This is a genomic window from Haloleucobacter ellipsoideus, assembly GCF_052491725.1.
This window is the reverse complement of record NZ_JBQWAR010000017.1, coordinates 335,442-390,700: the sequence shown is the minus strand read 5'-3', so window position 1 is coordinate 390,700 and position 55,259 is coordinate 335,442. Positions and strand designations below refer to the sequence as shown.

55 protein-coding genes (2 of these 55 cut by a window edge) are annotated in these 55,259 nt (G+C 64.0%); 21 read left to right on the top strand and 34 right to left on the bottom strand.

The features are described from left to right. A protein-coding gene (locus tag ACT6QG_RS07090) for an alpha/beta fold hydrolase (protein ID WP_444976854.1) crosses the window boundary here: on the top strand, window positions 1-740 show its 3' portion. 136 nt of this gene lie to the left of the window's left edge; the window shows 740 of its 876 coding nt (coding positions 137-876); its start codon lies off the left edge, out of view; the stop codon is at window positions 738-740. A 123-nt stretch (window positions 741-863) separates the two neighbouring features. Then, on the top strand, window positions 864-2,156 hold the full coding sequence (gene pncB / locus ACT6QG_RS07085) for a nicotinate phosphoribosyltransferase (RefSeq protein WP_444976853.1): 1,293 nt from the start codon (window positions 864-866) through the stop codon (window positions 2,154-2,156). Window positions 2,157-2,194: 38 nt separating this feature from the next. On the opposite strand, the gene ACT6QG_RS07080 is transcribed toward pncB, so the two are convergent. The 4 genes from ACT6QG_RS07080 to petA all read right to left on the bottom strand — a co-directional run bounded on the left by ACT6QG_RS07080 (window position 2,195) and on the right by petA (window position 5,637). Next, window positions 2,195-2,731, bottom strand: a complete 537-nt coding sequence (locus tag ACT6QG_RS07080; RefSeq protein WP_444976852.1) for an adenine phosphoribosyltransferase — start codon at window positions 2,729-2,731, stop codon at window positions 2,195-2,197. 197 nt (window positions 2,732-2,928) lie between these two features. Continuing rightward, the gene (locus tag ACT6QG_RS07075; RefSeq protein WP_444976851.1) at window positions 2,929-3,774 is read right to left on the bottom strand and encodes a cytochrome c1; all 846 of its coding nucleotides are present in this window, start codon (window positions 3,772-3,774) and stop codon (window positions 2,929-2,931) included. 20 nt (window positions 3,775-3,794) lie between these two features. Further along, window positions 3,795-5,069 (bottom strand): cytochrome b, encoded by a 1,275-nt coding sequence (locus tag ACT6QG_RS07070; protein ID WP_444976850.1) that lies wholly within the window; start codon window positions 5,067-5,069, stop codon window positions 3,795-3,797. A gap of 34 nt (window positions 5,070-5,103) precedes the next feature. After that, window positions 5,104-5,637, bottom strand: coding sequence for a ubiquinol-cytochrome c reductase iron-sulfur subunit (gene petA / locus ACT6QG_RS07065; RefSeq protein ID WP_444976849.1), 534 nt, complete (start codon window positions 5,635-5,637; stop codon window positions 5,104-5,106). Between the two features lie 248 nt (window positions 5,638-5,885). Here petA and ACT6QG_RS07060 point away from each other — a divergent pair, with 248 nt between their 5' ends. From ACT6QG_RS07060 to ACT6QG_RS07050, 3 genes are all read left to right on the top strand, one after another. Then, window positions 5,886-6,350 carry a tRNA (cytidine(34)-2'-O)-methyltransferase gene (locus ACT6QG_RS07060; protein ID WP_444976848.1) on the top strand — a complete coding sequence of 155 codons (465 nt, stop codon included), beginning with the start codon at window positions 5,886-5,888 and terminating at the stop codon, window positions 6,348-6,350. A gap of 80 nt (window positions 6,351-6,430) precedes the next feature. Further along, window positions 6,431-7,351, top strand: coding sequence for an oxygen-dependent coproporphyrinogen oxidase (hemF, locus tag ACT6QG_RS07055; protein ID WP_444976847.1), 921 nt, complete (start codon window positions 6,431-6,433; stop codon window positions 7,349-7,351). A gap of 92 nt (window positions 7,352-7,443) precedes the next feature. Beyond that, window positions 7,444-7,662, top strand: coding sequence for a YodC family protein (locus ACT6QG_RS07050; RefSeq protein ID WP_444976846.1), 219 nt, complete (start codon window positions 7,444-7,446; stop codon window positions 7,660-7,662). Between the two features lie 183 nt (window positions 7,663-7,845). On the opposite strand, the gene ACT6QG_RS07045 is transcribed toward ACT6QG_RS07050, so the two are convergent. The 4 genes from ACT6QG_RS07045 to ACT6QG_RS07030 are packed head-to-tail and all read right to left on the bottom strand — an operon-like array spanning window position 7,846 to window position 10,623. Then, on the bottom strand, window positions 7,846-9,090 hold the full coding sequence (locus ACT6QG_RS07045; protein WP_444976845.1) for a CCA tRNA nucleotidyltransferase: 1,245 nt from the start codon (window positions 9,088-9,090) through the stop codon (window positions 7,846-7,848). 2 nt (window positions 9,091-9,092) lie between these two features. Beyond that, entirely contained in the window at window positions 9,093-9,353 is a 261-nt protein-coding gene (locus tag ACT6QG_RS07040; RefSeq protein ID WP_444976844.1) for a DUF6111 family protein, read from the bottom strand. After that, entirely contained in the window at window positions 9,353-10,048 is a 696-nt protein-coding gene (locus ACT6QG_RS07035) for a CoA pyrophosphatase (protein WP_444976904.1), read from the bottom strand. The genes ACT6QG_RS07040 and ACT6QG_RS07035 overlap by 1 nt, the downstream gene beginning before the upstream one ends. Window positions 10,049-10,053: 5 nt before the next feature. Further along, window positions 10,054-10,623, bottom strand: coding sequence for a DUF1285 domain-containing protein (locus tag ACT6QG_RS07030; RefSeq protein WP_444976843.1), 570 nt, complete (start codon window positions 10,621-10,623; stop codon window positions 10,054-10,056). 277 nt (window positions 10,624-10,900) lie between these two features. Between ACT6QG_RS07030 and ACT6QG_RS07025 the strand changes: the two genes are divergently transcribed. Genes ACT6QG_RS07025 through ACT6QG_RS07005 form a run of 5 tightly spaced genes read left to right on the top strand, consistent with a single transcriptional unit; the run spans window position 10,901 to window position 17,988 of the window. Then, window positions 10,901-11,902, top strand: coding sequence for an AAA family ATPase (locus tag ACT6QG_RS07025; protein WP_444976842.1), 1,002 nt, complete (start codon window positions 10,901-10,903; stop codon window positions 11,900-11,902). A gap of 23 nt (window positions 11,903-11,925) precedes the next feature. After that, window positions 11,926-12,882, top strand: coding sequence for a DUF58 domain-containing protein (locus ACT6QG_RS07020; RefSeq protein ID WP_444976841.1), 957 nt, complete (start codon window positions 11,926-11,928; stop codon window positions 12,880-12,882). Between the two features lie 23 nt (window positions 12,883-12,905). Further along, window positions 12,906-13,073 carry a hypothetical protein gene (locus ACT6QG_RS07015; protein WP_444976840.1) on the top strand — a complete coding sequence of 56 codons (168 nt, stop codon included), beginning with the start codon at window positions 12,906-12,908 and terminating at the stop codon, window positions 13,071-13,073. Further along, window positions 13,073-15,925, top strand: a complete 2,853-nt coding sequence (locus tag ACT6QG_RS07010) for a DUF4159 domain-containing protein (RefSeq protein ID WP_444976839.1) — start codon at window positions 13,073-13,075, stop codon at window positions 15,923-15,925. The genes ACT6QG_RS07015 and ACT6QG_RS07010 overlap by 1 nt, the downstream gene beginning before the upstream one ends. Further along, on the top strand, window positions 15,922-17,988 hold the full coding sequence (locus ACT6QG_RS07005; RefSeq protein ID WP_444976838.1) for a hypothetical protein: 2,067 nt from the start codon (window positions 15,922-15,924) through the stop codon (window positions 17,986-17,988). Before ACT6QG_RS07010 ends, ACT6QG_RS07005 begins: the two co-directional genes overlap by 4 nt. A gap of 199 nt (window positions 17,989-18,187) precedes the next feature. Here ACT6QG_RS07005 and ACT6QG_RS07000 read toward each other — a convergent pair whose 3' ends face one another. Together ACT6QG_RS07000 and ACT6QG_RS06995 are read right to left on the bottom strand one after the other, a co-directional pair. Then, entirely contained in the window at window positions 18,188-18,460 is a 273-nt protein-coding gene (locus ACT6QG_RS07000; protein WP_444976837.1) for a hypothetical protein, read from the bottom strand. Window positions 18,461-18,618: 158 nt separating this feature from the next. Next, window positions 18,619-19,056, bottom strand: a complete 438-nt coding sequence (locus tag ACT6QG_RS06995; RefSeq protein ID WP_444976836.1) for an NUDIX hydrolase — start codon at window positions 19,054-19,056, stop codon at window positions 18,619-18,621. A 139-nt stretch (window positions 19,057-19,195) separates the two neighbouring features. Here ACT6QG_RS06995 and ACT6QG_RS06990 point away from each other — a divergent pair, with 139 nt between their 5' ends. The 4 genes from ACT6QG_RS06990 to ACT6QG_RS06975 all read left to right on the top strand — a co-directional run bounded on the left by ACT6QG_RS06990 (window position 19,196) and on the right by ACT6QG_RS06975 (window position 21,893). Beyond that, window positions 19,196-19,843 carry a hydrolase gene (locus tag ACT6QG_RS06990; protein ID WP_444976835.1) on the top strand — a complete coding sequence of 216 codons (648 nt, stop codon included), beginning with the start codon at window positions 19,196-19,198 and terminating at the stop codon, window positions 19,841-19,843. Then, window positions 19,840-20,346, top strand: coding sequence for a tyrosine phosphatase family protein (locus ACT6QG_RS06985; protein ID WP_444976834.1), 507 nt, complete (start codon window positions 19,840-19,842; stop codon window positions 20,344-20,346). The genes ACT6QG_RS06990 and ACT6QG_RS06985 overlap by 4 nt, the downstream gene beginning before the upstream one ends. A 65-nt stretch (window positions 20,347-20,411) precedes the next feature. Continuing rightward, window positions 20,412-21,425, top strand: a complete 1,014-nt coding sequence (locus ACT6QG_RS06980; protein WP_444976833.1) for a ligase-associated DNA damage response exonuclease — start codon at window positions 20,412-20,414, stop codon at window positions 21,423-21,425. 18 nt (window positions 21,426-21,443) lie between these two features. After that, the gene (locus tag ACT6QG_RS06975) at window positions 21,444-21,893 is read left to right on the top strand and encodes a DNA polymerase III subunit chi (RefSeq protein ID WP_444976832.1); all 450 of its coding nucleotides are present in this window, start codon (window positions 21,444-21,446) and stop codon (window positions 21,891-21,893) included. A 95-nt stretch (window positions 21,894-21,988) separates the two neighbouring features. Here the strand turns inward: ACT6QG_RS06975 and pyrC are convergent, their stop codons facing one another. After that, window positions 21,989-23,038 (bottom strand): dihydroorotase, encoded by a 1,050-nt coding sequence (gene pyrC / locus ACT6QG_RS06970; protein ID WP_444976831.1) that lies wholly within the window; start codon window positions 23,036-23,038, stop codon window positions 21,989-21,991. 223 nt (window positions 23,039-23,261) lie between these two features. On the opposite strand from pyrC, the gene ACT6QG_RS06965 reads away from it, so the two are divergent. Then, window positions 23,262-23,501, top strand: coding sequence for a hypothetical protein (locus tag ACT6QG_RS06965; RefSeq protein ID WP_444976830.1), 240 nt, complete (start codon window positions 23,262-23,264; stop codon window positions 23,499-23,501). A gap of 131 nt (window positions 23,502-23,632) precedes the next feature. Here ACT6QG_RS06965 and ACT6QG_RS06960 read toward each other — a convergent pair whose 3' ends face one another. Beyond that, the gene (locus ACT6QG_RS06960) at window positions 23,633-24,073 is read right to left on the bottom strand and encodes a hypothetical protein (protein ID WP_444976829.1); all 441 of its coding nucleotides are present in this window, start codon (window positions 24,071-24,073) and stop codon (window positions 23,633-23,635) included. 168 nt (window positions 24,074-24,241) lie between these two features. On the opposite strand from ACT6QG_RS06960, the gene ACT6QG_RS06955 reads away from it, so the two are divergent. Next, window positions 24,242-25,534 carry a lipopolysaccharide biosynthesis protein gene (locus ACT6QG_RS06955; protein ID WP_444976828.1) on the top strand — a complete coding sequence of 431 codons (1,293 nt, stop codon included), beginning with the start codon at window positions 24,242-24,244 and terminating at the stop codon, window positions 25,532-25,534. 284 nt (window positions 25,535-25,818) lie between these two features. Continuing rightward, window positions 25,819-27,909, top strand: coding sequence for an exopolysaccharide transport family protein (locus tag ACT6QG_RS06950; protein WP_444976827.1), 2,091 nt, complete (start codon window positions 25,819-25,821; stop codon window positions 27,907-27,909). Between the two features lie 149 nt (window positions 27,910-28,058). On the opposite strand, the gene ACT6QG_RS06945 is transcribed toward ACT6QG_RS06950, so the two are convergent. From ACT6QG_RS06945 to ACT6QG_RS06925, 5 genes are all read right to left on the bottom strand, one after another. Then, entirely contained in the window at window positions 28,059-28,529 is a 471-nt protein-coding gene (locus ACT6QG_RS06945) for a molybdenum cofactor biosynthesis protein MoaE (protein WP_444976826.1), read from the bottom strand. A 2-nt stretch (window positions 28,530-28,531) separates the two neighbouring features. After that, window positions 28,532-28,783: a molybdopterin converting factor subunit 1 gene (gene moaD, locus ACT6QG_RS06940; RefSeq protein WP_444976825.1), complete on the bottom strand. Its 252-nt coding sequence runs from the start codon at window positions 28,781-28,783 to the stop codon at window positions 28,532-28,534. After that, a complete protein-coding gene (pgsA, locus tag ACT6QG_RS06935) occupies window positions 28,780-29,421 on the bottom strand; it encodes a CDP-diacylglycerol--glycerol-3-phosphate 3-phosphatidyltransferase (RefSeq protein ID WP_444976824.1) in 642 nt (213 codons plus the stop codon). Before pgsA ends, moaD begins: the two co-directional genes overlap by 4 nt. 97 nt (window positions 29,422-29,518) lie before the next feature. Beyond that, entirely contained in the window at window positions 29,519-31,726 is a 2,208-nt protein-coding gene (uvrC, locus tag ACT6QG_RS06930) for an excinuclease ABC subunit UvrC (RefSeq protein WP_444976823.1), read from the bottom strand. A 389-nt stretch (window positions 31,727-32,115) separates the two neighbouring features. Further along, window positions 32,116-32,391 (bottom strand): hypothetical protein, encoded by a 276-nt coding sequence (locus tag ACT6QG_RS06925; RefSeq protein ID WP_444976822.1) that lies wholly within the window; start codon window positions 32,389-32,391, stop codon window positions 32,116-32,118. Here ACT6QG_RS06925 and ACT6QG_RS06920 point away from each other — a divergent pair. Together ACT6QG_RS06920 and ACT6QG_RS06915 are read left to right on the top strand one after the other, a co-directional pair. Beyond that, window positions 32,375-33,076: an outer membrane protein gene (locus ACT6QG_RS06920; protein ID WP_444976821.1), complete on the top strand. Its 702-nt coding sequence runs from the start codon at window positions 32,375-32,377 to the stop codon at window positions 33,074-33,076. The genes ACT6QG_RS06925 and ACT6QG_RS06920 overlap by 17 nt on opposite strands. A gap of 243 nt (window positions 33,077-33,319) precedes the next feature. Continuing rightward, the gene (locus ACT6QG_RS06915; protein ID WP_444976820.1) at window positions 33,320-34,990 is read left to right on the top strand and encodes an electron transfer flavoprotein-ubiquinone oxidoreductase; all 1,671 of its coding nucleotides are present in this window, start codon (window positions 33,320-33,322) and stop codon (window positions 34,988-34,990) included. 252 nt (window positions 34,991-35,242) lie between these two features. On the opposite strand, the gene ACT6QG_RS06910 is transcribed toward ACT6QG_RS06915, so the two are convergent. From ACT6QG_RS06910 to ACT6QG_RS06835, 16 genes are all read right to left on the bottom strand, one after another. Next, window positions 35,243-36,241: a branched-chain amino acid ABC transporter permease gene (locus ACT6QG_RS06910; RefSeq protein ID WP_444976903.1), complete on the bottom strand. Its 999-nt coding sequence runs from the start codon at window positions 36,239-36,241 to the stop codon at window positions 35,243-35,245. Next, window positions 36,241-37,128: a branched-chain amino acid ABC transporter permease gene (locus ACT6QG_RS06905; RefSeq protein WP_444976819.1), complete on the bottom strand. Its 888-nt coding sequence runs from the start codon at window positions 37,126-37,128 to the stop codon at window positions 36,241-36,243. Before ACT6QG_RS06905 ends, ACT6QG_RS06910 begins: the two co-directional genes overlap by 1 nt. 9 nt (window positions 37,129-37,137) lie before the next feature. Further along, entirely contained in the window at window positions 37,138-37,857 is a 720-nt protein-coding gene (locus ACT6QG_RS06900) for an ABC transporter ATP-binding protein (RefSeq protein WP_444976818.1), read from the bottom strand. After that, window positions 37,850-38,638, bottom strand: a complete 789-nt coding sequence (locus ACT6QG_RS06895) for an ABC transporter ATP-binding protein (protein WP_444976817.1) — start codon at window positions 38,636-38,638, stop codon at window positions 37,850-37,852. The genes ACT6QG_RS06900 and ACT6QG_RS06895 overlap by 8 nt, the downstream gene beginning before the upstream one ends. 30 nt (window positions 38,639-38,668) lie before the next feature. Next, window positions 38,669-39,874 carry a 3-oxoadipyl-CoA thiolase gene (gene pcaF / locus ACT6QG_RS06890; RefSeq protein WP_444976816.1) on the bottom strand — a complete coding sequence of 402 codons (1,206 nt, stop codon included), beginning with the start codon at window positions 39,872-39,874 and terminating at the stop codon, window positions 38,669-38,671. 48 nt (window positions 39,875-39,922) lie between these two features. Continuing rightward, window positions 39,923-41,467 (bottom strand): 3-hydroxyacyl-CoA dehydrogenase PaaH, encoded by a 1,545-nt coding sequence (gene paaH, locus ACT6QG_RS06885; protein ID WP_444976815.1) that lies wholly within the window; start codon window positions 41,465-41,467, stop codon window positions 39,923-39,925. After that, window positions 41,464-42,465, bottom strand: coding sequence for an NADPH:quinone oxidoreductase family protein (locus tag ACT6QG_RS06880; protein WP_444976814.1), 1,002 nt, complete (start codon window positions 42,463-42,465; stop codon window positions 41,464-41,466). The genes paaH and ACT6QG_RS06880 overlap by 4 nt, the downstream gene beginning before the upstream one ends. An 11-nt stretch (window positions 42,466-42,476) precedes the next feature. After that, window positions 42,477-43,592, bottom strand: coding sequence for a CaiB/BaiF CoA transferase family protein (locus tag ACT6QG_RS06875; RefSeq protein WP_444976813.1), 1,116 nt, complete (start codon window positions 43,590-43,592; stop codon window positions 42,477-42,479). Window positions 43,593-43,596: 4 nt separating this feature from the next. Further along, window positions 43,597-44,262, bottom strand: a complete 666-nt coding sequence (locus ACT6QG_RS06870) for a 3-hydroxyacyl-CoA dehydrogenase family protein (RefSeq protein WP_444976812.1) — start codon at window positions 44,260-44,262, stop codon at window positions 43,597-43,599. Window positions 44,263-44,266: 4 nt separating this feature from the next. Further along, complete coding sequence (locus ACT6QG_RS06865) at window positions 44,267-45,142, bottom strand: 3-hydroxyacyl-CoA dehydrogenase family protein (RefSeq protein ID WP_444976811.1); 876 nt, start codon at window positions 45,140-45,142, stop codon at window positions 44,267-44,269. An 11-nt stretch (window positions 45,143-45,153) separates the two neighbouring features. Continuing rightward, window positions 45,154-46,320 (bottom strand): acyl-CoA dehydrogenase family protein, encoded by a 1,167-nt coding sequence (locus ACT6QG_RS06860; protein WP_444976810.1) that lies wholly within the window; start codon window positions 46,318-46,320, stop codon window positions 45,154-45,156. Between the two features lie 10 nt (window positions 46,321-46,330). Next, window positions 46,331-47,074 carry an SDR family NAD(P)-dependent oxidoreductase gene (locus ACT6QG_RS06855; RefSeq protein WP_444976809.1) on the bottom strand — a complete coding sequence of 248 codons (744 nt, stop codon included), beginning with the start codon at window positions 47,072-47,074 and terminating at the stop codon, window positions 46,331-46,333. A 1-nt stretch (window position 47,075) separates the two neighbouring features. Continuing rightward, window positions 47,076-47,840, bottom strand: coding sequence for an enoyl-CoA hydratase/isomerase family protein (locus ACT6QG_RS06850; protein WP_444976808.1), 765 nt, complete (start codon window positions 47,838-47,840; stop codon window positions 47,076-47,078). Window positions 47,841-47,909: 69 nt separating this feature from the next. Then, entirely contained in the window at window positions 47,910-49,598 is a 1,689-nt protein-coding gene (locus ACT6QG_RS06845; protein ID WP_444976807.1) for a class I adenylate-forming enzyme family protein, read from the bottom strand. Window positions 49,599-49,626: 28 nt separating this feature from the next. Next, a complete protein-coding gene (locus tag ACT6QG_RS06840) occupies window positions 49,627-50,406 on the bottom strand; it encodes an enoyl-CoA hydratase-related protein (RefSeq protein WP_444976806.1) in 780 nt (259 codons plus the stop codon). A gap of 35 nt (window positions 50,407-50,441) precedes the next feature. After that, entirely contained in the window at window positions 50,442-51,695 is a 1,254-nt protein-coding gene (locus tag ACT6QG_RS06835; protein WP_444976805.1) for a CaiB/BaiF CoA transferase family protein, read from the bottom strand. Between the two features lie 172 nt (window positions 51,696-51,867). Between ACT6QG_RS06835 and ACT6QG_RS06830 the strand changes: the two genes are divergently transcribed. Continuing rightward, window positions 51,868-53,493 carry a sigma-54 interaction domain-containing protein gene (locus tag ACT6QG_RS06830; RefSeq protein ID WP_444976804.1) on the top strand — a complete coding sequence of 542 codons (1,626 nt, stop codon included), beginning with the start codon at window positions 51,868-51,870 and terminating at the stop codon, window positions 53,491-53,493. 135 nt (window positions 53,494-53,628) lie between these two features. On the opposite strand, the gene ACT6QG_RS06825 is transcribed toward ACT6QG_RS06830, so the two are convergent. Next, the gene (locus tag ACT6QG_RS06825; protein ID WP_444976803.1) at window positions 53,629-54,846 is read right to left on the bottom strand and encodes an ABC transporter substrate-binding protein; all 1,218 of its coding nucleotides are present in this window, start codon (window positions 54,844-54,846) and stop codon (window positions 53,629-53,631) included. Window positions 54,847-55,197: 351 nt separating this feature from the next. Here ACT6QG_RS06825 and ACT6QG_RS06820 point away from each other — a divergent pair, with 351 nt between their 5' ends. Next, a protein-coding gene (locus tag ACT6QG_RS06820; protein ID WP_444976802.1) for a VanZ family protein crosses the window boundary here: on the top strand, window positions 55,198-55,259 show its 5' end (the start). It continues 346 nt past the right edge of the window; the window shows 62 of its 408 coding nt (coding positions 1-62); the start codon lies at window positions 55,198-55,200; its stop codon lies beyond the right edge, outside the window.

Sequence of the window (55,259 nt, the reverse complement as noted above, 5' to 3'; positions counted from 1 at the left end):
GCGTGCGCACCATAGCCGTGGACTGGCGCGGCTGCGGCGACAGCGACAAGCCCGCCCCCCTGCCCGATTTTTCCAACTATTCCATTACGCGCCATGCCGATGACATGCTCGGCCTGCTGGATGCGCTGGGCATATCCTTCTGCCATCTGGCCACCCACTCCACCGGCGGCATCATTTCCACGCGCATGCTGCTGAAGCAGCCGGAGCGCTTTGGCCGCGTGTTCTCCCTTTCACCCGTCGCCCCGCAAAGCTTCATCTTCCCACCCGACAAGGCAGCCTTCTTTGGCCAGATGAAGATGAACAAGGCGCTGACCCGGCAGGTGATGGCCCACACCGCGCCCAGCCTGTTCCAGCCGCAAAGCCTGCAAAGCGGCAATGCCCTCTTCAAGCCCGATCTCGGCCCGCGCGCCCGCCTGTTCGATACCATTGTCGATCAGGCTTTCGCGGTGTCGGACGGCATCTGGTTCGGCACTCCCTATGCCATCACGCAGGAGGCGCGCAGCGGCTTTCTGAAATCCCGCATGGGAGGGATCCACCACCCGCATCTGGTGGTGTGGGGCATGATGGATGTGATCATTCAGGAAGCCTCCTTGCAGGAGATGGTTCGCCTCATGCCGCACTGCCGCCTCGTGACGGTTCCAGGCATCGGCCACTCGATGAATCTTGAAGCCCCGCAACTCTATGCCGACTATTTTTCGGGATGGATCCGGGATGCGCTTCCCGAGCACAGCCGGCCGTGACACCGCAGACCACCGCGCCATCTGCAAGCGCTCCACCCCTGAAGATGTTCATCCAGACCGGCACAAGCTGGCATCCTGAAGAAACCGTTTGCCCCCGCTCCAAGCCAGCGGCCGGGAGGACTTATGACCGATATTGCCACGCGCGTTTATAACCACACCTGGAAGATCGACCCCATCGTCCGCTCCGTTCTGGATACGGATTTCTACAAGCTGCTGATGGGGCAGATGATCTTTCACCGTCACCGCGATACGCGCGTGACCTTCGGCATCCACAACCGTTCATCGCGCGTGAGGATTGCCGATATTGTCGATATCGGTGAATTGCGCGAGCAGCTGGATCATGTGCGCAAGCTGTCCCTCAGCCGGGGTGAGTCCACCTGGCTGCGCGGCAACATGTTCAACGGCAAGAGGCAGATGTTCTCGCCGGAATATGTGGCCTGGCTCGAAAGCTTCCGCTTTCCCGATTACCATCTGGAAAAGCGCGATGGCCAGTATGAGCTGACATTCGAGGGGCTTTGGCTGGAAACCACCATGTGGGAAATTCCGGCCCTCGCCATCATCAATGAGTTGCGCTCGCGCGCCGTTCTCAAGGGGCTCGGCAAGTTCGAGCTGCAGATTCTCTATGCCCGGGCGATGGCGCGGGTGTGGGAGAAAATGGAGTTTCTGCGCAGCCTGGGCGAGGTGAAGATTGCCGATTTCGGCACCCGCCGCCGCCACGGCTTTCTGTGGCAGGACTGGTGCGTGCAGGCCTTGCTCGAAGGGCTCGGCTCCGGTTTTCTGGGCACGTCCAACTGTCTCATTGCCATGCGCCATGAGGTGGAAGCCACAGGCACCAATGCCCATGAGCTGCCCATGGTCTATGCCGCGCTGGCGGATGGCGATGAGGCGCTGCGCTGCGCGCCCTACAAGGTCCTCTCGGACTGGCAGAAAGACTATGACGACAATCTGAAGATCATCCTGCCCGATACCTATGGCACCACCGGCTTTCTGGCCAATGCGCCAGAATGGGTTGCGCAGTGGACCGGCATGCGGATTGACAGCAAGGACCCGCTGGAAGGCGGCGAGGAGGCCATTGCCTGGTGGCAGGACCGCGGGCAGGACCCGAAACAGAAACTGCTGATCTTCTCGGATGCGCTGGATGTGCATGAGGTTGCGCGGATCCAGCAGGCTTTTGAAGGGCGCATCCGGCTCGGCTTTGGCTGGGGCACGCTGTTGACCAATGACTTCCGCGGGCTGGCCCCCGGTGGGGCGCTGGACCCGATTTCCATCGTCTGCAAGGTGCTGGAGGCCAATGGCCGGCCGGCCGTCAAAATTTCGGACAACCCCACCAAGGCCATGGGGCCGGCAGATGAGGTGGAGCGCTACAAGCGCGTTTTCCAAGTCGGCAAGATGGAAGCGCGTGAATTGCAGGCGTGATCCGGATAATCCGACCAACCTGCATCACAGATGCCTCATCAATGCCCGGGGAATGAGAGCAGCGCGTGCATTGGCACATCCAGCACGCGCATCTTGTCCTCGCCGCCCAGATCCGCGAGATTGACCACAAAGCTGGCCGCCTCGACAACCGCCCCGCGCCCGCGCAGCAGCTTCACGGCCCCTTCGGCCGTTCCACCCGTGGCCAGCAGATCATCGATCAGCAAAACGCGCTCACCGGGCGCGACAGCATCGATATGGATCTCGATTTCATCTTCCCCATATTCGAGCCCATAAGGCATGCAGACCGTTTCATAGGGCAGCTTGCCCTTTTTGCGGATCGGCACGAAGCCGGCTGAAAGCTGGTGCGCCACGGCCCCGCCCAGAATGAAGCCCCGCGCCTCGATCCCCACCACCTTGTGGATCTGGTGGCCGGCCCATGGTGCAACCAGTGCATCGACAGCATGGCGAAAGGCGCGCGCATCACCCAGCATGGTGGTGATGTCCCGGAACAGGATACCCGGACGCGGATAGTCTGGAATGCTGCGGATGGTATCGGCGAACTCATTCTCAGTCATTCAGGCAAATCCCCGGAAAGCACGGAAGGCAGGCCATGAAGGCCTCATTTGAAGATTAGACACGCTTTGCCATGAACAGGCCGGTGCGCGGCACAATAATGCACAGGCCGGCTTGCGCTCAAAAAAGAAAAGGGCCCCATGGGGCCCTTCCTGTCATTTCGCCTCGGAAACAGGAGGGCGGAGACCCGCCCTTCCCGTCAATGGGCGACGTTCTTCCACACCTTCTTCTTGGTGAAGTAGAGCAGGCCGGCAAAGACGATCAGGAAGATCATCACCTGGAACCCGATGCGCTTGCGGGCATCGAGATGCGGCTCTGCCATCCACATCAGGAAGGCGGACACGTCTTGGGCATACTGACGCACAGTCTGCGGCGAACCATCGGTATATTCCACCAGCTCATCGCTGAGCGGGTTGGGCATCGCGATCTGATGACCCGGGAAATACTTGTTGTAATGCAGGCCGGACTGCAGCGTCACATCTTCCGGCGGCTCTTCATATCCGGTCATCAGGGCGTTGATATAGTCAACGCCATATTCCTGATACTGGATGAAGGCATCGGTGATGAAGCCGGGGAAGCCCACATGATAGGAGCGCGCCTTCGCAAGCACGGACATATCCGGGGGGAAGGCCCCGCCATTGGAGGCACGCGCCGCCTGCTCGTTCGGGAACGGCGCCGGCCAGTGGTCCGAAAGGCGCGCGGGCCGCTCGAACATGTCACCGGAGCTGTCCGGGCCATCCTGCACCTGATATTCGCTGGCGATCTGCTTCACCTGATCTTCGGTGAAGGCGGGACCGCCCGGCTGCGACAGGTTGCGGAAGGCCAGATAGTTGGCGGAGTGACAGGAGGCGCAAACCTCCTTGAACACCTTGAAACCGCGCTGGAGCTGCGCCTGGTCATAGGTTCCGAACGGGCCGGAGAATGACCAGGGCATACGCGTGGGCGTCGAAGCCTCACCCGCGGCCTGCGCACTTGTGGTGAGCGCAGGCGTGGCGGCCAGAACGGCAGCGGCCGTGATGCCGAAGAGAATCTTACGAATGTTCATGTCGCTCTCTCCGCACTGGCTCACTTCGTCTCCGGGGCGGCTGCCCCGGCGACCACTGCGGCCCCACCCTTGCTCCGCGAGAGTACAGCATCCGCAATCGAGGCCGGCATCGGCTTGGGACGTTCAATGAAGCCCAGAGCCGGCAGGATCACGAGGAAGTGGATGAAGTAGTAGACAGCGAAGATACGGGAAAGGATCACATAGATGCCTTCCGCCGGCATGGCGCCCAGATAGCCCAGACCCACGGCCACAATGGCGAAGACCCAGAAGAAGAAGCGGAACAGCGGGCGGTAGCGCGCCGAACGCACCTTCGAGGTATCCAGCCAGGGCAGGAAGGCCAGCACCGCGATGGCCGCAAACATGGCCAGCACACCGCCGAGCTTGTCCGGCACCGCACGCAGGATGGCGTAGAAGGGCAGGAAGTACCATTCAGGCACGATATGCGCCGGCGTCGACATGGGATTGGCCGGGATATAGTTGTCCGAGTGGCCGAGGAAGTTCGGCGTATAGAACACGAACCACGAGAAGAAGATGATGAACACCACGATGGCGAGCAGGTCCTTCAGCGTCGCATAGGGCGTGAAGGGCACGGTGTCCTTGGACACGCTCTTGATGTCCAGACCATCAGGGTTGTTCTGGCCCACATGATGCAGCGCCCAGATATGCAGGCCAACGATGCCGGCAATCATGAAGGGCAGCAGATAATGCAGCGCGAAGAAGCGGTTGAGGGTGGGATCACCCACGGCATAGCCGCCCCAAAGCCACTCCACGATCACCGGGCCCACCACCGGAATGGCGGAGAACAGGTTGGTGATCACGGTCGCGCCCCAGAAGGACATCTGGCCCCAGGGGAGCACATAGCCCATGAAGGCGGTCGCCATCATCAGCAGATAGATGATCACGCCGAGGATCCACAACACTTCACGCGGGGCCTTGTAGGAGCCGTAATAGAGGCCGCGGAAAATGTGGATATAGACCGCGATGAAGAACATCGAGGCGCCGTTGGCGTGGATGTAGCGCAGCAGCCAGCCATAGCTCACATCGCGCATGATATGCTCCACACGCTCGAAGGCGATGGTCGCATAAGGCGCATAGTGCATGGCCAGCACGATGCCGGAGACGATCTGGCACACCAGCATGAAGCTGAGGATGGCGCCGAACGTCCAGAGATAATTGAGATTCTTCGGCACCGGATAGGCGATGGCCGAAGAGTGAATCAACCCCACAAGCGGCAAGCGGCTTTCAAACCACTGCGCCACCTTCCCCTTGGGCTGGTAGGTTGAGTGTCCTTCCATGGGTCCAACCTTTGTTGAAGAGGCGACGCGCGCGTCAGCCGATCAAAATCGAGGTGTCGGAAACGAAATTGTAGGGGGGCAGCTCAAGGTTGAGCGGCGCCGGCCCCTGACGGATACGTCCCGAGGTGTCATAAACAGAGCCGTGGCAGGGGCAGAACCAGCCGCCATAGGTGCCCTGATGGCCGAGCGGCACGCAGCCCAGATGGGTGCAGATGCCGATGACGACCAGCCACTGGTCCTTGCCTTCCTTCACGCGGTCGGCGTCAGCCTGCGGATCGGGCAGCTTGGCCACGTCCACATTGCGCGCCTCCTCGATTTCCTTCGCCGTGCGATGGAAAACGAAAACCGGCTTGCTGCGCCACATCACGGTGATCATCTGGCCTTCAGAGATCGGGCCCAGATCCACTTCGGTGGAGGCGAGCGCGAGCACGGAGGCATCGGGCTGCATCTGTGAAACGAATGGCCAGGCGAGCCCGGCCACTCCGACCGCGCCCACTGCGCCCGTCGCAATGTAAAGGAAGTCCCGGCGCGTCGTCTGCGGAGTCTGCGAGGATTGCGTTTGTGCCACGGCGTTAATTCCTGATCTTGTCACCCGCCCCAAGCGCGCCAGAGGCCAGAATTCGAATACGAATGTTTCGAAGAGGCCAAACAGGCGCGAATGTGGCGTCTTGATGAAGCCAAGCTGCCACCTTCGAGGGCCTCTAATTGCACCCTCTCCCCATCTTGTCCAGATCAGGGCAGTCCCGCATATGGCCTTTTCGCCCACAGACTTTGGATTATTCGCCGCCCTGCGGTATCGTTCTGCCGGATAAAACCATGCATCTAGCCCTCTATTGCCCTGATATCGCCCAGAATGCCGGAACCTGCCTGCGCATGGGCGCGTGCCTGGGAATTCCTGTCCATATCATTGAACCTGCTGGGTTTCCTGTGGGCAACGCGGCCTTCAGGCGGGCCGGAATGGATTATCTGGATGCGGTGGAATGGCGCAGGCACGACAGTTTTGCCGATTTTGAAACTTTTCGTCAGGCCGAGGGGCGCCGCCTGATACTTTTCACCACAGCCGGAACCCGGCCCTATACAAACTTCCGGTTTGATGCCTCGGACATCCTCCTGTTCGGCAGGGAATCGGCTGGTGTGCCCCAAAACATTCATGATCTGGCGGATGAGCGCCTCACCATACCCATGCGTCCCGGCATGCGCTCTCTCAATATCGCCATGAGCGCGGCCATGGCGGCGGGAGAGGCCCTGCGCCAGACAAACGGTTTTCCCCGCCCGCTTTGAGGGCAGACCATTTGCCTTTCTCCCCCGCGCGCGACACAAGAGAGGGAAATCCATTTCCCGGAAAGATGCTGACCGAGCCCATGCCTGTTTCCTCCCCTTCCACTACCGACTCCAGTCTTGAAGCACGCAAGGCCCAGGCCCGCGCATGGTTTGAGGATTTGCAGGGGCGGATCATCTCCTCCTTCGAGGCGCTTGAGCGGGAGGCTCCAGATACCCTGTATCCTGGCGCACCGGCCAGCTTCACGCGGACCCCCTGGAAGCGGGAGGACCATACCGGCATTCCCGGTGGCGGCGGCACCATGGCCCTCATGCGCGGGCGGCTGTTCGAGAAGGTGGGCGTGCATACCTCCACCGTCTTCGGTGAATTCGCGCCCGAGTTTCGCGGCAATATTCCCGGCGCCAACGAGGATCCCCGATTCTGGGCCTCCGGCATCTCGCTCATTGCCCATATGAGCAATCCCCATGTGCCCGCCGTGCATATGAACACCCGCTTTGTGGTGACCAGCAAGGCGTGGTTTGGCGGCGGGGCGGACCTGACGCCGGTGCTGGCCGCCCGCCGCACCCAGGAGGATGCGGACAGCATCGCCTTCCATGCCGCCATGCGCACGGCCTGCGAGGCGCACAAGGTGGCCGATTACGAGCGCTACAAGACGTGGTGCGACGAGTATTTCTTCCTCAAGCACCGCAACGAGATGCGCGGCATTGGCGGCATCTTCTATGATTATCTCGACAGCGCGCGCGAAGGGAAAGGCAGCTGGGAGGACGACTTCGCCTTCACCCGCGATGTGGGCCTCGCCTTTGCCGATATCTATCCCCGTCTCGTGCGCGCCAACATGCACACCCCCTGGAGCGCACAGGAGCGGGAGGAGCAGCTCATCCGCCGCGGCCGCTATGTGGAATTCAACCTGCTGTATGATCGCGGCACGGTGTTTGGCCTGAAAACCGGCGGCAATGTGGATTCCATCCTGTCCTCCATGCCACCTGTGGTCAAATGGCCCTGATGGGCGGGTACTGTGATGACTTCGTCACGAACCCCGCCTAGGGTCAGTACAGGTCCAACGGGGCGAATCCGCCCCCTTCGGGAGTGACCAGCATGGCGTTTGAACCGGGTGAAATTGTTCAGCTCAAGTCGGGCAGCCCTGCCCTTACCGTTGTTTCGGAATCCGGTTCCGACGTGACCGTGATCTGGTATGCGGACGAGGTGCCGGAATTCCGCACCGAGACCATTCCCGCCATTGCCCTCGAAACACTGGATCTGCTGGTGTTTGAAGAGGAAGAAGACGAGGATGAAGAGGATTCCGACGAGGACTGATCCTCGCCACGGGCTCTGCCTCTGAAAACGGGTGCACGGCTGGGAGCGGGCATGAAAGCCCTTCCCGTGCCGGTGCACCCTTTTTTATGGCCGGTTGATCGCGCTCTTGCGCAGGCCACCATTCCGCCCGGCCCTGCTGAAGAAGGCAGGCAGACAGGGCTGACCGGAAACCTGCCCCCGTGCTCAGTCCTGTTGCGTGGATCTTCCGACCCTGCAGGCGACATCTCTCACGATCGCCGCAATCGTTTCCGGCGCATCGGGGAAGTCCGCCGCGATCCATGCCGCCTCGGCCTGCCGCAGGGCCACACCCAAAGCCGGGCCCGGTTTCAGCCCCTGCGCGATGAAATCCTTCGCACCCACCGGCCAGACAGGGCGCTGCCACCGGGCGGCCTGCAAGGCCAGCCTGTGCAGGGCCGCCATCCGCTCTTCTGAAGGGTGGCGCGCCGCGGCCAGAAGCACACGGCTTTCCACCGCCTGCGGACCATCGCGATAGAGGAGCGCACGCCCCCTCGCATCGTCCAGCGCATCCGGCAGGGGCAGGGCCAGAGCCTCCAGTGCGCGGGTTTCCTCGTTTGAAAGGCGCAGGCGGGTGCGCAGGCGCGGCACATCATCCGGCACGCGCACGGCCAGCGCCGCCAGATGGCGCATGGCATCACCCGCAACGCCCCACTCCTGTTCAAGGGCCATCAGGCGCCCCAGAAGCGGCGGATCGCCAATGCCGGCCAGAAGAGGCTGCAACAGGCCGCTGTCACTCATCACCTGCAGCGTGGGGGCTGCGGCAGGGGCCAGAAGCAGCTTGCGCATTTCCGCCCCCACCCGCTCCCGCGAGAGGCCGGCAAGGCCGGCCCGCAAGCCTTCGCAGGCGCGCAGCGCTTCTGTGTCCACATCGCCCGCGCCATAAGCGGCATGGAAGCGGAACAGCCGCAGAATGCGCAGATAATCCTCGCGGATGCGTGCCCCGGCATCACCAATGAAGCGCACATGCCGGCGGGCAATATCCGCCAGCCCGTTCACAAGGTCGATCACCGCGCCATGCTGCGTGGCATAGAGCGCATTGATGGTGAAATCCCGCCGCGCCGCATCCGGCGCCCAATCCCGGCCGAAGCGCACCACCGCATGGCGGCCATCGGTGGAGACATCCTCGCGCAGGGTGGTGACCTCATAGGGCAGATGGTTGGCAACCACCGTCACCGTGCCATGCTCGACTCCGGTGGGAACAGCCTTCAGGCCAGCCGCCTCAACGCGCCGGATCACCTCCTGCGGCAAGGCTGTGGTGGCAATGTCCACATCCCCCACCGGCACGCCCAGCAGCGCATTGCGGACAGCGCCCCCCACCACGCGGGCTTCCTCGCCATCCGCATTCAGCGCGTCCAGAACCGCCCGCAACCCCGGACGGCCCCAGAAATCGGCCTGTTTCAGGTCCGCCATGGTCATTCATAGCGGCCGGGGATGAAGACCCCGTCGCGCATCTCGGCCGGAACATAGCGGGTGCCGGCAGGCGCGCCGCGTCCGCCTTCAAACACGAAGAGCCCGGCTGCCATCAGCGCCAGCGCGATAACGCCCAGTATCGCCAGCATGCGCGGGGACCAGTGCTCCGGCACCACCGAGCCCTTGGTGGCCAGAAGCAGCGCGCCATACAGGATAAAAGGCGTGAGAAAGAGCGCCAGCTCGATCAGAATTGTCCGCGCCATCAGGCGTAAACCCTCTCATAGAGATTGCGCAGCATTCCAGCAGTTGCGCCCCAGATATAACGCCCCTCATAGGGCATCGCATAATAGTGCCGCAGCGTGCCCTTCCACTCGCGCGACTGGCGCTGGTGGTTGGCCGGAGCCATCAGGAAGCGCAGCGGCACCTCGAAAATCTCATCCACCTCCCCGGGATTGGGGGTCAGCGTGCAGGCCGGGTCCACCAGCGCCACCACCGGCACGATCCAGAAGCCGGTGCCGGAAAGATAGCCCTCCATATAGCCCAGCGGATGGATGAAGCGCGCTTCCAGCCCCACCTCCTCGCGCGCCTCGCGCAGCGCCGCATCCTGCTCGTCCCGGTCCTCCGGGTCCAGGCGCCCGCCGGGAAAGGCAATCTGCCCGGCATGGTGGTTGAGATGGGCGGAGCGCTGGGTCAGCAGCACGCTCGGCTCCGCCCGCGCCATGATGGGCACCAGAACGGCGGCCCGGCGCGGCTCCTGCCGTGGCGCCTCCTCTCCCGGAACCGGAGAGAGGGCATGGTCACCGTTCAGCCGCGCATAGGCCTGTGCCGAATATGGCGGCGGGGGCGTATGGGACAGGCGCGCCCTTGCCCGCTCCACAAAGGTCTCAAGCGCCGAACCGGGGGGAATATCCAGCCCCCCGGGCACTGGCGGAAGAGCCGGGGAAGCGGAAGAAGTCATGCTCATCAGGCATCCTCGCCCGCCGCCAGCCCGTCAAGGGCGCTGGCGGGCATGATGGGAAAGAAGCTGGCACCGGAAGCGACACCGAACATCGCTTCCTCCGGCCCCTCGCGCACTTCGCCAAGGGCCACCAGTTCCAGATATGTGGCGCGGGTGAGCCGGGCTTCAAGGCCATTGCGCACCATCACATAGGGCCTGAAGCTGCCCGGTTCATCCCCGGCGGCAAAACGCAGGGGATGGTCTGGCCCGCACCGCACCAGATCATCCAGATTGGTGCGGAACACCAGAACCGGCCCTTCCGCGCTCTCCTCCACAGCCATCTCGACAGCGAGGAAAGGGGCGTCATCCACCTTGATCCCGATTTTCTCCGCCGGGGTCTTGAGCACATAGCGCCCGTCCTCCCGCGTCAGCACCGAGGCAAACAGGCGCACCAGAGCCGGGCGGCCGACAGGGGTGCCCATATAATGCCAGCTTCCATCCGCGGTGATGCGCATGTCGATGTCGCCGCAATCGGGCGGGTTCCACAAATGGACCGGCGCCGGCCCGCGCCCGCCGGCCGCCTGCACGGCCGCCATCAGGCTCTCCAGCCGCGGGGATGAAGATGATGTGTCTGGGGAGGAAGCATCCGTCATCAACAGTTCCCGCCGGGGCGGCCCTCTTTCCATCCCTTCTTAAGGGATTCGATGCATTTGCCTTTCATCGTAAGCGCTCTTGGCGGCGGAGGCGACCCCCGGTCCATTTTCGCTTTTGCGTGATAAAACATGCCATAAGGCGAATGGGGCGTGATATTGCCGCTTTTGGCGGCGAGCCTGCCGCCTGTTCCGGTACGAGTGACATGATGGAGAAGGCCTGATGGCATTTGCTGGCGACGCGCGGGATCTCGACCAGACGATCATCCGCAATGCCGAAGCCTCTGCCGCCCATGTGCGCGCGGCGCGCGATGCGGTGGGCGAAATCATTTTCGGGCAGGAAACAGTGGTCGAGCAGGTGCTCGTCACCCTGCTTTCCGGCGGTCATGCCCTGCTCGTGGGCGTGCCGGGGCTGGCCAAGACCAAGCTGGTGGAAACACTCGGCATCGTCCTGGGGCTCGACAATCGCCGTGTCCAGTTCACGCCGGATCTCATGCCCTCCGACATTCTGGGCGCGGAAGTGCTTGAGGAAGGTGTGGATGGCAAGCGCCATTTCCGCTTCATCCAGGGGCCCATCTTCACCCGCCTGCTGATGGCCGACGAGATCAACCGCGCCTCCCCGCGCACCCAGTCCGCTTTGCTGCAGGCCATGCAGGAATATCATGTCACGGTGGCCGGCGTGCGCCATGACCTACCCCGCCCCTTCCATGTGCTGGCCACCCAGAACCCGCTGGAGCAGGAGGGCACCTATCCCCTGCCCGAAGCCCAGCTCGACCGTTTCCTGATGCAGGTGGATGTGGATTATCCGAACCGTGATGCCGAACGGCGCATCCTGTTTGAAACCACCGGCGCGGCCGAGCGCGCGCCCCGCCCCGCCATGAGCGTGGAGGAACTGGCGCAGGCACAGGCGCTGGTGCGCCGTCTGCCGGTGGGTGAATCGGTGGTGGAAGCCATTCTGGATCTGGTGCGCGCCGCCCGTCCGGGGCATGAGAGCGCGGAACAGAAGCTGATTGCATGGGGCCCCGGCCCGCGCGCCAGCCAGTCTCTCATGCTGGCCGTGCGCGCCCGCGCCCTGCTGGACGGCCGCTTCGCCCCTTCGCTGGATGATGTCGCGGCACTGGCGGAACCCATTCTCAAGCACCGCATGGCCCTCAGCTTCGCGGCGCGGGCGGAAGGAGAAACCGCCACCGGAATCATCCGCCGCCTTGCCAGCCGTCTCGGCTGAAGCTGCGGGAAGGGACCAGGCCCTTGGCACTCCACCCATCCCAGCCTGAGCGGGCAGCAGCTCCCACCGGCAGCAGTGCGCCGGCACAGGCCGTTCGCTCCGCTGCCCAGCGGGCAGAGCATCTGGCCGCCGCCATGCCCCGGCTGGTGATGGAGGCCGGACGCATTGCCGCCACCGTGCAGCATGGGCTGCATGGCCGTCGCCGTGCGGGCAATGGCGAGACCTTCTGGCAATACCGCCAGTTCATGAATGGCGAACCGGCGGCGCGGGTGGACTGGCGCCGTTCTGCCCGCGATGACCTGCTCTATGTCCGCGAGCGGGAATGGGAGGCCGCGCACACCGTGTGGATCTGGCCGGATCTTTCCCCCTCCATGGATTATGCCGGGCGCGGACAGGCGCCAAAGAGCGAACGCGCCCTTGTGCTGGCCTTCGCGCTGTCCGAGCTGATGGTGAAGGCCGGCGAGCGGGTTGGCGCCCCCGCCCTGCTCGCCCCCACCGCCAGCCGCCATATCATCGAGCGCATGGCGCAGGCGGTTCTGCTGGCCGCCCGCAATGGCGCCATGCCGGAAAGCCTGCCCCCCTCCTTTGCCCCCGGCCCGCGGGCGGAAATCGTCCTGCTGGGGGATTTCTGGGCCCCGGCGCAGGACACCGCGGCACGGATCGATGAACTGGCCGCCAGTGGCGCGCGCGGGCATCTGGTGCAGGTGGTGGACCCTTCCGAGGAAAGCTTTCCCTTTTCCGGCCGGGTGGTGTTTCAGGACCCGGAGGGGAACGGCAAGGTCACGGTTGGCCGGGCGGAAAGCTGGCGGGAGGCTTATGAGGAGCGACTCGCCGCCCATCGCGCCTTTCTGCGGCAGGCGGCCCAGAGGGCGGGGTGGAGTTTTCTCATTCACCGCACGGACAGGCCCGCCAGCGAGCTGCTGCTGGCACTGCATGCCCGCATGGGGCAAGGCGGCATCAGCCGGGGCGTGCGGGCATGAATGCTTCTTGCCACCTTCCCGGCATGGCAGCCTTTTCCGCCAGCCCGATGATGCGATGCGCCAGCCTGCCCCACAATCTTGCCGGCGCGGGAGCCATGACCCGTGCCCGCCGCATTCTGGCGACATATTCCAGCTTTTCCGGCCTCGCCACCCCTGAAGCGGTCCTCTTCCCGGACGGAGTTTTCGCCTGATGTTCGGCCTGCCCCTCGCCTTTTCAGCTCCGCTGCTTCTGGCCGCCCTGCTGGTGCTGCCGGTGCTGTGGGTGCTGCTGCGCGTGGTGCCGCCGCGTCCCCGCACGATCAGCTTTCCGCCCACACGGCTCCTGCTCGGCATTTCGCCCCGGGAGGAAACCAGCGCCCGTTCACCCTGGTGGCTCACGGCGCTGCGCATGGTTCTGGCCGCCCTGCTCATTCTGGCGGCGGCGGGCCCCATCTGGAATCCCCCTGCTGCCGGCCCGGTGGCCACCGGCCCTCTGGCGCTGGTGATCGATCAGGGCTGGCCGGCCGCCTCGCACTGGTCTGCCCGGATCAGCGCGGCGCAGGCGCTGATTGATGATGCCGAGGTCAATGGCCGGGGCATTGCCCTTCTGCCCACGGGCGACATACCCGGCGAGGTGACCCTGCTTGCTCCCGCCACGGCGCGCGATCGTCTGCGCTCCCTTGTCCCCATGCCTTACGCTCCCCCCCGGCATGATGCGCTGGAGCGCGCCCGCGGCCTGCTTGCCGAACATCCCGGCGCGAGCCTCGTCTTCATCTCCGATGGGGTCGATGCGGGCGCGGATGAGCATCTTGCCTCCACCTTCTCGGTGCTGAAGGCGCAGCAGGCGCGGGTCATCAGCGGCGGCCTCTCGCTGCCTCTCGCCCTCTCCGCCCCGCAGAACGATGCGGATGCCCTGCGCGTGAAAGTGCAGCGTCCACAGGCCGGCGCCCCCCGCTCCGGCACGATTGAGGCCAAGGACCTGCGTGGCCTTGTGCTGGGCGCCGCCTCCTTCACCCTTGGCGAAGGCGCGCTGGAAACCGAGGCGCGCTTCACCCTGCCTGTCGAGATCCGCAACGAGATCGCCCGGCTGGACATCTCCGGCGAGCATTCCGCCGGCGCTGTCCAGCTTCTGGACAAGAACTGGCGGCGGCGCACGGTGGGCGTCATTTCCGGCACCAGCACGGATCGTGGCCAGCCTCTGCTTGCACCCACCTATTACATTACCCGCGCCCTTGCCCCCTATGCCGACCTGCGGGTGGCGGAAACCGGCTCGGCGACAGAAAACATCAACCGCTTTCTGGATCAGCGCCTGCCGGTGCTGATCCTCACCGATGTCGGCACCATTCCCGAGGCGACGCGTGAGCGCCTCACCCGCTTTGTGGAAGAGGGCGGTGTGCTGGTGCGCTTTTCCGGTGCGAGACTGGCCAATACGCAGGATACCCTTCTGCCCGTGCGCCTGCGCCGTGGCGGGCGTGTTCTGGGTGGCTCCCTGTCCTGGGAGACCCCCCAGAAGCTTGGAACGATGACTGCCGAAGGCCCCTTCCGCGACCTTTCCGCCCCCGATGATGTCACCGTCAACCGGCAGGTTCTGGCCGAACCGGATGCAAATCTGCGCGAGCGCACATGGGCAAGCCTTGCCGATGGCACACCACTGGTCACAGGCACCCGCATGGGCAAGGGGGCGCTGGTGCTGTTCCATGTGACCGGCGACACCTCATGGTCCAACCTGCCCCTTTCCGGCGCATTCGTGGACATGCTCAGACAGGTCATCGCCCTGTCCGACATCAGCGCGGAACCTGATGTGGCTGATGCAGCGCAGGCCACGGGCGGCGCTGCGGCAAGCACGGCCCCGGCCCTCGCGCCCACGCGGGTTCTGGATGGCTTCGGCGCCTTCACGACCCCCGGCCCCATGGCCCGCGCCATCCCCGCCGATTTCCGCGGCCGCGCCGGGGCGACCCATCCGCCCGGCTTCTATGGCCCACCGGAAAGCCTTGTGGCGGTGAATGCCCTTCTGCCCGCAGACAAGATCACCCTGCTGGATTTCCCGGCCCTTGGGGCACAGGTTGAGCCGGTGCGGGACAGCACCCCGCAGGATTTGCGCGGGGCGGTTCTGCTGGGCGCGATCCTGCTGCTTCTGCTGGATGCGCTGGCGGTCCTGTGGCTCACCGGCGGGCTTGCGCGCCTGTTCCGGCGGCGGAATGCGGCGGCGGCGCTGTTTCTGGCCCTGACCCTGGCGACACTCACCGGCATTGCGGATGCACGGGCGCAGGAAGCTGTAGCCGCCGCAAAAACGACGGACCCGCAGGCTGATGCCTTTGCCCTTCAGGCCACCAGCCAGACCCGCTTTGCCTATGTCAAAACCGCAGATGCGCAAACGGATGAGGTTTCCCGTGCGGGCCTTGATGCGCTGGGCCTGTTTCTGCGCCAGCGCACCGCCATTCTGCCGGGTGAACCGATGGGGGTTGATCTGGAAACGGATGAACTCGCCTTCTTCCCCCTCATCTACTGGCCGATTTCAGGTGAGGCCGACCTGCCCTCCCAGAAGGCTCTGGCCCGGCTGGATGCCTATATGAAACAGGGCGGCACGGTCATTTTCGACACGCGTGACGCCATCGAGGGAGCGGATGAGCCGGGCGCACCGCTGACCCCCGCCCGGGTGCAGCTGCGCGACATTCTCGCCAGCCTCGACATTCCGGCCCTCAGCCCGGTGCCGAACGAGCATGTGCTCACCAAGGCCTTCTATCTTCTGCGGGATTTCCCCGGCCGCTTCACCGGCGGCACCACATGGGTGGAGGCATTGCCGGCCACCGAGGAAGAGGCGGAAGAGCGCCCGGCGCGGGCGGGAGACGGGGTTTCGCCCATCATCATCACTTCCAATGATCTGGCCGGGGCATGGGCTGTGAGCGAAACCGGCGCACCGCTGCTGCCGCTGACACCGGGTGAGCCGCGCCAGCGTGAAATGGCCTTCCGCGCCGGGGCCAATATCGCCATGTATGTGCTCACAGGAAACTACAAGGCAGACCAGGTGCATGTGCCGGCGCTTCTGGAAAGGCTGGGACAATGAATTATGGCCTGACCTTTTCCCCCTTCGTGCCATGGCCGGTCTTCATCGCGCTGGTGGTGGCGGCGCTCGTTCTGGCCGGGCTTTTGCTGGCCGGGCGCACCCGTGGCAGCGCACTGCGCACACTCGCCATGGCAATGGGCCTGCTGGCTCTTGCCAACCCGTCCTTCACGCAGGAGGAGCGCGAGCCGCTCACCTCCGTGGTCGCCGTGGTGGTGGATGACAGCCCGAGCCAGACCTTCGGCAACCGGCGCACCCAGACCGAAAGCGCCCGCGCGGCGCTGGAGGCCGGCCTTGCCGCCCTGCCGGGCGTGGAAATGCGCACCATCACCGTGGACGGGCGCGGCAGCAATGCCGATGGCACCCAGCTTTTCTCCGCCCTTGCGGCCGGCCTTGCCGATGTGCCCCCCGAGCGGCTCGCCGGAGCCATCATGATTACCGACGGGCGCGTGCATGATGTGCCAGCCCGCGTGGCCGAACTCGGCTTCACCGCCCCGCTCCATGCCCTCATCACAGGCGAGGAAGGGGAGAAGGACCGGCGCATCACGCTGGAAAAGACCCCGCGTTTCGGCATTGTGGGGCAGGAACAGACCCTCACCTTCCGCGTGCTGGATGAGGGCCTGCCCGCTGGCGCGCGCGTGCCCGTGACCGTCAGGCGCGATGGCGAGACTATCGCCTCTCCGCTTGTCACGGCCGGTGAAAGCACCAGTATCCGCGTCGGCATCACCCATGCCGGGCCGAACATCATCGAGCTGGAAGTGCCCGCCGTGGAGGGCGAGCTGACGCAGGTGAACAACCGCACCGCCCTTTCCATTGATGGCGTGCGGGACAAGCTGAAGGTTCTGCTGGTTTCCGGTGAGCCCACAGCCGGCGAGCGCACATGGCGCAACCTGCTCAAGAGCGATGCGAATGTGGATCTCGTCCACTTCACCATCCTGCGCCCGCCCGCCAAGCAGGATGGAACGCCGATCGACGAGCTCTCCCTCATCGCCTTCCCCACCCATGAGCTGTTCGACACGAAGATCAATGATTTCGATCTCATCATCTTCGATCGTTATGCGCAGGAAGGCGTGCTGCCCCAGCTCTATCTCGAAAACATCGTGAATTATGTGCAGGGCGGCGGAGCGCTGCTGGTGTCTTCCGGGCTGGACTATGTGGATTTCGGCTCGCTCTACAACACGCCGCTGGAAGATGTGCTGCCCGCCGTGCCCACCGGCGCGGTGACGGAGGAGCCTTTCCACCCCCGCCTGAGCGAAGCCGGCAAGCGCCATCCCGTGACACGGGACCTGCCCGGCAGCCAGAGCGAACCGCCGAACTGGAGCCGTTTCTTCCGTGTCATCGATACGGAGGCGCGCTCCGGCACCGCCCTCATCTCCGCCCCCGGAGACAAGCCGGTGCTTCTGGTGGATCAGGTGGGCGAAGGCCGGGTCGGCCAGCTGCTGTCCGACCATATCTGGCTGTGGGCGCGGGGCTATGAGGGGGGCGGGCCGCATGTGGATCTGCTGCGCCGCCTCTCCCACTGGCTGATGAAAGAGCCGGATCTGGAAGAGGAGCAGCTCAAGGTCAAGGTTTCCGGGCCAGACCTGCTGGTGGAGCGCCAGACCATGGGCAGCACCGTGCCTGCCGCCGAGGTCACCACCCCCACAGGGGAGGTCCGCACGCTGGATCTGAAGGAGGCCAGCCCCGGCCTGTGGCGTGCCACGACCCCGGCGGACATGCCCGGCCTGTGGCGTGTGACCAATGGTGACCTGACGGCACTGGCCAATATCGGCCCGCTCAATCCGCGCGAGTTTGCGGAAGTCACCAGCACACGGGAGATCCTCACTCCCATCGTGACCGCAACAGGCGGTGGCGTCTGGCGTCTTTCCGAGCGGGGAGGAGAACCGCCGCGTCTGGCCCAGCTTTCAAGCGGCAGCCGCATGGCGGGCAGTGACTGGATGGGCCTTGCCACGCGGGATGTCTCCGTTGTGCGCGGCATCAGCCTTTATCCGGTTTTCACCGGGCTCACGGGCCTCATCATCCTGCTGGGCCTTCTCACAGCCGCATGGGTGCGTGAAGGGCGCTGATCAAAAGCGCCCCTGCCCCGCTTTTATCCGGCGCGGCCGCTCATCCGCCCTTCCGCCGGCATGGCAGCCAGCCGCCGAAACCATGCCCGGCAGGGAGAAGCGGTGCGAGGGGAAGCGGCGCGAGGGAGAGGCCATCCCCACGGCAAAAAACCCGGAATTGCAGGGCAATCCGGGCCAGCCACTTTCAGGAATGGAAAGATCAGTGTCGCTGACCGACCATGGTATAATCGCCGGAGCGCACACGTTCCACGAGGCGTGACACGAACTGGGCGCTCGGCTCCTCGCCATAAGTGGTGACAAGGCTGCGCAGGGCGGTGAAGAGCGCGGCCTGCACGAGGCAATCCTCTTCCAGACCATCGCGGACCGCCTCGACCCAGGCGTCGTTCAGATAGGTCAGGGCTGCGTGCCGTTCGTCGGCTGCCATGTCGGCGATATCGGGCAAATCAATGGCAGGGTTCGACAATGTGGTCACGTTTCAGCCTCCGGACATGCTTCAGCGGCACGAGCCATAACTAGCACGATCCGAGCCGATGTGTAGGAGGTTCTTACCAAAAGGTTAATGGCAAGGGAATCCCTCCGCCGCCATTTTCCTGCCATCCTCTCCAGCGCCCGTGCCCCTGCCCCCTCTTCTCAGCCCTGCCGGATGCCGCCCGCCACCCGCGCGGCCGCCGCAACCATCTGCTCCAGCCCCTCCGTCACGGGGAGGGCACAGATGCAGGCGGGATCGAACCAGCCCACGGCGGAAGCCTCCTCACCGGTCTGCGGCTCCCCTTCCAGCCAGAGGCCGGCATGGGCCACCACCACGAAATGGCCGGTGAGCATACCGGCCTCATCCCGCAGGATGATATCGCGCACGCCGGCCACACCCTCTATCCGCGCCTTGACCCCCACCTCTTCCCCAAGCTCCCGCAAGGCCGCCTCGGCAACCGTCTCGCCCGGCTCCACCCGGCCGCCCGGCAGGCTCCACAGCCCGGCGCCGGGGGCGGCGGCGCGGCGCGCCAGCAGCACCCTTCCCTGACGAAACACGGCAATGCTTGCAGCCAGAACTGGGCGGATCGGAGTGGTCATGCAAAAGCAATCCTTGTGTTGAATGATGCCGGGCAAGGCTTGTGATGCCCCACCTTCCGCCTAACTTCGCGCCACAGCGTCCTTACGCGATTCGCATTCACCCCTTCCAACCCCTGCGCAGCGAGACCGACAGTCCCTGATGAGAGCCCGCACCCTGCCCGCCGCTTCCGAGGCTTCTCCCCGTTCCCCCCGCCGCACCGCGCCCGCGCGCGCGTGGCAGCGCATGCTTTCCGGCCGGCGGCTGGATCTGCTGGACCCCTCCCCGCTGGATATCGAGATCGAGGATATCGCCCATGGCCTTGCCCGTGTCGCGCGCTGGAACGGGCAGACCCATGGCGACAACATCTTCTCCGTGGCCCAGCACTCCCTGCTGACAGAACATCTGTTCCGCCGGGCCGAGCCCGGACAGGAGCGCGCCGCGCTGCTCTGCGCCCTGCTGCATGATGCGCCCGAATATGTCATCGGCGACATGATCTCCCCCTTCAAGATGGTGCTGGGGGATGATTACAAGGCGGTGGAGACAAGGCTCCTGCACGCCATCTCCATCCGCTTCTCCCTGCCTGCCAAATGGCCGAGAATGCTGGTGAAAAAGATCAAGACGGCCGATCTCGGCTCGGCCTATTTCGAGGCCACCCATCTGGCCGGCTTTGCCCCGGCGGAGGCCCGCCGCCTTTTTGGCCAGCCCGTCCCGCTCGACCCGGAAGAAGAACGCGATTACCTTGTGCCCTGGACCGCGCAGGTGGCGAAAGAGCGCTTTCTGCGTCGCTTCGAGGAGCTTCAGCCATGATTCATGTCTGCCCCCTCTCCCGCCTGCAGGATACGGTGGAGGCCAGTGGCGCGCGGCACATCATCACCCTCATCAATGCCGATACCGTGGTCACGCGGCCCGCGGGCGTGGAACCGGAAAACCATCTCTTTCTCGGCTTCAATGACATTGCCGCCGAAACCGAGGGGCTGGTGCCGCCCGGGGCGCATCATGTTGAAGCCCTGTTCAGCTTCGTGCAGGGCTGGCCAAGGCAGACACCGCTGGTGATCCATTGCTTTGCCGGCATATCGCGCTCCACCGCGGCCGCCTTTTCCACCCTCTGCGCCCTCCAGCCGGAGCGGGACGAGATGGAGCTGGCGCAGCAATTGCGCGCCGCCTCGCCCAGCGCCACCCCCAATCCGCGGATCATTGCACTGGCGGATGAATCTCTGGGCCGCAAGGGCCGGATGGTTTCGGCCATTCAGGCCATTGGCCGGGGCGCGGATGCCTATGAGGGCACCCCCTTTCGCCTGCCCGTGCGCTGAGCGGCCTCGCCAAGGCGGGCGGCACACCCCATATGTAGGGCACATGTTGTTGTGCGACCCTGCTGATGCGCCCTGAAGACCTGCTGCACCCCACCCCCAGGGGCCTTTATTGCCCTGTTGGCGATTTCCATGTGGACCCGGTGCGCGCGGTGGAGCGGGCCATCATCACCCATGCCCATTCAGACCATGCCCGCAAGGGGCATGCCCATGTGCTGGCCACACGCGAAACGCTGGACCTGATGGCCATTCGCCTCGGCCCGCATTTTGCCGGCCAGTCCCAGGCGCTCGGCTGGGGCGAGCATGTGGAGATCAATGGCGTGCGCATCAGCCTGCATCCGGCGGGGCATGTGCTGGGCAGTGCGCAGGTGAGGCTGGAATGGCGCGGGCTCACCATGGTGGTTTCCGGTGACTACAAGGATGTGCCGGACCCGACCTGCCCCGCCTTCACGCCACTGCCCTGCCATGTCTTCATCTCCGAAGCCACATTCGGCCTGCCCGTCTTCCATCACCCACCCCCCGGGCGCGAGGTGGCGCGCCTTCTGGATGCCGTGCGGCTGTTTCCGGAACGCACGCACATCATCGGGGCCTACTCGCTGGGCAAGGCGCAACGCATGATGACCCTGCTGCGCTCAGGCGGATATGACGCGCCTTTGCTGGTGCATGGCGCGCTGGAGCGCACCAGTGCCTATTACCAGGAGCAGGGTATCGGGCTGGGCCGGATCATCCCCCTGCCGGAGCAGGACCCGCAGGGCTTTGCCGGCCGCATCATTCTGGCGCCCCCCACGGCAATGCGGGACCAGTGGTTCAGCCGCTTTGGCGCACCTGTCGTCTGCCACGCCTCGGGCTGGATGCGGGTTCGGGCGCGCCAGCGTGGCGCCGGGCTGCCGCTGATCATCTCGGACCATGCCGACTGGTCCGGCCTCACCACCGCCATCCGCGCCACCGGCTGCGAGGAGCTGTGGGTGACGCATGGCGCGGAAGACGCGCTGCTGCACTGGGCCGGCACCTGCCAGCTGCGCGCCCGTGCGCTCGACACGATTTGCCCCCCGGAGTCGAATTCCAGCCCCGATGCTGTATAAGAGGGCCGCGGAGACATCATGACCGAGGTTCTGTTCTACCATCTGGAGCGCCGCCCGCTGGAAGCGGTGCTGCCAACCCTGCTCGAAAAATCACTGGAGCGGGGCTGGCGATGCGTGGTGCAATGCGCCTCTCCCGAACGGCGCGATGCGCTGGACACGCATCTGTGGACCTATTCGGACTCCAGCTTCCTGCCCCATGGCACGCAGGCCCAGCCCCGCCCGGAGCGCCAGCCGGTTCTGCTCACCACCATGCCGGACAATCCGAACAATGCCCAGATCCGCTTTCTGCTGGATGGCGTGCCGCTGGCCGATACCGCCACATATGTGCGGGTGGTGCATCTGTTTGATGGCCATGATGATGAGCAGGTCCAGGCCGCCCGCATGCGCTGGCGCGAGACCAAGGCGGAAGGCCACGAGATGACCTACTGGCAGCAGGATGAAAACGGCCGCTGGGTGCGCAAGGCCTGACAGGCCCGCCTGCATGCCCCCTCCCGAATGGTGCCGCACGAAAAAGCCCGCGCCGTTACCCGCGCGGGCCTTGTCCCTTCAGCCATCCGGAATGTTCAGCCGACCACCCGCCAATGCAGCGGGAAACCGGGGTCAAACACCGTCAGCTCGCCTTCAGGGGTGGGAATCTTGGCCGGATAGGCCACCGGCTCGCCCTTCTCCAGCGTGATGCGCTCCTCATTCGCCGGCAGGCGATAATAGGCCGGGCCATTCAGCGAGAGGAACGCCTCCAGCTTGTCCAGCGCGCCATCCTGATCAAACACCTCGGTGACGGCGGAAACCGCATTGGTGGCGCTGAAGCAGCCGGCGCAGCCGCAGGCGCTTTCCTTGGCATGGTCCAGATGCGGGGCGCTGTCTGAGCCGAAGAAGAAACGCGCATCACCCGAAACGGCCGCCCCGCGCACCGCAACACGGTGTTCTTCCCGCTTGGCCACCGGCAGGCAGTAATAATGCGGGCGGATGCCCCCCGCCAGAATGTGGTTCCGGTTGATGATGAGATGCTGCACGGTGATGGTCGCGCCCAGATTCCTCTCGGCCGCGCGCACATAATCCACCGCATCGCGGGTGGTGATATGCTCCATGATGACACGCAGGCCGGGCATTTCACGGCGCAGCGGGTCCAGCGTCCGGTCGATGAACACGGCCTCGCGGTCGAAGATGTCCACGTCCTTGTCCGTCACCTCGCCATGGATGCACAGGGGCAGGCCAATCTGCTCCATGACCTCCAGCACGGGGCGCACCTTCTTGAAATCGCGCACGCCCGAGGCGGAATTGGTGGTGGCGCCAGCCGGATACAGTTTCACGGCGGTGATGATTCCCGCCTCCGCCGCGGCCCGCACATCGGCCGGGTCTGTCTCCTCGGTCAGATAGAGCGTCATCAGCGGGGTGAAGCGCGCGCCTTCCGGCAAGGCGGCGCGAATGCGCTCCGCATAGGCGGCGGCATCAGCGCCGCGCACCACCGGCGGCACCAGATTCGGCATCACGATGGCGCGGGCAAAGTGGCGGGCGGTTTCGCCGACAACCGCCTTCATCATGTTTCCATCACGGAAATGCAGATGCCAGTCATCCGGGCGGCGAAGGGTGATGGTGGGGGCAGTGGCGGCCATCGGTCTATCCTCACATCTGCCGGGCAAGCCACAGGTTTCCCCGCCCTGCCCGCGCGCCCTGCTCTTACGCGAAGAGACGGGTAAACGACAATATCAATGCGCCATTCCCCTTCCCCGCGGCACACGCGCGAAAAGGTGAACGCCGCAAGGGCCAGCATGACTTCCCACAGGCGGGATAGGATGTTAAGAGTTAATATAAGAAAGCTTTGTCAGGACTCATGAAATGTCCCATATCCGCCTGTCTCTCCTGCTTCTCCTGGCTGCGTGCGTGGGCTTCATCGTCCTGTGTTATCCGGCCGCCAGCTTCTCCGTGCTTGCCGGCTCTCTGGTCGCCATCAGCACCAGTTCCACGCTGATTTTCTTCGGCCTGGTCACCATTCTTCTCTTCACGGGCACAAACCGGCGCTCCACCTATGTGGTGGAACAGGCAGAGCCGACCTTCGTGCGTCGCTCGCATGGCTAGATGAGGGGTGCGGGCAAGAGGGTCAGGTTGAAGCCACTCTCCTGCCGCCCTGTTCTGCATCCGTGAATCCGGACACCCCGCGCCACCGGTGCGGGATTTTTCATGTCTGGTCCACATTCCGGCAAGCGCGTTCAGATGCGGCGGCAGGTGTAGCTGGGCCAGTATTTCTTCTCATAATAGGGGCGCATTTCGATCTGCCGGTAGATCCGCCAGAGATTGTGGTTCGAGGGCGGACAAAGACGCAGCATCATGCTGGTGGGGTTACCCCTCCAGTTCAGCGGAGGGTGGATTTCCACAGTGATCCGGCCGGGCGCATAGTCGATCTCACGCCCCCACCACATGGGCGGCAGGGTCACACGCAGATAATCACGTATCGCCAGATGCGGATCGGTCGGAATATATTTGAGATAGGGCGGCAATGTCCGCTGATGGCTCAAATCATTGAGATCCCGCATCTCGATCTGTGCCAATGCAGGGGTGGCCCAGAACAGCCCCGCGCACAGAAAAAACACGGAGGCGGAAGCCGCCTGTCGCCGCCCCTCTCTTGCGATCAACCGGCGCGCATGCTTCATGGGAGCGAACATCCGGTGGCCCCGGCCCCCCTCCTGCCTGACGGTGGCTGGCGATGAAGCTTTGTTTTCCCCTTGCCCCGGCGGCAGTGCATTCATGTCCATCTTCCCCTGCTGGCTGCGCACATGAACCATGCCTGATCATGCCATTATGCCGGACCTTCTAACAGCATGAAGCGGAAACTCCAGATCGTCTCCGGTCTGCTCCTGACCAACTGGGCCTTCATGGCGGCCATGGTCGTGCGCGGAATAGAGCTGGTGGGCAAGCTTGGGCTCTATATGCTGGCCGCCCGCATCCTCGGCGCGTTCGAGGCTGGCCTGTTCTTCCTGTGCAATACCTGGGTCAGCGTCGGGGCGACGGTTGCGCGGGCCGGTTTCGAGAAGGCGGTGATGAGGCATATCGCCGCAGAGCTTGCGGTGGGGAACGGGCCGGAAGCCCGCGCGGCCCTGCTTCAGGGCACCTTGTGGACCCTGGTGGGGGGCATCCTTGTCAGCGCCCTCACCCTGCTGTTTGCCGAGCCGCTGGCCGATCATGTCTTCACTGAACATGCCCTCACCCGCCCGCTGATGATCGCGGCGGCATCCATTCTGCCGCAGACCCTGTGCATCTTCACCGCCCATGCGCTGACAGGCTTTGGCCGCGGAGTGGCCGGGCAGTTCGTGCAGAACGGGGTGTGGCCCATCCTCACCCTTGGTGCGCTGGCCATCGGAATTCATTCGCTGGATGGCATTCTTTACGCCTTCGCCTTCTCCAACCTGGCTGGCGCCATTCTTGGCGGAGTGCTGCTGGTGCGCGAGCGCCGGCGCTTCCAGAGCCGGCCTGCCGCAGACAGCCATGGCGAAACCCTGCCCACCCTGTGGCGCACGGCATGGCCGCTGGGGCTGGTGGAAATGGTGCAGGCCGCGCTGAATGCGATTCCGGTGCTGGTTCTTGCAACCTTCGCATCACCTCAGGTGGTGGGGGCATTTTCTGTCGCCAACCGCATCACGGTGCTGATCTGGGTCATCATCATCGCCATTTCCACCATTGCAGCCCCATCCTTTGCCGCCGCCCACCGCCGGGGCGACTGGGATGACCTGCGCATGCACAACCGCAAGGCCCGCATGGCCATCGCGCTGATCGGCGTGCCGGCAGTCATCGTCATGATGCTGGTGCCGGAATGGCTGCTGCATCTCATCGGCCCGGGGTTTGAAATCGCCGCCATGGCGCTGGTTGTCATGAGCGCGGGCCAGCTGGTCAACTGCCTTCTGCCCACGCAGGATGTGATGCTGGCCATGACCGGAAAGGGCGGTGTGCTGCGCTGGCTGAATGCCGCCCAGCTCGCAAGCTGCTGCATTCTGTGCGCCCTGCTCATCCCTCCCTTCGGCATGATGGGCGCGGCGGTGGCCACCGCCATCATCATTGCACAGGGGGCGATTGGCGCCACGCTTGCTGTCATCAGGCTGATGCCGCGGGCCTACTGATTCGCCGGGAGCCCCCCTGACCCTGCGAAAGCACAACCCGGCTACACCTTGATACCGCCCGGCACCTCATGCCAATGTATCGGCGTCCAATCGATGTGAAACAAGGTAAACGCATTAGCCAAGCGTATACGATTGCACGCTAGATTTGCTCACCAAATCATGCGTGAAGCCGAGTGGAAACTGTTCAGCGTCCGCCCGCTCGCGTCACCGCTCAGACAGCAAATGCCCGGAATATTGGGGCGTGGGGGATACGGATGCCGAACAAGGCGGTCCAGCTACAAGACATGTCTGCGACGGGGACGCCCGCAACGGAAGCGACACCCAGTTTCACCTTGCGCGATTTTCTGATCTTCGCTTTTTACCATATCCGTATCGTGGTCATCGCCGCGATGCTGCCGATCCTTGTCGGCATTATCGCCTCTCTCATTGTGAAGACCGAATATACCGCCAGCTCCAAACTGCTGGTCATCGTCAGCCGCGAGGTGTCCAACGAGCAGGGTGTGACCGACAGCGGCCCCTCCGTTCTCACCATCGAGGGCCTCAAGCAGGTTGAATCGGAAGTGCAGATGCTGGAAAGCGCGGAAGTCGTGCGCTCCACCATCGAGCAGGTGGGCATGGACAAGCTGTTTCCGTCCGGCCCGCTGACCTGGCTCTCCAACACGTTCAGCTCGCACCATGACATCATGGACAAGGCCATCGACCGGTTCCGCCGCAATCTGCATGCCGGCGTGATGGCGGATTCCAATGTGCTTGAGGTGAGCTACACCAATCCCAGCCGCGAAATCGCAGTCGAGACCACCAATGCGCTGGTGCAGAACTATCTCGCCATGCGCCGCAAGATCTTCGAGAACCCCACATCGCAGATCCTCAATGTCGAGGTGGAGCGCTTTCAGGCCGATCTGAAGCAGGTTGATGCCGATATCGAGGCGCTGAAGAACCGGGTGGGCGTGATCGATTTCCAGAATGACGCCATTCTGGCCTCCAACCAGCTCGACAGCATCCTCCAGCGCACCCGGCAGGTGGAAGAGCGCGAGGCGGCCCTGAACGCCCAGCTGGCCGAGGCCGAGAAGCAGCTCGCCGCCATGCCCCGCTCTGTCTTCGATTTCAGCCAGAAATCGGACTCCTCGAATGTGGACGATGCCGACAATCTGCTGGCCAAGCTGCTGGTGGAGCGAGACCGGCTTGTTGCGCAATATGCGCCGAGCAGCGTGCTGATCCAGCAGCATGACAAGAAGATCGCCACCGTTCGGAGCATGATCAAGAACCGTGGCGCCACGCCCTATTATACGGATCGCGCCTCGCGCAATCCGGCTATCGACTATACCGAAAATCTGGTGCTGAACCTGCGTGTCGAGCGGGACTCCATCCTGAACCAGAAGAAGGAGCTTGCCGCCCAGAGCGTGGCCGCAACCGAGCGGCTGGACATTCTGCGCAAGGCAGAGACCCGCCTCATCGAGCTTCAGCGCGCCCGTGAAACCCTCAGCGAAGGCTATCGCGAATATCTGCGCCGGGCCGTTGCCGCCAAGCTGGAGGAAGCCGCCTCGCGGACCCGTGAGTCCAATGTGCGCCTGATCCAGCCTGCCGGTTCCGATGTCAGCAAGCGTTCGCTTGCCCTGCCGCTTCTGGTGGGTGGCCTGTTTGGCGGGCTGCTGTTCGGCGGAGCCGCCGGTACCATTGCCTCCGTTCTGCGCTCCATCTTCATCGTCCCGCGTGAGGCCGAGCGCCTGCTGGACCTGCCGGATATCGTCACGCTGGATGCGGGGGCCGAAAGCGCCACGGGGCCGAAGGTCGAGCACGCCATCAGCAGTTGCGCGACCATGCTTCTGGATACGAGGGTGGATGACAGACCGCTACGGGTGGTCCACTTCCTTGCCTCGGAAAAGGATGACACCCTTGCATGGTTCGTCCATCGCCTCGCCGAAGAGCTGGCCATACAGCGCAAGATGCGCACGCTGGTGGTGGACCTGTGCTCCCCCTCCCCCTATCCCATCAATACGGGCAATGTGCAGGTGAAGGGCGGTCTCGCCATCACCCCCACTCCGGTGGAGATGCTGTGGTCCGCGGCGGATGTGGAGCGTTCTCCCCTGCTCAGCGTGCGCCTGCCGGTGGCCGAGGGCGCGGAGATGCTCTCCGTGCTGAAGGCGGAGTTCGACTTCATCATCATCTGCTCGGTGATGCAGGGGTCTTCCCTCATCAACCGCCGCCTCAGCCAGCTTTCCGATGGCACCGTCATTTCCGTGCATGCCGAGAAAACCCGCAAGATGGCGGCCGTGAACATGCGCGATACGGTGGAGGAAAGTGGCGGTGCCCTGCTGGGCCTTTCCTTCTTCGGCCGGCAATATTACCTGCCGCAGTGGCTGTATAAATATACCTGACCCGTCCACTGCCCCGCACAGGCCCTCGGCCCCAAGGGGATGTTCAGGACGCATGAGAACGAAAAGGGCCGCCTCAGGAGCGGCCCTTTTCAATTTGCATCAGCTGGTAACGGGAGCCCTGCCATGTGGTCCGTGCCGGAAGACGGGCCTCAGAGCCAGCGGGCGGCGGCCGCGTCATCCTTGTCCCGGGCCTCAACCCAGTCTCCACCATCCGCCCGCTCTTCCTTTTTCCAGAAGGGGGCGCTGGTCTTGAGCCAGTCCATCAGGAAAGCCGCGGCCTCAAAGGCCGCCTCCCGGTGGGCGGAGGCTGTCACCACCAGAACGATATGCTCACCCGGCGTGATGCGGCCATGGCGGTGGATGATGCTTGCCCCCTGCAGGGGCCAGCGGCCACGCGCCTCTTCGAGCAGGCGCTGCATCTCCTCCTCCGCCATGCCGGGATAATGCTCCAGCACCAGTGCGGAAAGGGGCGCGCCATCAGCGGCAATATCGGCCCGGCACAGACCGGTGAAGGTCACCACCGCCCCCACATCCGTGCGCCCGGCGGAAAGGCGCGCGCTTTCAGCCGCCATGTCGAAGGGTTCAGCCTGAACGCGCACGCTGAAGGCTGCCTCGCTCATATTCAGCCCCCGGTCATGGGCGGGAAGAAGGCGATTTCCCTTGCCCCCGCAATGGGTGCATCCGGCTTCACATGCCGGCGGTCGATCGCCGCGCGCACCACCTGCGGCTTTTCAAAAGCATGGGCATGGGCCTCATCGCGCCCGGCCAGCCATGCCGCCAGATCCGCCACGGTGATGACATGGGCCGGCGGGTCCACCTCTTCCTGCTCGCATCCCACGCGCTCACGCAGCCATGCGAAATAGAGAATTTTCATGTCTCTTCTTCCACCAGATGGCGCGCACCCGCGCGGAAATAGTCATAGCCCGTATAAAGAGTGAGCACGGCCGCGATCCACAGCAGCGTGATGCCCAGCAGATTGATGCCCGGCAGGAGCTGCTCGCCCGCCTGCCCTGTGAGCAGCACACCCACCGCAATGAGCTGCACCGTGGTTTTCCACTTCGCCAGACGGGAAACCGGCACGGAGACACGCAGCTCCGCCAGAAACTCCCGCAGGCCGGAGACCAGAATCTCCCGGCACAGAATGACCACCGCCGCCCAGAGGGACCAGCCGCGAATGGTGCCATCGGAGGCCAGCATCAGCAGGCAGGTGGAGACCAGCAGCTTGTCCGCAATAGGATCCAGCATCCGCCCGATGGCCGATTGCTGCTGCCATGCACGCGCCAGATAGCCATCGAAGAAATCCGTGATGGCGGCGATGACATAAATGGCCACGGCCACCCAGCGCAGCCACAACCCGCCCTGCAGGATATCAGACCAGAACAGGCAGGCGGCCACCATCGGCACGGCAATGCAGCGCGCATAGGTGAGCAGATTCGGCAGGGAAAAGGCATGCCCCCGCCTGATCCGCCGGGGCTCAGGTTTTGGGGTGATGCGCGTCGCTGCGTCGGACATGAGTTCTCTTCAAGCGGGCAGGACGCGGATGGGCGTCCGGGTTGATCCGATTCCAGCCTTGCACAATGCCTGCGAAAGCCCGCGGGGTCGAGCCTTGTCAGGCGGAAGGGCGCTCGTGAAAGTAGTCATACACTGCCTTTGCGGTCGCGGCATTAATGCCGCTGACCTGTTCCAGATCCGCAAGTGCGGCGTTTTCAATCGCCTTGAGTGTGCCGAAATGGCGCAACAGGGCCCGTTTCCGGGTGGGCCCCACACCGGGAATGGCCTGAAGCCCGGCTTCTGTCATGTCCTTCTTGCGCCGTGCCCGGTGCGAACCGATGGCGAAGCGGTGGGCTTCATCGCGCAGGCGCTGGATGAAATAGAGAACGGGATCACGCGGCTCCATGCGGAAAGGCGCACGCCCGGGCAGGAAGAACTGCTCGCGCCCGGCTTCCCGGTCCAGCCCCTTGGCGATTCCCACCAGAGGCACATCCCGGATGCCCAGCTCATCAAGCACCTGACGCGCCGCATTCAGCTGGCCCAGCCCGCCATCGATCAGCACCAGATCGGGCCAGGGCGAATCCTCAGCCTCACCGGGAAGGGACGGCCCCTCCTCTTCCTCGGATGACAGACCGACATCCGGCACATCGGCGCTCCCCGGTCCGGCCCCCTCTTCAGCCAGAGGCTGGGCGGCGCAGACCCCCTCCGCATCATCCGGCACGGCCTCATCCTCCGCGCCCGCCTCATCCGCGCGCGGCGCCTCCTTCAGCAGGCGGGCGAAACGGCGGCGCAACACCTCGCGCATCATGCCGAAGTCATCGCCGGGGGTGATGTCCGTGGATTTGATGTTGAACTTCCGATACTGCGATTTGCGGAACCCTTCCGGCCCGGCCACGATCATGCCGCCCACCGCATTGGTGCCCATGATGTGGGAATTGTCATAGACCTCGATCCGGCGCGGGGGGGCAGACAGGCCGAAGGCTTTCGCCACCCCTTCCAGCAGGCGGGTCTGGGTGGCCGTTTCCGCCAGGGTGCGGCCCAGCGCCTCGCGTGCATTCTGCAAGGCATGGTCCACCAGATCGCGCTTCTCCCCGCGTTGCGGAACCGCAATCTCCACCCTGAAGCCGGCCTTTTCGGAAAGCGCCTCGGCAATCAGCGCCTGTTCCTCCACCTTGTGGGAGAGCAGGATCAGGCGGGGCGCGGGCTTGTCCTCATAAAACTGCGAGAGGAAGGCACCCAGCACCTCGGCCTCATCCAGAGAGCGGTCGGCGCGGGGATAATAGGCGCGGTTGCCCCAGTTCTGCCCGGTGCGGAAGAAGAACACCTCGATACAGGTGGCGCCCCCCTCCTGATGGCAGGCGAGCACGTCTGCCTCCTCCACCGAGCGGGGATTGATGCCCTGCGTGCCCTGAATGGCCGAAAGCGCGGCGAGTCGATCGCGCAGGCGGGCGGCGCGCTCGAACTCCAGCTCCTCCGCAGCGGCCTCCATGTCCCGCGCCAGCTCATCCTTGATGGCGCGGGAGCGACCGGAGAGAAAGGCGCGCGCCTCCCGCACCAGGGCCGCATAATCCTCCGTGCCGATCTCTCCCGTGCAGGGGCCGGAGCAGCGCTTGATCTGGAACAGCAGGCAGGGGCGGGAGCGATTCTCGAAATAGCTGTCGGAGCAGGAGCGCAGCAGGAAGGCCCGTTCCAGCGCATTGATGGTGCGATCCACCGCCCACACGCTGGCGAAGGGGCCATAATAGTCCCCCGGCCGGTTGCGGGCGCCGCGATGCTTGGCGATCTGCGGCGCAGCATGGTCGGCGGTGATGAGGATATAGGGAAAAGACTTGTCATCCCGCAGCAGCACGTTGAAACGCGGCTTGAGCTGCTTGATGAGGTTTGCCTCCAGCAGCAGCGCCTCCGCCTCCGTGCGGGTGGAAACGAACTCCATGCTGGCGGTGGCGGCGATCATGCGGGCGATGCGGTTGGTGTGCCCCACCGGCCGCGTATAGCTGGTGACGCGCTTTTTGATGCTCTTGGCCTTGCCCACATAGAGCACGGTGCCATCCGGCCCCAGCATGCGATAGACCCCCGGCCCGGAAGGCGCATGCCGCACCGCGCGGATGATGGCGGCGCGCCCGTTGGCCAGCGGGCTTGCCCCCTCCTCCCCTTCCGGCACGGTTTCCAGCAGGTTCATCTCCGCTTCCGCCGGGCCGGGCAGAATCTCCCCCACATCAGATATGGCGACTTCCGCAGGGCCATCCGGGTGGCGGGAGCTGCCGGGCATGGTGCTGGTCACGTTTTTCAGTCTGTCAGGGGGGCTGGAAGGAGGTGTCGCGCTCATGCGTGCAACTTAAGGAGTGAATGCGGCAAGAGCCAGAGGCCGGCCCCTGCGCGCTGTTGACCTTTTCTTAACCCTGATGCCGCCGCCCCTCCACAGCCATCCACAGCAGCGCCGGGGAGAAAGGGACGAAACTCCTCACAGTTTATATGAATTTCAATGCGTTAAAGGATTAACGCTTCATTCATCATGCCTCGTGACGGCGGCGGCTGGCAGGAATTCGGCAAGATTCATCCGCCATGATCACGCACATACCAGACCACAGGCGCATGCCCCGCGCTCTTGTGGCCTGCATCAGCGCATCACGGAGTGGAGGGTTCACGCGTCTGACATGGAATGGATGGAACGGGGCTGTCGCAATGCAGCCACAAACACCCGCTTCGCACCAGCATTCATGTCGCAGATCTCTGTATTCCAAAGGTTTTGAAATATGGCACCACTGTGTTGAAGTCATGATTGCCATATTCGGACGTGAACAGGGCCAGAAAGTGTAAATAATCGTTCATTATTTGCCACTTCTGTGCCGCTTTTGAATTTTCCACTGTGACACGATAGCTACAGACGACCCGGCCACAGGGATGTAAATACAAGCCAACAGACCAGCCCCACACCAGAACGTGCGGCGCTGTAAGTAGAGAGAAGGTATTGATCATGTTGAAGCGTGCCATCCTGGGTGTCTCCGCCCTCGCTCTCCTCGCCGGTACGGCATCGGCCGCGGATCTGGCCTATCGCTATCCGGTGAAGGCGCAGGCTGAAATCATTCCGGTGCAGACCTTCACCTGGACCGGCTTCTATATCGGTGGCAATGTGGGCTGGGCCTGGGCTTCCAACTCTCTCGACTACCAGATGTTCGCCGGCCCGCTCGTCTCCTACCAGATGGGCAACTCGAACGGCTTCATCGGCGGCTTCCAGGCTGGCTACAACTACCAGTTCGTGAACAATGTCGTGGCCGGTGTCGAAGCCGACTTCGAGTTCACCGACATCAAGAACAAGGGCAACATCCTGTTCAATGGCCCGCTGAATGGTTCTTCCGTCTCCCAGAAGGTGGACTATTTCGGCACCATCCGCGGCCGCCTCGGCTATGCCATGGACCGCTTCATGCCCTACATCACCGGTGGTGCGGCATGGGCCAAGATGGGCCATTCCGATGGCTGGATCGACCAGAGCGACACCAAGTGGGGCTGGACGATCGGCGCGGGCATGGAATACGCCCTGACCAACAACTGGACCGTGAAGGGCGAGTATCTCTACGCATCCTTCAACGACCACAAGACCACCACCCTCAACGGCTCGACCCTCAAGAGCGGTGTGGACCTGAACGTCCTGAAGGCGGGCGTCAACTACAAGTTCTGATCGCCCCGAATCTCGTGTCATGTGGGCTCCCTGTCGTCGACAGGGAGCCCGTTTTCGTTCGTCCACCCCGCCTCACTTCCTGTCCGCGCAGGTAAATGGTGGGGGAAATTTGAAACAAAACAGGAACAATTACAAAAATAGGCTCATTCTTTGCAAGGGTGGCGCTGTCGTGAATTGTCACAAGCCGTCAAGCGTGGAACAACTCCAACGGAAATTGGCTGACGTAAACGGGAGCCTGTCAGAATGAGTGCGGGGGATATGCCTGAACGCGAGGGAATGGATTATGACGTGGTGGTGGTGGGCGCCGGCCCCGCCGGCCTTGCCACGGCCATCCGCCTGAAACAGCAGGCCGCGGAACGCGGCACGGACATTTCCGTCGTCGTGGTGGAAAAAGGTTCTGAGGTCGGGGCACATATCCTTTCCGGTGCGGTCATCGACCCCATCGGGCTTGATGCCCTGCTGCCGAACTGGCGCGAGGATGCCGCCAACCCCCTGCCCACTGCTGTCCAGGAAGATCATTTCTATCTTCTGGGCCCGGGCGGCGGTGCGCGCCTGCCCAATTTCCTGATGCCGCCACTGATGAACAATCATGGCAACTATGTCGGCTCGCTCGGCAATGTGTGCCGCTTCCTCGCCGTCAAGGCCGAGGAGCTGGGGGTGGAGATCTATCCCGGCTTTGCGGCCTCCGAGGTGCTGTATGATGACAAGGGCGCGGTGGTCGGCATCGCCACCGGCGACATGGGTATCAACCGCCATGGCGAGATGAAGCCCGAATTCACCCGCGGCATGGAGCTGCGCGGGCGCTACACCGTGTTCGCGGAAGGGGCGCGCGGCCAGCTCACCAAGCAGATCATCGCCAGATACGGCCTCGATGCCGGGCGTGAGCCGCAGAAATTCGGCATCGGCCTCAAGGAATTGTGGAAGGTGAAGCCGGAGAAGCACAAGCCCGGCCTTGTGCAGCACTCCTTTGGCTGGCCGCTCGATTCAAAGACCGGCGGCGGTGCCTTCCTCTATCACATGGAAGATGAGCAGGTGATGGTGGGCTTCGTGGTTCACCTGAACTACAAGAACCCCTATCTCTCGCCCTTCGACGAGTTCCAGCGGTTCAAGACCCACCCCATCTTCCGGGACACGTTCGAAGGCGCCAAGCGCATCTCTTATGGCGCACGCGCCATCACCGAGGGCGGCTGGCAGAGTGTGCCCAAGCTCTCCTTCCCGGGTGGTGTGCTGGTGGGCTGTGCTGCCGGCTTCGTGAACGTGCCGCGCATCAAGGGCAGCCACAATGCGGTGCTCTCCGGCATTCTGGCCGCCGATCACCTGCTTGAGGCGCTGGGCGCGGAGCGCTCCCATGATGAGCTGATCACCTATGAGGAAGCCTGGCGCAGCTCCGCCATTGGCGAGGACCTGAAGAAGGTCCGCAACATGAAGCCACTGTGGTCCAAGCTTGGCACCTATCTCGGCATTCCGCTGGGCGCGCTCGACCTGTGGACCAATACGCTCGGCTTCTCGCTGTTTGGCACGCTGAAGCACGGCAAGGCGGATTATGCCTGCCTGAAACCTGCCGCCCAGTGCAAGCCGATAGCCTATCCCAAGCCGGATGGCGTGCTGACCTTCGACAAGCTCTCCTCGGTGTTCATCTCCAACACCAACCATGAGGAAGACCAGCTCGTCCATCTGCAGGTGGCCAACATGGCGCTACAGAAATCCTCCGAGCACGACATCTATGCAGGCCCCTCCAACCGCTATTGCCCTGCCGGGGTCTATGAGTGGGTGGAGGAGGACACCGGTCCCCGCTTCCAGATCAACGCGCAGAACTGCGTGCACTGCAAGACCTGCGATATCAAGGACCCCAACCAGAACATCACCTGGACCGCCCCTGAAGGTGGCGGGGGACCGAACTACCCCAATATGTGAGGAACCAGACGGCCGGTGCACTCCACCGGCCGTTTTCTTTGTGTCCCCGCTGCGGACATCATGTCAGCCGAAACGACAGCGCGCTGTATTCCCGGCATGCGTTTGGAGCCTTTTGCCCCTGCGCACCGCCTGATCCGGCAACATGAAGCCCCCGCCGCCCACATCCCCGCAAAAATGACAAAGGCCCGGACAGACATTCCGCCGGGCCTTCTTCCTCTCCCCCACGCATGGGGCTGGTGTGCGCAACCTGTCTCAGTCCCCCGAGACCGGCAGCTCTTCCCTCTTCCTGAAATAGCAGAGAGCCGTGCCGACGATACCCTCGCGGAACAGCAGCACGCAGGCGATGAAGGTTGCGCCCTGGATCATCATCACCCAGGAGCCCATATGCGCCAGATAGTTCTGCATGGACACCACGATGAATGCGCCCACGACCGGCCCGAAAATCGTGCCCATGCCGCCGATCAGCGTCATCAGAACCACCTCGCCGGACATCGCCCAGTGCACATCCGTGAGCGAGGCGAGCTGGAACACCAGCGCCTTGGTGGAACCGGCCAGCCCCGCCAGCGCGGCGGAGAGCGTGAAGGCCAGAAGCTTGTAGCGATTGGCCTTGTAGCCCAGAGAGATGGCGCGCGGCTCATTGTCCCGGATCGCCCGCAGCACCTGTCCGAACGGGGATTCAACCGTCCGCCAGATGATGCCGAAGCCAATCAGGAACACCACCACCACGAAGCCATACATGGCATAGGTGTTGTTCAGGTCGATCAGCCCGAACAGATGGCCGCGCGGAATGGCCTGCATGCCATCCTCGCCTCCGGTGAAGGGGGCCTGAAGGGCAAAGAAGAACACCATTTGCGCCAGGGCCAGGGTGATCATCGAGAAATAGATGCCCTGCCGGCGAATGGCGAGCCAGCCAAACCCCACACCCAGCAAAGCGGAGGCCCCCGTGCCAACCAGAATGCTCAGCTCCGGTGTCAGCCCCAATGTTTTTGCGGCATAACCGCAAATATAGGCGGACGCTCCGAAATAGGCCGCATGCCCGAAAGAGAGCAGGCCGCAATATCCGAGCAGCAGATTGAAGGCACAGGCAAACAGTGCAAAGCACAGCGCCTTCATCAGAAAGACCGGATAAATGAAGAAGGGCGCAACCACCAGAAAAATGGCCACCACCACCAACATCACAATGCGCAGCCAGGTGGAGGCGAACACCGTTTGCCCCTTGCCGGCGGAATTTGCAGAAACGGCGGAGCTCATCATGCAGCCCTCCCGAACAGGCCGGCCGGCTTGATGAGCAGGACGATGGCCATGACAACGAAAATGACGGTGCTGGAGGCTTCGGGGTAGAACACCTTGGTGAGCCCCTCGATGAGCCCCAACCCGAAACCGGAGAGGATGGCGCCGGAGATCGAGCCCATGCCGCCGATCACCACCACCGCAAACACCACGATGATGATATTGGCCCCCATCACCGGGCTGACCTGATAGATCGGCGCGGCCATCACCCCCGCCAGCGCGGCCAGCGCCGCACCGAAGGCATAGGTGAGCGTGATCATCAGCGGCACGTTCACGCCAAAAGCCTGCACCAGCCTGGGATTTTCAGTCGCGGCCCGCAGATAGGAGCCGAGCCGCGTCTTCTCGATGAGGAACCATGTGCCAAAGCACACGATGATCGAGGCGACGATCACCCATGCCCGGTAGTTCGGCAGGAACATGAAGCCCAGATTGGTGCCGCCCTGAAGCTGGGCGGGAATGGCGTAGGGCATGCCCGAAACGCCATATTGCTGGCGGAACGCCCCTTCCAGCAGAAGGGCCACGCCGAAAGTGAGCAGCAGCCCATAGATATGGTCCAGCTTGTAGATGCGCTGGAGCATGAAACGCTCCATCAGCACCCCGAAAAAGCCGACGATCACCGGGGCCAGAACCAGTGCCGCCCAGTAATTGATACCCAGATAGTTGAGCAGCATCCATGTCACGAACGCGCCCAGCATATATTGCGCGCCATGGGCGAAGTTGACGATGTTGAGAAGACCGAAAATGACAGCAAGACCAAGGCTCAGCATGGCATAGAAAGCGCCATTGATCAGCCCGATCAGCACCTGTCCGAACAGGGCCTGCGAGGAAACGCCGATAAGTTCCATCATGCCGGCCTCCTATATGCCGAGATAGGAATGGAGGCGCGACATCACGGCAGGATCAGACAGGTCCGCATTCGGGACCATGTCGATCACCCGTCCGCTTTCCACCACATAGTGGCGGTCTGCGACAGTCGCGGCGAAGGGGAAGTTCTGCTCCACCAGCAGAATGGTGAAACCACGCTCTTTGAGCAGGCGGATGGCGACACCGATCTGCTCGATGATGACGGGGGCGAGCCCCTCGGTCACTTCATCCAGCAGCAGGAAGTCCGCCCCCGTGCGCAGGATACGGGCCATGGCCAGCATCTGCTGCTCACCGCCGGAAAGCTTGGTGCCCTGGCTGTGCGCCCGCTCTTTCAGATTGGGGAACAGCGCGTGGATTTCCGCGATGCTCATGCCGCCCTTCTTCACGGGCGGCGGCAGCAGCAGGTTCTCGGTCACATCCAGGCTGGCAAAGATGCCGCGCTCTTCCGGCACATAGCCCATGCCGCTGCGGGCGATGCGGTGGGGCGGCTTGCGCACCAGCTCATCGCCATCAAAGCGGATGGAGCCGCGGCGCTGGATCAGCCCCATGATGGCGCGCAGGGTGGAGGTCTTGCCGGCGCCATTGTGGCCCAGCAGCGTGACCAGCTCCCCGCGGTGAACTTTCAGGTCAATCCCGTGCAGCACATGGCTTTCGCCATAATAGGCATTGAGCCCCTGCACATCGAGGCGGAGGGGTGCGGAATTCTCATTCATGGACGCCTCCGATATAGGCTTCGCGCACCGCCGGGTTGGAGGAGACGGCGGCATAGTCGCCCTCCGCCAGCACGCTGCCGCGCGTGAGCACGGTGATGGTGTCGGACAGGTCGGCAACGACAGAGAGATTGTGCTCCACCATCAGCACGGTGCGTCCCACCGCCACGCGCTTGATGAGCGCGGCGATACGGTTCACATCCTCATGGCCAAGGCCGGCCATGGGCTCGTCCAGCAGCAGCATTTCCGGTTCCAGCGCCAGCGTCGTCGCCAGCTCCAGCGCGCGCTTGCGGCCATAGGAGAGTTCACCCGCATTCACATTGCGGTAGGGCTTCAGGCCCACCCACTCGATCAGCTCATCCGCCCGCTCATGCAGATGAAACAGGCTCGATTTCGGTGACCAGAAATGGAACGACACGCCCAGCGGCCGCTGGAGCGCCACGCGCACATTTTCCAGCACGGTGAGGTGCGGGAAAACGGACGAGATCTGGAACGAGCGCACCATGCCAAGGGTCGCCATATCGGCCGGCCCGGTCCGGGTCACATCCGCCCCGTTGAAGGTGATGGAACCGCACGTGGGAATAAGGAACTTGGTGAGCAGGTTGAAGAAGGTTGTCTTCCCTGCCCCGTTCGGCCCGATCAGGGCGTGGATGGTATGGCGTTTCACCTTCAGGCTCACGTCACGGACCGCGACAAACCCCCGGAACTCCTTGGTGAGCCCCCGGGTTTCGATGATGTGGTCGCCATCCGCACCGGGCCTGTCCCGGCTCGGCGAATGCTGCATGGTTGTCCTCCCTGTATTTCTTTTTTCGGGTCACACCCGTTCGATGATGGTCGCGATCCCCTGCCCCACGCCGATGCACATGGTGCAGAGGGCGTAACGTCCCCCCGTCTCTTCAAGCTGATGCAGGGCGGTGGTGATGAGCCGCGCGCCGGACATGCCCAGCGGATGGCCGAGCGCAATCGCCCCGCCATTCGGGTTCACATGGGCCGCATCATCCGCCAGCCCCAGATCACGCAGAACCGCCAGCGCCTGTGCGGCGAAGGCCTCGTTCAGCTCGATCACATCCATGTCCGCCAGAGAAAGGCCGGTCTGCGCTAGCACCTTGCGGGTGGCGGGGGCCGGCCCCATGCCCATGATGCGTGGCGGCACACCGGCCGTCGCCATGCCGACAATGCGGGCGCGGGGCGTCAGGCCATGCAGGTCAGCCGCCGCCGGCGAGGCGATGAGCAGGGCACAGGCCCCGTCATTGACACCGGAGGCATTGCCGGCAGTCACGCTGCCATCCGCCCGCACCACGCCCTTCAGGTGGGCAAGCTGCTCCAGTGTGGTTTCCGGGCGGGGATGCTCATCGTGCAGCACCGGCCTCGGCTCGCCCCTCTTCTGCGGCACCGGCACCGGCACGATCTCGCGGGCAAATCGCCCGGAAGCGATGGCCTGCCCCGCCCGCTGCTGGCTGCGCACCGCAAAGGCATCCTGATCGGCGCGGGAGATGTGGAAATCATCCGCCACATTTTCCGCCGTCTCCGGCATGGAATCCACGCCATGGGCGGCCTTCATCAGCGGGTTCACGAAGCGCCAGCCAATGGTGGTGTCCTCGATCCGGACCGCGCGGGAAAAGGCGCTCTCCGCCTTGCCCATCACGAAAGGCGCGCGGGACATGCTCTCCACGCCACCAGCAACGATCAGCCCCGCCTCGCCCGCCTTGATGGCACGGGCGGCGGTGCCCACCGCATCCATGCCGGAGCCACACAGGCGGTTCATGGTGGTGCCGGGCACCTCCACCGGCAATCTGGCCAGAAGGGCGGCCATGCGGGCCACATTGCGGTTATCCTCACCGGCCTGATTGGCGCAGCCGAGGATGACCTCATCCAGCCTGCCCCAGTCCACCGAGGGGTTGCGCGCAACCAGCGCCGCAAGGGGAATGGCGGCCAGATCATCCGCTCTCACAGCAGATAAGGCACCACCATACCTCCCGACAGGTGTTCGAATGGCATCACAAATCAGGGCTTCAACCATTTGGATCGACCGCCTTTCGGCTCCTTCTCATTCACATGGGGCCGGGCTTCAGTGTGCGGCGGCCCGTGTTTCGTCCTGTTCACCCAGGCTTTGCCCGGTGGCCACGCGCTGTCGAAGCCGGGAAGAGGCGCGATAGCGGTCCTCGCCATAAGCGGCCTGAAGATGTTCCAGCGTTTGCAGGATGCGTGCCGGGCCAACATCCTGCGCCCATGCAAGCGGGCCACGCGGATAATTGACGCCACAGGTCATGGCCCGGTCGATATCCGCCGCGCTTGCAACGCGCATGAGCACCGCCTCGCTCGCCTCGTTCGCCAGCATGGCCAGCGTGCGCAACACGATCAGCCCCGGCACATCGCCCATGACCGAAACCGCCTTGCCCAGCGCCTGAAACAGCCCGGCCGCCTGCCGCACCGCTTCTTCCGGGGCCTGCGCTGCTGCGCAGATGGCGATGCGCGAGGCGCTGGCATAATCCAGCGCCAGATCAAACAGCACCAGATCCCCCGGGGCGCCTGCCGCAACACGCGCTGTCGCCGTGCGCCCGTCACTGAGGGCAAGGCTTGCCCCCCCAAGGCGGATCACGCCTTCACCGCTCTCGCACAACACCGCAATTCCGGCTTTCTGGATGAGAGGGACCAGTGCCTCGGCAGGCCCCAGATCCCCTTCCACCACCACGGATGAAGGCGCGGGCTGCGGCGGGAAGGTGGCCGGGGCGGGGCGTTCCGCCCCGGCCGCATAATCATAAAAGCCGCGACCGGATTTCCGCCCCAGCCAGCCCGCCGCCACCAGCTCCTGCTGGGTCAGCGAGGGGCGATAGCGCGGATCATGGAAATAGGCCTCGAATACCGAACGGGTCACCGCGAAGTTCACATCATGGCCGATCAGATCCATCAGCTCGAACGGGCCCATGCGGAAACCGCCCGCCTCGCGCAGCACAGCATCAATGGTCGCGACATCGCCCGCGCCTTCCTCCAGCAACCGCAGCCCCTCGGCATAAAAGGGCCGGGCAACGCGGTTGACGATGAAGCCGGGCGTGGAGGTCGCCATCACCGGCTGTTTGCCCCAGGCCAGAGCGGTGTCATACAGCGTCTGCAGCACCGCCCTTTCGGAGGCGAGGCCGGCGATGATCTCCACCAGCGCCATGATCGGCGCGGGGTTAAAGAAGTGCAGGCCCGCCACGCGGCCCGGATGCTTCAGCCCAGCCGCAATCGCGGTGATGGAGAGGGAGGAGGTGTTGGTGGCCAAAATGGCCTCTGGCCCCACAATCCCTTCCAGCCGCGCGAAAAGCTGCTGCTTCACATCCAGCTTTTCGACAATGGCTTCCACCACCAGCGCCGCGCCGGAAAGCGCCTCAAGACTTGAAGCGACCCGGATACGCGCAACCACCTCATCGCGCCTCTCTGCCGAAAGACGGCCACGTTCCACCAGCCGCGAGAGGCCAGCAAGAATGCCCGCACGCCCCTTTTCGGCGGCACCGGAGGCGACATCGAACAGCAGCACCTCATGGCCCGCCTGCGCCGCCACCTGTGCAATGCCTGCCCCCATGGCGCCTGCGCCAATAACGGCGATGTGTGCGGTCTGGCTCAGTGCGCTCATGTACTGCCCTCCATCATGGAGACGACAGCCTTGCCCTGCACCCGGCCCTGTTCCACCAGCTCCAGCGCCTCGGGCAGGGCCGTGAACGGAAACACCCGCATGATGCGCGGCTTCACCGCCCCCGCACGCCACAGGTCAAACAGCGCCTCCTGCACCTTCAGCACATGCTCCGGTGTGCGATCACGATAATCGCTCCATTGCAGGCCGCTGACGGAGATATTCTTGACCAGCAGGTAATTGACCTTCACCGAGGGAATGGCCCCCGCCGCAAAGCCGATCACCACCAGACGGCCACACCAGGCCATGGCGCGCAGGGCCGCGGCGAAGAAGTCCCCGCCCAGCGGGTCCAGCACCACATCCGCGCCATGCCCGTCGGTGGCGGCATGCACCTGTGCGCGCAGGTCATCGCGCAGATCGGCGACGGACAGATCAATGATCGCATCCGCTCCCGCCTCACGCGCCACCTCTGCCTCTTCGGGCGAGCGCACACCGGCCAGAACCTTGCCACCCAGCCCCTTGGCAATCTGCACCGCCGCAAGGCCCACACCGCCCGCAGAGCCGCCCACCAGAACGGTTTCCCCGCTCTTGAACTGGCCACGTTCAACAAGCGCGAAATAGGCGGTCTGGTACACCAGCCCCATGGCGGCGGCGGCCTCGAACGAAAGACCATCCGGCAGGATGAAGGCCTGCGAAGGCGTCACAAGCGCCTGCTCGGCGAAAGCGCCATGCTCCACCTGCGCCATGATGCGGTCCCCGGGAGAAAAACCCTCCACCCCGGTTCCAACGGCGCGCACCACGCCGGCCAGATCCTTGCCCGGCGTGAAGGGGCGCGGCGGCAGGATCTGGTATTTGCCGGAAATCACCAGCGTATCGGGGAAGTTGATCCCCGCCGCCTTCACATCAATCGCCATCTCGCCCGGGCCGGGAACCAGATCCGGCAGGGTGTCGATCTGCATGGTGGACGGAGCGCCATGCTCCCAAACACGATAGCTGCGCATATCGGGCCCTTTCAGAGCGAGAGAAGAGGATCGGTGGTTTCGCCAAGGCGCGGGGCAATGCCGCGCGTCGGCTCGGCCCGGAAGACGGGGGCGAGCGGCACCGGAAGGGCCGCAATCTCCTGCCCGCCCGCCTTCAGCGTGTGTGTAAACAGGCCGCGTGCCGTGGAATGCGGATCAGCCACCGCCTCTTCAAGCGTGGCGACGATGGAGCAGCACACATCCTGCCCGGCAAACAGCGCCTGCCATTCGGCCGCGCTCTTGCTGGCGATGCGCGCGGCCACGGCCGCCTTCGCCTCGGCTTCCGGCGCTGCGGGGTCACGCATGGCCTCGGGCAGTTCGATGATGCGGGTGAAGTTCTCCCAGAACTTGTCCTCGATGGGAGCCGCCGCCACATGGCGATCATCAGATGTGCGATAGATCTGGTAGCGCGGTGAACCGCCCGTCACCAGTTCTCCGCCCGGCTTGGGCCAGCCCGCACCAGAAAAGCCGGACCCCAGCCCCCAATAGAGGAAGGTGAAGAGGTTATCGCCCATGGCGATATCCAGATGCGTACCAAGGCCGGTGATGTCGCGCTGGCGCAAGGCGAGCAGAATATTCATCACCGCCGGGAAGGTGCCGCCCGCAACATCCGCCGCCAGCACCGGCGGCAGAACGGGTGCGCCATCCGCCCCGGCTGAGAGGCCCAGCACGCCGGTTTCGGCGATATAGTTCAGATCATGCGAGGCGGTGTGCGCCTTCGGCCCGCTCTGCCCCCAACCGGTGATGGAGCAATAGACCAGCTTGGGGTTGAGCTGGCGCAGGGCCTCATAGCCCAGCCCCAGACGCTCCATCACACCCGGACGAAACTGCTCGATGAGCACATCAGCCCGGCGAATGAGCGGGGTGAGCTTTTCAACCGCATCCGCCGCCTTCAGATCCAGCGCGATGGACTGCTTGCCCCGGTTGAGCATGGCGAAATTCACGCTGTCATCGCCGAGCTTTGGCTCATACACGCGCATTTCATCACCCCGGCCGGGGCGCTCGATCTTCACCACGCGCGCGCCGGCCTCGGCCAGAATGAGGCTGGCGAGCGGGCCCGGCAGCAGGGTGGAGAAATCAAGAACGAGAAGACCTTCCAGAGGACGCATGATCTCATCTCCCCTTGAGTGCGCGGGCCTTGGCCACCTGCGCGCGACGCGCGGGGGCATAGGCCGGGTTGCCCAGCGCCATATGCAGCGCGTGCGTCACATCATGGTGGGCGGCAAGGCCGGTGCGCTCCAGCAGCTCGATGGGGCCTTCCGGGTAGCCAAGGCCCAGACGGAGCGTCAGGTCCATATCGGCGGCAGTGGCCAGTTTCGCGTCCAGCCGGTTGAGCGCGGCGTTGTAATAGGGGCGCACCAGCCGGTCGACGATGCGGCCGGGGAAGTCACCACACACGGCGGTCTTCAGGCCATGGGCCTCGAACAGGATGCGGGCGGCATCCACCACCGCATCGGGCGTATGGGGCTGGCGCACGATCTCGACCAGATCGGACGGTGCGGCCTCCCCTAGACGGAAGCGGGCGAAGCCGAGCACATTGGCTCCTTCATCGCCCCGGCTTTCGCCGGTGTGCACGCCAAGGCACTCGGTGCCCAGCTCGATCAGGACAACGGCATGGTCTGAAACATCTTCCAGCGCGGCAAAGCTCTCGCCTGCATCCTCGCCGATGATGAGCAGGATATCACCCTTCTCACCCGCGGCCGCGATCAGCGCATGGGTTTCGGGGAAGGAGCGGCTGTCACCGCCACGGATGACATGATGGGTCAATGGCCGGGACATGGGATCATGCTCCATAAATGGCGGTGGTTTCGTAGGAGAGCAGGCCGCGCCCGGTCTTGCGGCCGAGACGACCGGCGGCAACCATGCGGCGCAGCAGCGGCGGGCAGGCGGCGCGCGGCTCATGCGTCACGCCGTGCAGCGCCTCACACAGCAGCACCTGCGTATCCAGCCCCACCAGATCCAGAAGCTCCATCGGCCCCATGGCATAACCGAGCGCGCCCTTGATGGCCTTGTCGATCTCGACCGGCTCGGCCACGCCCTCCTCGACCAGACGGATGGCATCATTGTTGAAGGGCACGAGGAAGAAGTTGAGGATGAAGCCAGGCGCATCCTGTGTCTTCACCGGGCGCTGGCCCATCTCCTCGCAGATCTTCCATGCCCGCTCGAAGCTCTCGGGCGATGTGTTGATGCCGGGAGACATCTCCACCAGCTTCATCAACTGCGCCGGCAGGCAGAAATGCATGCCGACAAAGCGGTCATCGCGCCCGGATTTCGCGGCGATCTCAGTGATGGACAAGGTGGAGGTATTGGAAGCGAACAGGGTTTCCGGCCCGCACACCTTGTCGAGCGCGGAGAAGAGCTGGCCCTTCACCTCAAGCTCTTCAAAGATGGCCTCGATGACGAGACCGCAGGGCGCCATGGCGGCGATGTCTGCGGTGGCGGAGACCCGCCCCATGATCTCGTCCACCTGATCCTGCGTGAGCTTGCCGCGCTGGACGGACTTGGCGAAGAACGCCTTCATCTGCCCCACGGCGGCCTCGGCGCGGGCGGCATCCACGTCATAAATGATGGTGGGAAAGCCTCCGCGCGCGGCGACGATGGCAATGCCCGTGCCCATGGTGCCGGAACCGGCGACCCCTATGGTGATCTTCTTTGACATGCGCTTCCCCCTCAACGCTCGATGAAGCTGCGGCCAATGAGCTGGCGGTGGATCTGGTTCGTGCCTTCCCAGATCTGCGTGATCTTGGCGTCCCGCATCAGCCGCTCGACCTTGTATTCCTTGACGTAGCCGTAGCCGCCATGGAGCTGGACAGCCTCCGTGCTCATGCGCATGGCAAGGTCGGTCGCCCGCATTTTCAGGATGGAGGCTTCCACGCCGATATCGTTGTGCCCGGCATCCACCAGCCGGCCCACATGCATCAGCCACGCCTCGCACATGGCAAGTTCCGCTGCGAGATCCGCCAGCAGGAACTGGATGCCCTGAAACTCGATGATCTTGCGGCCGGATTGCTTGCGGCCATTGATGTAGCCGGTCGCTTCCTCGAATGCCGCGCGGGCAATGCCCAGCGCATGCGCCCCAACGGAAGGACGGGACTTGTTGAGCGAGGCCAGCAGCAGCTTCAGCCCCTCGCCCGGCCCGCGCAGCAGATTGGCCTTCGGCACGCGGCAATCATCAAAGGAAAGCGTGGCAGTGGATGAGGCGCGGTGGCCCATCTTGTCTTCCAGCCGCTCCACCCGCAGGCCCGGCGTGCCCTTTTCCAGCACGAGGCAGGAGATGGCGGCCTTCGGGTCTTCCGTCTCCGACCACTTGCCGAACACGACATGGAAATCCGCCACATCACCATTGGTGATGAAGGTTTTGGAGCCGGTGACGATGATGTCATCCCCATCCGGCGTGAACTTCGTGCGCATGCCCGTGGCATCCGAGCCTGCATCCGGCTCGGTGATGACAAGAGCGGCCAGCGCACCTTCCGCAATGGCCGGCAGGAAGCGGTGCTTCTGCTCTTCCGAGCCGAAATCGATCACCGGCTTGATGGCGTGGAAATTGGTGGCCCAGATGATACCGGTGGAGGCACAGGCGGCGGAAATCTCCTTCACGCAGGCGAGATAGGAGAGATAGCTCAGGCCCGCGCCGCCATAGGCTTCCGGCACGAACATGGCATTGAGGCCCAGCGCATTGATGCCCTTGATATTCTCCCAGGGGAATTCCCCGGTTTCATCATGATGGGCGGCACGGGGGGCGACTTGCTCACGGGCAAACTGGCGCACGCTCTCCAGCAGGATGGCTTCATCCTCCGGCAGGGCCAACTGGTCGTCGAGGCGGGTGATGACGGTCATGGATGTGTCCTCAGTGCGCCATACCCTGACCGCCATCGAGATAGATGGTCTCGCCAGTCAGGAAGCTGTTGTCTTCATCGAAGAGGGAGGCGATCAGCCGGGCGACCTGCTCAGCCCCCGCCGGCCCGCCCACGGGAATGCGCGAGGCCAGGAAGGCGCGGACCTTCCCGGAGGCCAGAAAGTCCTTGTTGAGATCGGTCTCGATATAGCCGGGGGCCACCGTCATCACGCGGATGTTCTTGCGCGCCCATTCCACCGCAAGGCAGCGCCCGAGTGCCGCCACCGCTGCCTTGGAGGCGCAATAGGCCGCATTGTGGCGCACGCCCAGCTTGTCGAAGAAGGAGCCCATATTCACGATAAGCCCGCCACCGGCCGCCACCAGATGCGGATAGGCCTTCTGGCACACGCTGAAGGTGGCCGTGGTGTTGGTGTTCAGCACATGGGTAAAATCAGCCAGCGGCTGGTCCTCGGACGGGCTGGTGACATGCACGCCGGCATTGTTGATGACGCCATGCAGCGCACCGGCCTGTGCCACAAAGGCGGCAAGGGCGGCTTCCACCGCGGCGGCATCCGAGACATCGCCCTTCAGCGCAATGAGGCGTGTCTTCAGTTCGGCGGGAATGTCCACGCCTTCCGGCCCCTGCCCCTTGCGGGAGAAGCAGCCGACCGTATATCCGCGCCGCGCCAGTTCCAGCGCGATCACCGCGCCGATGCCACGGCTTGCGCCAGTGAGAAAGATGTTCCGGCTGGTCATGTCACTTGTCCTGAAACTGGGGCTTGCGCTTCTCGATGAAGGCGCTGAGCCCCTCGGTCGCGTCTTGCGTGCGGTAGGAAAGCGTGGAGAGGTCCGCCTCGGTGCGCAGGCCCTCGTGCAGCGGCACATTCAGCGCCCGCTGCACGGCGGCGCGCGCCAGCGTGAGGGCGGGAAGGCCATAGCCGGTGAACTCAGCGGCAAACGCCTTCGCCGCCTCCACCACATCCCCCTCGGCCAGCCGGTTCACGAGCCCCATGGCGTGGGCTTCACCGGCCGCAATTGTGCGCCCGGTCAGCACCATTTCCATGGCCCGCCCCTCGCCGATGAGGCGCGGCAGGCGCTGGGTGCCGCCATAGCCGGGAATGAGGCCCAGCTTGATTTCCGGCAGCCCCAGCTTCGCCTTTGGTGAAGCCACGCGGAAGGTGCAGGCCATGGCCAGTTCCAGCCCGCCGCCAAAGGCAAAGCCATTGATGGCGGCGATGGAGGGCACCTTGAAACTGTCCAGCTTGGCGAACACGCGCTGGCCCAGCTCCGCCCCTTCACGCTCCTCGATGAGCGAGCGGCCCATCAGTTCCTTGATATCGGCGCCGGCGCAGAAAGCCTTCTCGCCCGCGCCGGTGATGATGAGGGCGCGGATGTCCCATCCCGCCGCTTCATCAATCGCCGCGCCAATCTCGCGGATGATGGCGAAGGAGAGCGCATTCAGCGCTTCCGGCCGGTCAAGGGTCATGAGGGCGAGAGCACCCTCGCGCACGAGTTTCACCATGATGTTCTCCCTGTATGCAGCCCTCTTGGCGGGGCCATTGTCTTTCTCAGGCTTGTCTTGTGCTGCGGATCAGGCCCCGCTGGCCGCATGGGTGGAGTGTGGCGGGCGAAAGCGCACGGGCATGAGCTCCAGCTCGCCCGCCCGCGCCATCTCCACCATGCCGCGCTTGAGGATCTTGCCGCTGGCCGTCATCGGGAAGGCATCCAGCGCGATGAAATATTCGGGCATGTCATATTTGGAGAGGCCAGCCTCAAACAGATGCGCCAGCATCTCCTCGGCCGCGATCACATGCCCGTCTTTGGGGATGACGGCGAGGCACACCTTCTCGCCCAGCCGGTCATCGCGCACCGGGAAGGCCGCCACCTTGAAGGCCGCCGGATGGCGGATGGCGAGATCCTCGATCTGCGAGGGGTAGATATTGTGCCCGCCGCGGATGATGAGATCCTTGGAGCGTCCGACAATCTCCAGATTGCCCGCCGCATCCAGCCGCCCCAGATCACCGGACATGAACCAGCCATGGGCATTGAAGGAGCGTTCCGTCGCGCTCTGGTTGCCGAAATAGCCGAGTGTGAGACACGCCCCGCGCCCGCCAATCTCGCCCACCTCGCCGGGTGCGGCCTCGATATCCGGGGCATCCGGGCGCCAGATCTTCACCTCATAGGCCGCACAGGCCTTGCCGCAGGTGCGCACCATGGTTTCCATGTCGTCATCCGGCATGGTGTACTGGTGCGAGCCATTCTCGGTCATGCCATAGATGTTCTGCGGCGTGATGCCATGGGCGAGGAAACGGCGCGCCACCTCCATGGGAATGGCCGCACCCGCCATATAGAAGGTCTTCACCGCCCCCATCCGGCTGAGGCCGCGACGCTGCATCTCGCCCAGAATGTCGATGGCATGAGTGGGCACACCCATCACATAGGTCGCGCCGGTCTCGATGATGCGATCCAGCGGGCTTGCACCCTTGGGCAGATCATTCACCACCAGCTCGCACCCGGCCACCAGCGCCTGTTCCAGCGCGACAGTTGCGATGTGGTGGCTCAGCGGGCTCAGTGAATAGATCACCGTGTCCGCATCCAGCTTCCAGTCCGCCGCCATGGCCCGGCCATTCGCCAGCAGCGTATTGTCCGAATGCATCACGCCCTTGGGCTGGCCCGTGGTGCCGGAGGTGAAGGCGAGATAGGTCACCTTGTCCGGGTTGGAGACAGGCTCCGGCAGATGGGCCGGCGCTTCCCCCTTCGGAAAAGCGGACACACGCTCGGATACAACCGGATGCCCCTCGCCCACCGCATAGAGCCGGCGCATGGCTGGCAAGGCGAGGGCAGCGGCGAAGATGTCGTGCCGGTCCGCATCCGCGCCATAGCCCGGCTGGGCGATGAGGGCGGCCGCATCACAACGCTCCATCAGGGTCGCGATCTCGCCCACCGTATGGTTCTGGTGCAGCGAGGGCGTGCAGACGAACCCGGCCCGCGAACAGGCGAGGAACACCACCGTCGCCTCCACCCGGTTGGGCAGCCACACGCCCACCCGTGCTCCGGCATGCAGCCCGGCATCGAGCAGATCTGCCGCCATGGCATCGGCCCAGCGCACAAGCCCGGCCCATGTCAGGCGGTGGACGCCATCACGCAGGGCATAGGCATGGGGGCGCGCGGCGGCGTGGGCGGCCGCCAGCCCGTAAAGGGTTTCATCCCGCCACAGGCCCGCGGCATAATAGGCCCGCGCGGTCGCCGGATCATGAAGGGTCAGAAATGTCGAACGCATGGCTGCTTCATCCCTCCTGCCACAGGGCTCACTGGCCGAACCGCGACGGGTCCGGCTTGCGGCGCCCGGCAAAGGATTCCGCCAGTTCGCGGGATTCATCGCTGTCGAGATAGCCCCGCAGCAGCAGGTCATGAGACAGGCGTGCCAGCCCGCCAACGCCGGAATGGCGGGCGGAGAAGGCGGCCTTCAGGGCGGCGATGGCAAAGGGGCCGCGCTCGGCAATGGTCATGGCCATGTCACGGGTGGCGCTGGCCAGCTCATCATCCGGCACCACCTTGTTGATCAGGCCATAGTCCAGAGCCTGCCGGGCGGTGAGCTTCTCGTTGAGATACCAGATCTCCTTGGCGCGCCGCTTGCCCACCAGATCCTCAAGATACCAGGTGCCATAGCCGGCATCGAACGAGCCAACCATCGGCCCCACCTGACGGAAGATGGCGCTTTCCTTGGCGATGGAAAGGTCGCACACCATCTGCAGCACATTGCCGCCGCCGACAGCGTAGCCATTCACGCTGGCAATCACCGGCTTCTGGAGCCGCTCTATCGCGTCATACATTTCCAGTGTCGGCAGCACGCCGGCATAGAGATGGGTCTCCTCCAGCCCATCCTTGCGCCCGCCCGTACAGAAGAAGCGGTCACCCGCCCCGGTAAGCACCAGCACCCGCGTGCGGGTTTCATTGCGCACGGTCTCGATGCAATCGCGCAGTTCACGGCACATGGTGGCATTGAACATGTTGCCATCATCCGGCCGGTTCAGGGTCAGCGTGCCGACAGGACCATCTTCGTGATACAGAATGGTTTCGTAAGACATGGGCTTTCCTTCCAGAATTCCTGTTCAGGCTGCGTTCAGATCACGCCCGACCTGCGCAACGTCTCGATTTTTTCCGGGTCATATCCAAGAAGATCGCGCAGCACCGTCTCACTATGCTGGCCCAGCCGTGGCGGGGCGCTGACATAGCCTGCGGCTTCACCATCGATATGGATGCCCAGAGAAACCTGCGGGATCTGCCGGCCATCCTGCGCGATCTGGAAGAAGGTTTCACGCTCGCGGAAGTGGTGATCCTGAACGACTTCATCGACCCGGTAGATGGGCCCGGCCGGAACACGCGCCTTTTCAAGGCGCTCAAGCCATTCGGCACGCGGCCGGCCGATCAGGATGGACTGGATCCGCTCCACGATCCGGGCGCGATTGGTGCGGCGGGCGGCATTGGTGGCCACATCTGCCCCCTCCGCGCCCTGCGGATCCCCCACCGCCTCCCAGAAGCGCTTCCAGATGGCATCATTGCCGAGGCCGAGGGTCATCGGCAGGTCTGCCGTCTCAAAGGTCTGGTAGATGGCGATGACGCTGTCCGTGCCGCCACTGCGGCGTGGCACCTCGCCCGAGCCGAGATAGGGCACGATGCGCGGCGACATGAAGCGGATCATGCTCTCCGCCAGCGCCACATCTATGGCGCAGCCCTGCCCTGTTGCCGCGCGCCGGTTCAGGGCGGCCAGTGTCGCCAGCGCGGCGTCCGCGCCCGCCAGCATGTCAGCCGCGGGTGAACCCACCTTTTGCGGCGCGCTGGCGGCCGGCCCCGTCAGGTCCATCACGCTGGAATAGCCTTCAGCGATCAGATCATAACAGGGGCGCGCGGCATAAGGGCCATCGAGACCAAAGCCGGTGAGCGAGACATGCACCAGCCCCGGGCGGGTGGCCCGCGCGGTCTGCGCATCCAGCCCGAACTTGCGCTGCACGGATGGGAGCTGGTTTGTCACCAGCACATCCGCCTTGTCGAGCAGGCCGGCCAGCACCTCGCGTCCTTCCGGGCCGGAAAAATCGAGCCGCACGCTCTTCTTGTTGCGGTTGACGGAGAGGAACCAGAGAGACTCCCCATCCAGAAAGGGAGGGCCCCAATGGCGGGCATCATCACCGCCCGGTCGCTCCACCTTCACTACGTCCGCTCCGAAATCGGCAAGCAGCATGGTGGAATAGGGGCCGGCGATGGACGTTGTCAGATCCAGCACGCGCACGCCATCCAGCATGCGGAACTTGTCCGAGCTGCGACCGGGCGGCAGATCCGAAACAGGCAGGGTGGCAACAGTTGGATTGGCGATATTCATTGTTTGGCATCCTTGGGCGATACTCAATAAGCAATGTTCGTGCCAATCTTCTCAAATCCATGTGTTTCCTGAATTTTCCCTCTTGCGCTCGTCTCACCATTCCTGTTTGATGTTCTCACCATGGACACTCGATCGGAGCCACTGTCCTCCGACGGAACACCCGGAACACAGCATGTCTGCCCCCCTGGACATTGTCCTCATCGACGACACTGGCACCGTCTCCTTCGCGACAGAGCCGGCGCGCCTCTCGGGCCTCGCGGAGGCGGTGGCGCGTCATGCGCGGGGCGTTGCGGCGGGAAAGCGCATTTGCGCGCTCACCTTCCAGGATGCATCCTATGTGGTCCTCACGGGCCATGTGGCGGATGGACAAACCGCGCTGATTGTCCACCCCGAGGACAAGACATCCACGCTCATGGACTTCATCGTCAGTGTGGACATCGCCTTCGACATCCTGAATCACTTTCTCACCAATCCTTATGAGGGTGTCACGGTTGTCGATCATGAGGCGGTGCTGCGCTATCTCAGCCCGGTTCATGAGCGCTTCTTCGGCCATGCGCGCGGAGATGCGGTGGGCCGTCCTGTCGATGATGTCATCGAGAACACCCGCCTTCATATTGTCGCCAAGAGCGGCACGGCGGAAATCGGGCAGGTGCAGGAAATGCGCGATGTCACCCGCGTGGTGAACCGCATCCCCATCCTGCGCGATGGCCATCTGGTGGGGGCCATCGGACGGGTGCTGTTCAAGGCCCCCGAGGAGGTGCATGAACTCTCGCGCCAGATCTCCTCCCTGCGGGCCGAGGTGGACTATTACAAGAAGGAGCTGGCGGGCCTGCGCCATCGCGCTTTCGGGCTGGATGAAATCGTCGGTGAAAGCGATGCCATCCGCCAGCTCAAGGACGAAATCCGCAAGGTCGCCCCGCTGGATGTGCCGGTTTTCATCTCCGGCGAGAGCGGCTCCGGCAAGGAGCTGGTGGCCCACGCCATTCACAATCTCAGCCGCCGGGTGGAGCGGCCCATGGTGGTGGTGAATTGCGGCGCGCTGCCCTCCACCCTCGTGGAAAGCGAACTGTTTGGCTATGAGGGCGGCGCCTTCACCGGTGCACGGCGCGAGGGACGCAGCGGCAAGTTCGAGATGGCCGACCGCTCCAGCCTGTTTCTGGATGAAATCGGCGACATGCCGATGGAAACACAGGTGAAACTGCTGCGGGTGATCGAGAATGGCGTCTTCGAGCGTGTCGGCTCCAACCGGACCCGCACCACCAATTTCCGTCTCATCAGCGCCACCAATCGCGATCTGCGGCGGATGATTTCCGAAGAAGCCTTCCGGGCAGATCTCTATTTCCGCATCAATGGCGTCACGCTCACCGTGCCTCCCCTGCGCCAGCGCTCGGCGGATATTCCGCTGCTCGCCCGCCATTTCGTGCAGCGGGTGGGGCAGCGTATCGGCTCCAATGTGCGCCGCATTCATCCGCGGGCGCTTGAGCTGCTGCAAAGCCTTTCCTGGCCGGGCAATGTCCGCCAGCTGCATCATGAAATCCAGCGCGCCATGATCTTCGCCGATGGCGCCGAACTGACAGCCAGAAACTTCAGCAGCCTGGAAGACATGCCGGAACAGCACCAGGCCCAGCCCCTCTCCCCGCCTTCCAACACCATTCGCGAAACGGTGGGAAATGTGGAGCACGCCCTGATCCGTGAAGCGCTGGAGCGCCACAATGGCAACAAGAAGCGGGCGGCCGAGGAACTCGGCATCTCGCGCTCCTATCTCTACAAGAAGTTGGCGGAGATGCCGAACCGCTGAGACACACGAAGGCCGGCTTCCGCATCACGGATGAACAGGGGCAGGACACTGCCAGGGAACGGGATGGAAATGAGCGCCCTGCCCCTCTCCGGCCCGGCCGGAGCCGGGCGGGAAAACGGGAGCCGAGGAAACGCCTCAGCCCTTCTTCACCAGACGACAGGTGGACTGATCCAGTGGGCGAAAGGCCTGATCCCCGGGAATGGTGCGCAGCACCTTCATCAAATCCCACTCGCCGGTGGATTCATCCGGTGTCTTCACCTCCACCAGATACATGTCATGCACCATGCGCCCATCCGGCCGGATCACCCCATTCTTCGCGAAGAAGTCATTGACAGGATTGGCCTTCATCCATTCCGTCACCTTCCCGGCATCGTCCGTGCCCGTGGCCGCGACACCCTTGAGATAATGCATGGTGGCCGAATAGGCCCCGGCCTGCACCATCGAGGGCTCCGCCTTCATGCGCGCATGATATTTGCTGGAAAAGGCCCGGCTCTCATCATCACGATCCCAGTAAAAGCCGGTCGTGAATTTCAGCCCCTGGGCAACGGGCAGCCCCAGCGCCTTCACATCATTGATGAACACCAGCATGGCCGCGAGGCTCTGCCCGCCCTCGGTAATGCCGAACTCACTGGCCTGCTTCACGGAGTTCACGAAATCCGTCCCGGCATTGGCAAGGCCGATCACCTGCGCGCCCGAGGACTGCGCCTGCAACAGATAGGAAGAGAAGTCCACACTGGACAGCGGCACCCGCACATTGCCCAGCACCTTGCCGCCATCAGCCAGAACCACCCGGCTGGTATCCGCCTCAAGGGCATGCCCGAAGGCATAATCGGCCGTGATGAAATACCAGTTCTTGCCGCCCTCCTGCACGATGGCCGTGCCGGTGCCGGTGGCAAGGGCATATGTGTCATAGACATAGTGAATGCCATAGGGCATGCAGCCATCATTGCTCAGGGCAGTTGTCGCAGAGCCCGCGCCAATGATGATGCGCTTTTTCTCGTCGCCCAGGCGAAACAGCGCAAGGGCCGAGGCGCTATCGGTGGATTCCACCACCATGCGGACATTCTCACTGTCAAACCAGCGCCGTGCGATACCCGAGGTGACATCCACCTTGTTCTGGTAATCGGCAGAGACAACTTCAATCGGCCGGCCATTCACCTTTCCGCCGAAATCCTCGACAGCCATTTTCACGGCCTCGACCACGCCCGGCCCACCATGGCGGGAATAGACACCGCTCATATCCACCATAGCCCCGATCTTCAGGGGGCCCTGCCCTGCCTCCTGCGCCATGAGACCCGATGCCGGCATGCAGGCAAGAGCCGTGGCCAGACAGGCGATCTTTCCAAACTTCATATGCTTTCTCCCTGGCAAGACCCGCAATGCAGGCCCTGTGACCTCTCCGCATGATGCAATTCATGCGCTGTCACTTGCCGAGAAGAGTGCAACAGGCATGCCAGCCGCATGGCCGCCTGAAAGACAGTTTTATTTCAATATGTTATCTGGAAATTTGAAAAGCCGGGAGATGTCCTCGCCCGGATGACACTGTCCTTGGTGAAGACACTGCCGCGCTTTCGTCGGAAACAGGCCGGATAAGGGGCGAGAAAAACCGCATCCCTGCGTCAGGTCATACCCCCGGCGACATGGAATATGCGACCGTGCCGCCTGTCACTCCTCCGAAATGCCCGGGAGAAACCCTTCCTATCCATGACAAAACCCTCCCACCTGCTCAAGGCTGTTGCGGCCTGCGGGCTGATCATCATCGTCAC

What these genes read in the sequence shown, in the direction of transcription:
- pncB (WP_444976853.1), top strand. Translation starts at nt 864, where the DNA reads ATGACCGATATTGCCACGCGCGTTTATAACCACACCTGGAAGATCGAC.
- ACT6QG_RS07080 (WP_444976852.1), bottom strand. Translation starts at nt 2,731, where the DNA reads ATGACTGAGAATGAGTTCGCCGATACCATCCGCAGCATTCCAGACTAT.
- ACT6QG_RS07075 (WP_444976851.1), bottom strand. Translation starts at nt 3,774, where the DNA reads ATGAACATTCGTAAGATTCTCTTCGGCATCACGGCCGCTGCCGTTCTG.
- ACT6QG_RS07070 (WP_444976850.1), bottom strand. Translation starts at nt 5,069, where the DNA reads ATGGAAGGACACTCAACCTACCAGCCCAAGGGGAAGGTGGCGCAGTGG.
- ACT6QG_RS07060 (WP_444976848.1), top strand. Translation starts at nt 5,886, where the DNA reads ATGCATCTAGCCCTCTATTGCCCTGATATCGCCCAGAATGCCGGAACC.
- hemF (WP_444976847.1), top strand. Translation starts at nt 6,431, where the DNA reads ATGCCTGTTTCCTCCCCTTCCACTACCGACTCCAGTCTTGAAGCACGC.
- ACT6QG_RS07050 (WP_444976846.1), top strand. Translation starts at nt 7,444, where the DNA reads ATGGCGTTTGAACCGGGTGAAATTGTTCAGCTCAAGTCGGGCAGCCCT.
- ACT6QG_RS07045 (WP_444976845.1), bottom strand. Translation starts at nt 9,090, where the DNA reads ATGGCGGACCTGAAACAGGCCGATTTCTGGGGCCGTCCGGGGTTGCGG.
- ACT6QG_RS07040 (WP_444976844.1), bottom strand. Translation starts at nt 9,353, where the DNA reads ATGGCGCGGACAATTCTGATCGAGCTGGCGCTCTTTCTCACGCCTTTT.
- ACT6QG_RS07035 (WP_444976904.1), bottom strand. Translation starts at nt 10,048, where the DNA reads ATGACTTCTTCCGCTTCCCCGGCTCTTCCGCCAGTGCCCGGGGGGCTG.
- ACT6QG_RS07030 (WP_444976843.1), bottom strand. Translation starts at nt 10,623, where the DNA reads ATGGCGGCCGTGCAGGCGGCCGGCGGGCGCGGGCCGGCGCCGGTCCAT.
- ACT6QG_RS07025 (WP_444976842.1), top strand. Translation starts at nt 10,901, where the DNA reads ATGGCATTTGCTGGCGACGCGCGGGATCTCGACCAGACGATCATCCGC.
- ACT6QG_RS07015 (WP_444976840.1), top strand. Translation starts at nt 12,906, where the DNA reads ATGGCAGCCTTTTCCGCCAGCCCGATGATGCGATGCGCCAGCCTGCCC.
- ACT6QG_RS07010 (WP_444976839.1), top strand. Translation starts at nt 13,073, where the DNA reads ATGTTCGGCCTGCCCCTCGCCTTTTCAGCTCCGCTGCTTCTGGCCGCC.
- ACT6QG_RS07005 (WP_444976838.1), top strand. Translation starts at nt 15,922, where the DNA reads ATGAATTATGGCCTGACCTTTTCCCCCTTCGTGCCATGGCCGGTCTTC.
- ACT6QG_RS06995 (WP_444976836.1), bottom strand. Translation starts at nt 19,056, where the DNA reads ATGACCACTCCGATCCGCCCAGTTCTGGCTGCAAGCATTGCCGTGTTT.
- ACT6QG_RS06990 (WP_444976835.1), top strand. Translation starts at nt 19,196, where the DNA reads ATGAGAGCCCGCACCCTGCCCGCCGCTTCCGAGGCTTCTCCCCGTTCC.
- ACT6QG_RS06985 (WP_444976834.1), top strand. Translation starts at nt 19,840, where the DNA reads ATGATTCATGTCTGCCCCCTCTCCCGCCTGCAGGATACGGTGGAGGCC.
- ACT6QG_RS06980 (WP_444976833.1), top strand. Translation starts at nt 20,412, where the DNA reads ATGCGCCCTGAAGACCTGCTGCACCCCACCCCCAGGGGCCTTTATTGC.
- ACT6QG_RS06975 (WP_444976832.1), top strand. Translation starts at nt 21,444, where the DNA reads ATGACCGAGGTTCTGTTCTACCATCTGGAGCGCCGCCCGCTGGAAGCG.
- pyrC (WP_444976831.1), bottom strand. Translation starts at nt 23,038, where the DNA reads ATGGCCGCCACTGCCCCCACCATCACCCTTCGCCGCCCGGATGACTGG.
- ACT6QG_RS06965 (WP_444976830.1), top strand. Translation starts at nt 23,262, where the DNA reads ATGTCCCATATCCGCCTGTCTCTCCTGCTTCTCCTGGCTGCGTGCGTG.
- ACT6QG_RS06960 (WP_444976829.1), bottom strand. Translation starts at nt 24,073, where the DNA reads ATGAAGCATGCGCGCCGGTTGATCGCAAGAGAGGGGCGGCGACAGGCG.
- ACT6QG_RS06955 (WP_444976828.1), top strand. Translation starts at nt 24,242, where the DNA reads ATGAAGCGGAAACTCCAGATCGTCTCCGGTCTGCTCCTGACCAACTGG.
- ACT6QG_RS06950 (WP_444976827.1), top strand. Translation starts at nt 25,819, where the DNA reads ATGTCTGCGACGGGGACGCCCGCAACGGAAGCGACACCCAGTTTCACC.
- ACT6QG_RS06945 (WP_444976826.1), bottom strand. Translation starts at nt 28,529, where the DNA reads ATGAGCGAGGCAGCCTTCAGCGTGCGCGTTCAGGCTGAACCCTTCGAC.
- moaD (WP_444976825.1), bottom strand. Translation starts at nt 28,783, where the DNA reads ATGAAAATTCTCTATTTCGCATGGCTGCGTGAGCGCGTGGGATGCGAG.
- pgsA (WP_444976824.1), bottom strand. Translation starts at nt 29,421, where the DNA reads ATGTCCGACGCAGCGACGCGCATCACCCCAAAACCTGAGCCCCGGCGG.
- uvrC (WP_444976823.1), bottom strand. Translation starts at nt 31,726, where the DNA reads ATGAGCGCGACACCTCCTTCCAGCCCCCCTGACAGACTGAAAAACGTG.
- ACT6QG_RS06920 (WP_444976821.1), top strand. Translation starts at nt 32,375, where the DNA reads ATGTTGAAGCGTGCCATCCTGGGTGTCTCCGCCCTCGCTCTCCTCGCC.
- ACT6QG_RS06925 (WP_444976822.1), bottom strand. Translation starts at nt 32,391, where the DNA reads ATGGCACGCTTCAACATGATCAATACCTTCTCTCTACTTACAGCGCCG.
- ACT6QG_RS06915 (WP_444976820.1), top strand. Translation starts at nt 33,320, where the DNA reads ATGAGTGCGGGGGATATGCCTGAACGCGAGGGAATGGATTATGACGTG.
- ACT6QG_RS06910 (WP_444976903.1), bottom strand. Translation starts at nt 36,241, where the DNA reads ATGAGCTCCGCCGTTTCTGCAAATTCCGCCGGCAAGGGGCAAACGGTG.
- ACT6QG_RS06905 (WP_444976819.1), bottom strand. Translation starts at nt 37,128, where the DNA reads ATGATGGAACTTATCGGCGTTTCCTCGCAGGCCCTGTTCGGACAGGTG.
- ACT6QG_RS06900 (WP_444976818.1), bottom strand. Translation starts at nt 37,857, where the DNA reads ATGAATGAGAATTCCGCACCCCTCCGCCTCGATGTGCAGGGGCTCAAT.
- ACT6QG_RS06895 (WP_444976817.1), bottom strand. Translation starts at nt 38,638, where the DNA reads ATGCAGCATTCGCCGAGCCGGGACAGGCCCGGTGCGGATGGCGACCAC.
- pcaF (WP_444976816.1), bottom strand. Translation starts at nt 39,874, where the DNA reads ATGGTTGAAGCCCTGATTTGTGATGCCATTCGAACACCTGTCGGGAGG.
- paaH (WP_444976815.1), bottom strand. Translation starts at nt 41,467, where the DNA reads ATGAGCGCACTGAGCCAGACCGCACACATCGCCGTTATTGGCGCAGGC.
- ACT6QG_RS06880 (WP_444976814.1), bottom strand. Translation starts at nt 42,465, where the DNA reads ATGCGCAGCTATCGTGTTTGGGAGCATGGCGCTCCGTCCACCATGCAG.
- ACT6QG_RS06875 (WP_444976813.1), bottom strand. Translation starts at nt 43,592, where the DNA reads ATGCGTCCTCTGGAAGGTCTTCTCGTTCTTGATTTCTCCACCCTGCTG.
- ACT6QG_RS06870 (WP_444976812.1), bottom strand. Translation starts at nt 44,262, where the DNA reads ATGTCCCGGCCATTGACCCATCATGTCATCCGTGGCGGTGACAGCCGC.
- ACT6QG_RS06865 (WP_444976811.1), bottom strand. Translation starts at nt 45,142, where the DNA reads ATGTCAAAGAAGATCACCATAGGGGTCGCCGGTTCCGGCACCATGGGC.
- ACT6QG_RS06860 (WP_444976810.1), bottom strand. Translation starts at nt 46,320, where the DNA reads ATGACCGTCATCACCCGCCTCGACGACCAGTTGGCCCTGCCGGAGGAT.
- ACT6QG_RS06855 (WP_444976809.1), bottom strand. Translation starts at nt 47,074, where the DNA reads ATGACCAGCCGGAACATCTTTCTCACTGGCGCAAGCCGTGGCATCGGC.
- ACT6QG_RS06850 (WP_444976808.1), bottom strand. Translation starts at nt 47,840, where the DNA reads ATGGTGAAACTCGTGCGCGAGGGTGCTCTCGCCCTCATGACCCTTGAC.
- ACT6QG_RS06845 (WP_444976807.1), bottom strand. Translation starts at nt 49,598, where the DNA reads ATGCGTTCGACATTTCTGACCCTTCATGATCCGGCGACCGCGCGGGCC.
- ACT6QG_RS06840 (WP_444976806.1), bottom strand. Translation starts at nt 50,406, where the DNA reads ATGTCTTACGAAACCATTCTGTATCACGAAGATGGTCCTGTCGGCACG.
- ACT6QG_RS06835 (WP_444976805.1), bottom strand. Translation starts at nt 51,695, where the DNA reads ATGAATATCGCCAATCCAACTGTTGCCACCCTGCCTGTTTCGGATCTG.
- ACT6QG_RS06830 (WP_444976804.1), top strand. Translation starts at nt 51,868, where the DNA reads ATGTCTGCCCCCCTGGACATTGTCCTCATCGACGACACTGGCACCGTC.
- ACT6QG_RS06825 (WP_444976803.1), bottom strand. Translation starts at nt 54,846, where the DNA reads ATGAAGTTTGGAAAGATCGCCTGTCTGGCCACGGCTCTTGCCTGCATG.